The following is a 57,671-nucleotide window of genomic DNA, read 5'->3' on the forward strand; positions in this document are numbered from 1 at the left end:
CGGCGTCACGCCATAAAAGAAGCAATACAACTCGGCGTCACTGTCGACCGCGTGCTTGATCTCCTCCAGAAACGCCTTGCGCTTGCGGTAGTTGTCGATCAGCTTCTTGCTCAAGTAAACGTTCACCGAATAAGGCTTCTTCTTCGCCTCGTCCGGTTGCTTGAACCAGACCTTCTGCTCGAAATCGATGCGAAAGCTCTGGGTGTAATCCTTGATCTCCTTGATCTTGCCCCAGTAAATCAGCCCCTTGTTGTCCTGCAAATACTCGATCTTCTTGAAGAACGACCCATAAGGCGCCGAGTGCTCGCCAATCTTCAGCGGCATGCGCTTGAGCAGCTCCTTGTCCTCGAAGTTAGACACAAAACACTCCACCGGGTGGGCGAAGACACTGGTCTTGTCCGGCGCCGACTCCCGGCTCGGATGCTCGACGTTACTGGCCGCTGAAGCTGGTTTTAGGTCATCCCGCATGACATCCGCCGCCACCGCCGGGTTCGACGGCTTACGCACATACTCACGCCGAGTCAGCAACAACTCCGACGGAAAATGCTCCTCGCGACTGTCATCCGATTCCGCACCATCCGCGTCCACACCTGGCGCCGACGTCTTGAGACTGACATAAGGACAATCCGCAACATGCCGGGTGCTGGGCGTGTTCTTGAAGTGCGGGGTGCGAACGTAATTCACGTTCTTGGCGTTGAACGTCGTCAACACATTCACCGCATCGAACGCCAAACGGCAGGCATCGTTGGGGCATTGGAAGTGTTCTTTGGCGGAGTCGAAATCCATGGTCTCGTCGAAATTTAGATCGCGCACGTCATAGATCGACAGCTTGTCGTCGAGGCTTAGGCAGTAGGCGAGGTCGAATTTCATGGTGTGCTCGGCTCCTTGAGTGGGGAAGGGTATTAATAGCGGGAGGCGCGTGATGGCGCACCTGGTAATTCTGATCAGTCGCGCCTACGTTTTCATTTTCCAGACAGCGTCATAGCCTTGTGAGGGGGGAGGCATGATGCATGTGCCAACGCCGCTCTCAAATTTCTGATTCGAGCTCGCTGTGAGACCTTACCGTCAATCATGTAGGAGTTTTCTTTAAATTTGGTAGTCTTCAGCCTCTGATAAGAGGATGAGTGGGATGCCAGCTGTCATTGCCGAAAATGATGAATCGAAGTGGGCCGACGAAACCGGAGTCTGTTACCACTTCCCGAAGCAGTACCGAGCGATTCTTACCGAAGGAACGGCGGTGCTGTATTACAAAGGGAAGATGACAAACAAGGCTTTTTCGGATCAGCGTCTGAGTACCAACCCTCATTATTTTGGTGTTGCTCGAATAGGAAAGGTTTATGCGGATGAGAACAGCACGCAAGGTGATTTGTTCGCTGTTATTGATGGCTACAGACCTTTTGAATCTGCAGTTCCGATCAAGCTAAACGGGGAATACCTCGAGCACATTCCTGTAAAGCTGAAGAGCAATTACTGGCGTAACGGGGTCCGGTTAATTGACCAGGCGGTGTTTGACGGCATCTCCTCTCATGCGGTGCTGAAGCCAGAGCAGATCGACGACTTCAGCCCAATCGATATTACACACGAGTTTGAGACGAGAATTATTGGGACTGAAGGGAAAAAAATCACCTATTACGGTGTGAGGTATGAGCGCTGTCCAAAGCTTAGGCGTCAGGCAATCGCAATTCATGGGCTTCGATGCAAAGCCTGTGATTTCGACTTTGAGAAAGCATATGGCTCGCATGCAAAAGGATTTATCCACGTACATCACGTGAAGCCAATTTCAGAATTTGACGAGGATCAGGTTGTGGATCCTGCGACAGACTTGATCCCACTCTGTGCAAATTGCCACGCTGTTGTTCATAGGAAACCCGAACAGTTACTGAGCGTTGAGCAACTGAAGGTCCTTCTCAATGGGCGTTGGGTTTTCGACGATTTAGTTAACGTCAGCTAGGTGGTGTAAAAGGAGGTCTTCGGGAAAGTTAGGGAGATTCACTTGTGAGACGACCGAAGCCTTTAGTTCCAGACCACTCAACATTTGGATATCCATACAATTGCCGAGGGTTGAAACCCTCGGACGATATTGAGTGATTATGATGATGGTCTACGAATAGCTCCGGATCTCGCAAGCTATCCTATGAGCCCAGCACCTAAAGCACCTAACCCATCGAACGCTTCGACGACTGAACCCTCGCACTAACCACAGCCACCAAGGCTTAACCGTCGTCACCATTCGTTGCGGCTGATCGTGCAACAGGTACGGCATATCCCGAAGCCGAATCCAACCTTCATCCTGCCAGTGCAACAAACTCAACGACATTTCCGGCCAATCCAACAAACTCAGCATCGGGCGATCTGAATGTCCTGAATGTTCTGCGTCGCGCAGGGCTGGCACCACCTGATGAGTCAACCACTCACGCAACAATCGATTCCCCGGAACGTAGTGATACACCAGCAGTGCATACACGCCGGATTCGCTGAGCATCAGTTGCTTCTCAGGTTGCCGGAAATACTCAATCCACAAAACGTGACGCTGATCCTTGTCGAGTTTGTTGACCATGCGTTCGCTCAGATGGATACCCATCAAGCGCCCGATATCGCGAGCGCAAAACCAAGCCTGGTTTTCGAGTAGAAGGGCATGTAGGGCGAGTTTGTGACGAGAGAAGACTGTTATAGAAAAAGGATGGGACATATCCATGACCTCTACGTTTAGATTTTGGAGGGCCTGACCCCAACGTAGAGTGGATTTAAGAAATCCCAACGAGCAAAGCCGTCACTGTCGAGCGACAAATCACCCAAAGGTGAATTGTGCGTCTGTGTGATTGGCCAAGCTTCTACGTTGGGCGTTTCTTAGGCACCTGCAATGGAGCTTAGAGGTGCTTTGAGCGGGCATCAATGCGGATACGACTGTAAGTGCTGTAGGAGATTTAGCGTTGTCGCGTAGGGATGGAAAAGGACTACCCATCGCTCATAAAAAAGCCCCGATCAGATCGACGATCAGATCGGGGCTTTTGCTTTTTCGAATTGTCGATTCAGACGGCAATCGTCAAATCGTGGCGAGCTTGGAAATCAATCCCAGCTCAACGCACCACCAGTCTGATACTCAATAACTCGAGTCTCAAAGAAATTCTTCTCTTTCTTCAAGTCCATAATCTCGCTCATCCAAGGGAACGGGTTAGTCGTCCCTGGATACTCTTCCTTCAAACCAATCTGCGACAGACGACGGTTCGCGATGAACTTGAGGTAATCCTCCATCATCGCCGCATTCATACCCAACACGCCACGAGGCATGGTGTCACGCGCGTATTCAATCTCCAGCTGAGTCCCCTGCAGAATCATCTGGCTCGCTTCTTCCTTCATTTCAGCATCCCACAAATGCGGGTTTTCGATTTTGATCTGGTTGATCACGTCGATGCCGAAGTTCAGGTGCATGGATTCGTCGCGCAGGATGTATTGGAACTGCTCGGCGACGCCGGTCATTTTGTTGCGGCGGCCCATGGAGAGGATCTGGGTGAAGCCGCAGTAGAAGAAGATGCCTTCCAGAACGCAGTAGTAGGCGATCAGGTTGCGCAGCAGCTCTTTGTCGGTTTCGACGGTGCCGGTTTCGAACTTCGGATCGGAGATCGAACGGGTGTATTTCAGGCCCCAGGTGGCTTTTTTCGCGACCGATGGGATCTCGTGGTACATGTTGAAGATCTCGCCTTCATCCATGGCCAACGATTCGATGCAGTACTGGTAGGCGTGGGTGTGGATCGCCTCTTCGAAGGCCTGGCGCAGGATGTACTGGCGGCATTCCGGGTTGGTGATCAGGCGGTACACAGCCAGGACCAGGTTGTTGGCAACCAGGGAGTCGGCGGTGGAGAAGAAGCCGAGGTTGCGCATCACGATGCGGCGCTCGTCGTCGGTCAGGCCTTCCGGGTCTTTCCAGAGGGCGATGTCGGCGGTCATGTTGACTTCTTGCGGCATCCAGTGGTTTGCGCAACCGTCCAGATACTTCTGCCAGGCCCAGTCGTACTTGAACGGTACGAGTTGGTTGAGGTCGGCACGGCAGTTGATCATGCGCTTTTCGTCGACAGCAACGCGGGCGGAGGCGCCTTCGAGTTCGGCGAGGCCTTCGGCGACGTCGAGGGTGTCCAGGGCAGCTTTGGCACGGGCGATTGCGGCAGAGTCGGTCGCGGTAACAGCGCGAGCTTCTTGAGCGGCGACACCACCAGCGGTGTCGAGTCGGTCCATGTTGGCTTCAGTCGCGTGGCCGGCGTTAGCGCCTTTTACCACGGTCTCGCCGCTGTCTTCTTTGTCGAATTCGTCCCAGCTCAGCATGACGTGTCGTCTCCTGCGTGAGGGCCAGATTGCCCGTGTGAAAACTGATAGGTTGGTTTTTCACACAGCCGTTTCTGGCCGCGTTGGATCTAAAGGAAATCGTTTTTTGCAGCAGTACAACGCAGGCAATAAACAGAATTTTGTACGGGTGTTCTGAGGCCACTGACGGGCGCAGAAAGTGTGAACAGCTTCTGCGTGGGCTTCAGACTGGCGTGTTCCCCTGTAAGGGAATATTGCAGGCCCGATTTACGCCGCATTATAGGGAAATTTTTGGCCGCGTGGTGCGACGAAATGGCACTGAGAAGGGGAGGCAGGAGGCGTTTTTAGGCCGGAGTGAGGGTTTACAGGGCTTTGGCTGCTATCAGGGGTGCAGATTTTTTTTTCATAAATTTTAGCGCTCGATTATTTTTGTTCAAAAAACAATCAAAAACTGCCTTTTCCACTACATGTTGTGTTTTGAGTCGGTTTTCGGTAGCTCAAGACACAACTAAGCCCGACCAGTGTCGGGCTGTGAAGTCGTTCTCATTTATTAGCTGAGACGAGCCGCGCCAACGTGATCTGCACCATCCGCAGCGACCTTGGCAGCACCGGTGTGATCGAAGCCATCAGCAGCGACTTTGGCGGCACCAGTGTGATCAAAACCGTCAGAAGCGAGTTTGCCTGCACCAACGTGATCAGCACCATCGGCAGCGAAGGAGGCCGAGCCGGTATGGTCGTAACCATCAGAAGCGACAGCCGCTTCAGTGGTGAAAGCAGCCGAGCCAGTGCGGTCGTAACCGTCAGCGGCGAAGGTGTTAGCGGCCAGGACAGAGAGGGTCAGGGCGAGGATCAATTTGGTTTTCATGAGTGGCTCCAGGTTCGTTGGCGTTTTGTGCCTTGGGTGTGGAATTCAGACTACGCCAGTGAAATTGATTAAAAAGCGCAAATATACGCTTAAATAAATCGTATAAATCGATATATAAGGTTCGGCGCTTCATCTGCCTTAATTGCGGGCGGGTGGGTCGAACCTTGGGAGGGGGAGAGCGGGTGATCAGCCGTTAGAGCAGCCGTTACCCATGACGCTGTAGCGCAGAATGTGTCGCTGACCTTTGGAGTCGTCGTATTCCATTTTGGCTGGAACCACTTCGCAGACATTCGGGATTTCGCTCATCGATATGACTTTGGCGATGTCCAGGTGGGTGGAGTAGGTGTATTCCTCAATGGCGGGTTGTTGCTGTGCGGCATCAGTCGGGACCTCATCCGCCATGGCGGTTGCGCACAGACTGCTGAGGACCAGAACCCATAAAGCTTTCATTTCAAATTTACCTTTCTGAGGTCGAATGGGGTCACGCAATCTTTTTGGGATTGCGTGTGGAGCTTTGATTAAGAGTCTTGGATTAACTGCCTTCGTGGGGGCTGCAACTGGGTTAATCACGTTGCCTTGTTGGCGAGACCGATTTTAGGCCTGGGGGTGGCGTGCATATAGCCGTGCTTTTGATAAACACTTTTGGCAAATTCGGTAACAATCCCCCGAATACGCCGTACGCCCCCTGTAGATAACCGGGGTTGAGCGCCTTGTTGCGGTATAGCCACATTTTGTAGGGGCTTGTTACTACCATCGTCGAATGGTTCTATAGGCCCCGCCCGGCTACAACTGGGGGCATACAAAAACAACTATTCCACCGAGGTAAGAAAGATGAGTGCGGCTTCTTTGTATCCCGTTCGTCCCGAGGTAGCAGCCAACACGCTGACTGACGAGGCCACCTATAAGGCCATGTACCAGCAGTCGGTCGTCAACCCGGACGGCTTCTGGCGCGAACAAGCCAAGCGCCTCGACTGGATCAAGCCTTTCACCACGGTGAAGCAGACGTCCTTCGACGATCACCATGTCGACATCAAATGGTTCGCCGACGGCACGCTGAACGTTTCCTACAACTGCCTCGACCGTCATCTGGCCGAGCGCGGCGATCAAGTCGCGATTATTTGGGAAGGGGATGACCCTGCCGAAAGCCGCAACATCACCTACCGCGAGCTGCACGAACAAGTCTGCAAGTTCGCCAACGCCTTGCGCGGCCAGGATGTACACCGCGGCGACGTGGTGACGATCTATATGCCGATGATCCCCGAAGCCGTGGTCGCCATGCTGGCCTGCACCCGGATCGGCGCGATTCACTCGGTGGTGTTCGGTGGTTTCTCGCCGGAAGCCCTGGCCGGTCGCATCATCGACTGCCGTTCGAAAGTGGTGATCACCGCCGACGAAGGCATTCGTGCCGGCAAGAAGATCCCGCTCAAGTCCAACGTCGACGATGCGCTGACCAACCCGGAAACCAGCAGCATTCAGAAAGTCATCGTGTGCAAGCGCACCGGTGGCAACATCAAGTGGAACCAGCATCGCGACATCTGGTACGAAGACCTGATGAAAGTGGCGGGCAGTGTCTGCGCGCCGAAAGAGATGGGCGCTGAAGAAGCGCTGTTCATCCTTTATACCTCCGGTTCCACCGGCAAGCCGAAGGGCGTGCAGCACACCACCGGCGGTTACCTGCTGTATGCGGCGATGACCCACGAGCGCGTGTTCGACTACCGTCCGGGCGAAATCTACTGGTGCACCGCCGACGTCGGCTGGGTCACCGGCCACACTTATATCGTCTATGGTCCGTTGGCCAATGGCGCGACCACGCTGCTGTTCGAAGGCGTGCCGAACTATCCGGACATCACCCGGGTGGCGAAGATCGTCGACAAGCACAAGGTCAACATCCTCTACACCGCGCCTACCGCGATCCGCGCGATGATGGCGTCGGGCACTGCCGCTGTTGAAGGCGCCGATGGCAGCAGCCTGCGTCTGTTGGGTTCGGTCGGCGAGCCGATTAACCCGGAAGCCTGGGATTGGTACTACAAGAATGTCGGCCAATCCCGTTGCCCGATCGTCGATACCTGGTGGCAGACCGAAACCGGCGGCAACATGATGAGCCCGCTGCCGGGCGCTCACGGTCTGAAACCGGGCTCTGCGGCACGGCCGTTCTTCGGCGTGGTGCCAGCGCTGGTGGACAACCTGGGCAACATCATCGAAGGCGTTGCCGAGGGTAACCTGGTGATTCTCGACTCGTGGCCAGGCCAGGCGCGCACGCTGTATGGCGACCATGACCGCTTCGTCGACACCTACTTCAAGACGTTCCGTGGCATGTACTTCACCGGTGACGGTGCGCGTCGTGATGCCGATGGTTACTACTGGATTACCGGTCGTGTGGATGACGTACTCAACGTTTCCGGGCACCGCATGGGTACTGCCGAGATCGAAAGCGCGATGGTCGCTCACCCGAAAGTCGCTGAAGCGGCGGTGGTCGGTGTGCCGCATGACATCAAGGGGCAGGGTATTTATGTCTACGTCACGTTGATCGGTGGCGAAGAGCCAAGCGAGCAACTGCGTCTGGAACTGAAAAACTGGGTGCGCAAGGAGATCGGCCCGATTGCTTCGCCGGATGTGATCCAGTGGGCGCCAGGGCTGCCGAAAACCCGTTCGGGCAAGATCATGCGTCGGATTCTGCGCAAGATTGCGACGGCGGAATACGATGGGTTGGGGGATATTTCGACCCTGGCGGATCCGGGTGTGGTGCAGCATTTGATTGATACGCACAAGACCATGAACGTCGCGTAAGCGCGGTTCTGAGTTGGTGAAAGCCCCATCCGGTGTCGTGCCGGATGGGGCTTTTTCTGGTCTGCGGTTTTTGTTTTGGCTGTCCGGGCCTCATCGCGGGCAAGCCCGCTCCCACAGGTTTTCGGGATTGGTTGAGATTGCACGCACGCCACAAAACCTTGTGGGAGCGGGCTTGCCCGCGATGAGGCCAGGTCCGACGCCACATAAACAACGACCAATAATTATCGACTTGCGCCGTAGGCCCATTCCCACTGTTACCCATCACCCTTCAAGTAACTGAATGTGTAACCGCGCGCTCCGCTACGGGGCGATGGGAAACGCAAAGCCCCGTTTCAGGGCCTCTCAACCCGGCATGAAAAATAAGACACCACGCTGCGCTTGCCGGATTAGAAGGGTTTGCCAATAATAGGCCCGCAATTTGCAATATAGATCGGTTCACTGTCTTTTGCTCTTGCATGAAATTGCAAGACTGTCAACGCGCTCAAGCGGCTTTCTCGGTGCATCTGTAATTTGTTGTCGCATTGAAGAAATATCGGCTTCGGACCTGTCGTTAGAATGCCGATCACTCGCTCGTCGTTGCCTGTGTTGAAATCAGCGCACGGTTCCTAGGACGCAGCACCGCTTTACGGTTTAACCCATTCGCATATTGGGCTGTCGCTCACTCTGCCGTTTTTGCCCTTTACCGATGGAGTCCCAAGATGAAGAAACTTGTGCTGCTTGGCGCCCTGGCACTGTCCGTGCTGTCCCTGCCGACCTTCGCCGATGACAAGCCTGTAAAAATCGGTATCGAAGCAGCTTACCCTCCGTTCGCCTCCAAAGCGCCGGACGGCAGCATCGTGGGTTTCGACTACGACATCGGCAACGCCCTGTGCGAAGAGATGAAGGTCAAGTGCGTGTGGGTCGAGCAAGAGTTCGACGGCCTGATCCCGGCACTGAAAGTGCGCAAGATCGACGCGATCCTGTCGTCCATGTCGATCACCGAAGACCGCAAGAAGTCCGTGGACTTCACCAACAAGTACTACAACACCCCGGCTCGCCTGGTCATGAAGGCCGGCACTCAGGTCAGCGAAAATCTGGCTGAGTTGAAGGGCAAGAACATCGGTGTGCAACGTGGTTCGATCCACGAACGTTTCGCCCGCGAAGTCCTGGCCCCGCTGGGTGCCGAGATCAAGCCTTACGGTTCGCAGAACGAAATCTACCTCGACGTGGCTGCTGGCCGCCTCGACGGCACCGTGGCAGACGCTACCCTGCTGGATGACGGTTTCCTGAAAACCGACGCTGGTAAAGGTTTCGCTTTCGTTGGCCCGGCCTTCACCGACGTCAAATACTTCGGCGACGGCGTGGGTATCGCGGTTCGCAAGGGCGACGCGCTGAAAGACAAGATCAACACCGCGATCGCGGCCATTCGCGAGAACGGCAAGTACAAGCAAATCCAGGACAAGTACTTCGCCTTCGATATCTACGGCAAGTAATCGTCCCCGCAACAAGTCCGAAATGGCGCAAGCAACAGGATCTCTGAGGTTTGCGCCATTTTTTCATCCCAACTTTCGAGGACCTGAATCATGTTGAAAGGCTACGGGGCTGTCATCCTCGATGGCGCATGGCTGACGCTTCAGCTCGCCTTGTCGTCCATGGTCTTGGCCATTGTTTTGGGTCTGATCGGCGTTGCGCTGCGTCTGTCCCCAATACGCTGGCTGGCCTGGCTGGGCGATCTGTATTCCACGGTGATCCGCGGTATTCCCGATCTGGTGCTAATCCTGCTGATTTTCTACGGCGGCCAGGACCTGCTCAACCGCGTCGCGCCGATGCTCGGCTATGACGATTACATCGACCTGAACCCGTTGGCCGCCGGTATCGGCACCCTGGGTTTCATCTTCGGTGCGTACCTGTCGGAAACTTTCCGTGGTGCCTTCATGGCAATCCCGAAGGGGCAGGCGGAAGCCGGCATGGCGTACGGCATGAGCAGTTTTCAGGTGTTCTTCCGGGTGTTGGTGCCGCAGATGATTCGTCTGGCGATTCCGGGTTTTACCAACAACTGGCTGGTATTGACCAAGGCGACCGCGCTGATTTCGGTGGTCGGTCTGCAAGACATGATGTTCAAGGCCAAGCAGGCGGCAGACGCTACCCGCGAGCCATTCACCTTCTTCCTCGCAGTGGCGGCGATGTACCTGGTGATCACCAGCGTCTCGTTGCTGGCATTGCGTCACCTTGAGAAGCGCTACTCGGTAGGCGTAAGGGCGGCTGATCTATGATCTTCGACTACAACGTCATTTGGGAGGCCTTGCCGCTGTACCTCGGCGGCCTGGTGACCACCCTCAAACTGCTCGCGCTGTCGCTGTTTTTCGGTCTGCTGGCGGCACTGCCGCTGGGGCTGATGCGCGTCTCCAAGCAGCCGGTCGTCAACATGAGTGCCTGGCTGTTCACCTACGTGATTCGCGGCACGCCAATGCTGGTGCAGCTGTTTTTGATCTACTACGGTCTGGCGCAGTTCGAAGCGGTGCGTGAAAGCTTCCTCTGGCCATGGCTGTCCAGCGCCACGTTCTGTGCGTGCCTGGCCTTCGCCATCAACACCAGCGCCTACACCGCTGAAATCATCGCCGGCAGCCTGCGTGCCACGCCGAACGGCGAGATCGAAGCGGCCAAGGCCATGGGCATGTCGCGTTTCAAAATGTACAAGCGGATCCTGTTGCCATCGGCCCTGCGCCGGGCTCTGCCGCAGTACAGCAACGAAGTGATCATGATGCTGCAGACCACCAGTCTGGCGTCCATCGTGACCCTGATCGACATCACCGGTGCCGCGCGCACGGTCAACGCTCAGTTCTACTTGCCGTTCGAAGCCTACATCACCGCCGGCGTGTTCTACCTGTGCCTGACCTTCATTCTGGTGCGCCTGTTCAAGATGGCCGAGCACCGCTGGCTGGGCTATCTGGCCCCGCGGAAGCACTGATATGGAACGCATCGATCATGCATTGCCGTGGAGCCACCTGGGCAGTGAACGCCAGATTTCGGTGTTCCGCTTCGGTACTGGCGAGCGCAAGGCCTACATCCAGGCCAGCCTGCACGCCGATGAACTGCCGGGGATGCGTACCGCTTGGGAGCTGAAAAAGCGCCTGACCGAACTCGAAGCCCAAGGCTTGCTCAACGGCGTGATCGAACTGGTGCCGGTGGCCAACCCACTGGGTCTCGGTCAACTGCTTCAGGGTAACCATCAGGGGCGTTTCGAGGCGGGTAGCGGCAAGAACTTCAACCGGGATTTCGTCGAACTGAGCGAGCCCGTGGCCGCTGAGCTGCAAGGGCACCTGGGAGACGATCCTCACGCCAATATCCGTTTGATCCGTGAAACCATGAGCGATGTGCTGGCTGCATTGCCACCGGCTGCCAGTCAGTTGCAAGGCATGCAGCGCATCTTGCTCAGTCATGCCTGCACCGCCGATGTGGTGCTGGATTTGCATTGTGATTGCGAAGCGGCGCTGCACATGTACGCCTTGCCGCAACACTGGCCGCATTGGCGTTCGCTGGCTGCGCACTTGAACGTCAAGGTCGGTCTGCTGGCGGAAGATTCCGGCGGCAGCTCCTTTGATGAAGCGTGCTCGCTGCCATGGCTGCGTCTGTCGCGTCTGTTCCCGGATGCGCAGATTCCACTGGCGTGCCTGGCGACTACCATTGAATTGGGTGGTCAGTCGGATACCGGTCGCCCAGAGGCGGTGGCTCACGCCGAAGGCATTCTGGCGTTCCTCGCCGAACAAGGCTTGATCAGCGGTGAGTGGCCAAAACCTGCGCAAGACGCTTGCGAAGGCCTGCCGTTCGAAGGCACCGAATTGCTGTTCGCGCCGCATCCGGGCGTGGTGAGTTTCCTGCGTAAACCCGGTGAGTGGGTTGAAGCGGGCGACGAGATTTTTGAAGTGATCGATCCGTTATCGGATCGGGTCAGCACGGTGTGTGCTGGTACGTCCGGGGTGCTGTTTGCCATTGAACGGCTGCGTTATGCCCAACCCGGTTTCTGGCTGGCCAAGGTGGCGGGGCGCGAAGCGCTGCGTCACGGGCGCTTGCTCAACGACTGACTGACTGTTTTTGTGAGAACCGACCGCATGTACAAACTTGAAGTCCAAGACCTGCATAAACGCTATGGCAGTCACGAAGTGCTCAAGGGCGTGTCCCTGAAAGCGGCGGCTGGCGATGTGATCAGCATCATCGGCTCCAGTGGCTCCGGCAAAAGTACTTTCCTGCGCTGCATCAACCTGCTCGAGCAGCCGCACGCGGGCAAGATTCTGCTCAACAACGAAGAGCTGAAACTGGTTGCCAACAAGGACGGCGCGCTGAAAGCCGCCGACCCGAAACAGCTGCAACGCATGCGTTCGCGCCTGTCTATGGTGTTCCAGCATTTCAACCTGTGGTCGCACATGACCGCGATGGAAAACATCATGGAAGCGCCGGTCCACGTGCTCGGCATGTCCAAGACCGAAGCTCGCGAGAAGGCCGAGCATTACCTGAACAAGGTCGGTGTTGCTCATCGCAAGGACGCCTACCCGGGCCACATGTCCGGCGGCGAGCAGCAGCGTGTGGCGATTGCCCGTGCGCTGGCGATGGAGCCTGAGGTGATGCTGTTCGACGAACCGACCTCGGCCCTCGACCCTGAGTTGGTCGGTGACGTGCTGAAAGTCATGCAGGCCCTGGCGCAGGAAGGCCGGACCATGGTGGTGGTCACGCACGAAATGGGCTTTGCCCGTGAAGTGTCGAACCAGCTGGTGTTCCTGCACAAAGGCGTCGTCGAAGAAAGCGGCAACCCGCGCGAAGTGCTGGTCAATCCGCAGTCTGAACGTTTGCAGCAATTCCTGTCTGGCAGCTTGAAATAATCAGGACTGCCGTTGCGCACCGGGATAGTGCATGCTTCGCAATTTAGAGGCTGCCCCGATTCCCTGTGGGAGCTGGCTTGCCTGCGATGGCGGTGAGTCAGTTTGCTTCACTGGCACAGACACACCGCCATCGCAGGCAAGCCAGCTCCCACATTTGATCTTTGTTGGTTTCGAGATATGCGTTCATTTACGGGCTAGCATTGGCCCATGCCTTCATCACTGTTCTTCGTTTCGGATTGCCCGCCATGACTGCCCATCGAATTGGTTTCCTGATTTGGCCCAGCACTAAAGCTCTGACGCTTGCGCTGGCTGAGGAGGCCTTGCGTGTTGCCCAGCGTGTGCACCCGGACGTTGTTTACGAGCTGTCGTTCTTGCAGGCAGAGCCGCCGACCGAAGGCGCCTGGCAGCTGCCGGGTGAACCGTGGGCCGGCAAGCTCGAAAACTTCCAGAAACTGTTCCTGCTCGCTGACGAACCGCCGACCTCGCTCGCGCCGTCGCTCAGCAGTGCGCTGAAACAACTGGTGCGCGCCGGTTGTGTGATCGGCGGTTTGTCGGCCGGTGTTTACCCATTGGCGCAGTTGGGTTTGCTCGACGGTTATCGCGCTGCCGTGCATTGGCGCTGGCAGGACGATTTCGCCGAGCGCTTCCCGAAGGTGATTGCGACCAGTCATCTGTTCGACTGGGATCGCGATCGCCTCACTGCATGCGGTGGCCTGTCGGTGCTCGACTTGCTGTTGGCGGTGCTGGCCCGTGATCACGGTGCCGAACTGGCCGGTGCGGTGTCGGAAGAGCTGGTGGTCGAACGCATTCGTGAGGGCGGCGAGCGCCAGCGTATTCCGTTGCAGAACCGCTTGGGTTCCAGTCATCCGAAGCTCACCCAAGCGGTGTTGTTGATGGAAGCCAACATCGAAGAACCGCTGACCACCGACGAAATCGCCCAGCATGTGTGCGTATCGCGTCGGCAGCTGGAGCGGATCTTCAAGCAATACCTCAACCGTGTGCCGAGCCAGTACTACCTGGAGCTGCGCCTGAACAAGGCCCGGCAGATGTTGATGCAAACCAGCAAGTCGATCATCCAGATCGGCCTGTCGTGTGGCTTCTCTTCGGGGCCGCACTTCTCCAGCGCCTACCGCAACTTCTTCGGCGCCACGCCGCGGGAAGATCGCAACCAGCGGCGCAGCAGTAGCCCGTTCGAGTTGTCGTCGGTGCCGTCCGAACGCGGTTGACCCCGACGTTAAGTCTGGCGTCGATCACTCATCGACGTCAGAGCCTTCAGACGATGACACCTCCATTTCCGCGTGATCAATGACTGCATCGACATCGAAGTCGACGCCTGTCTGCTGGAAATAACTGATCAGCCTCTGCACGCTTTCTTCAGACAACGGGTTGCCTCTCAGATTGATGCCTTCGCCGACGTCCAGCGGCAGTTCCAGAATGTCGGCGGGTATATGGGTGATTGCATTTGCGCTCAGGTCCACGGTGTCCAGGGATTTGAGTTGCAACAGGCCCGGCGGCAGTTCGGTGATGCCAGTGTCGTTCAGCAACAGGGTCGTGAGATGGGACATCTGGCTTACGTCTGGTGTGGCACCCAGCGGGTTGTAGCTCAGGTCCAGGTAGTCCAGGCGCTCCATCTGTGCCAGTTCCAGCGCACTTTGCGCAGTCAGGGTGAGCTGGCAATCGATCATCGACAGTGAGGTCAGATCGCCCATCCTGAAAATTGGCTCGGGGAGACTTTCCTGTCGGTAGTTTCGGATGGTCAGCCCTTTGAGGCGGGGGAAACTCTCCAGAAAGCGTCCGGCCCCTGAGGTCAGTCCATCATCACTGTGCAGATACAGCAACGAAACGTGACTGAAGTCTGCACGCATCGCCGGCAGGTCGCCGGTAATGACGGTGGGCAGGGTCAGCTCGTAGGTGGGCTGAAGGTGTTGATTGAAGTCGTCCAGATCGGTTTGCCGGCGCCAGCAACGTTCCACAATCCGTTTGAATTCATCCCGGATCGAATGTTCTTCGAGCAATTGCTGCGCGGTGAACGGAGCGCCGCTCGTCGGGTGCACTGCCGGGACGTTTGCCGTCCAGGCTGAAAGCTCGTTGCCGAGGGTGTTGAATTCGGTTTCAAGGCGCGTGATCTCCACTCTGCCGTCGGCCAGTGTGCCGGGCAGCAGATAGATAAACTCACTCGCTTCTTCATGATCCATGCTCGGGTACAGCGTTTGTACTCGATTGACATCCGCCTGTTCGGCAAACACGCCGAAGTCCTGGCGCGTGTAGCCGAAATGGCTTTTTATGCGTTCGCGGGCTGCAGTTGAAAGCGGGTTACCGCCCAGGTCGAAGCCATCTCTGGTCGTGGAGGGGAGATCGAAGATCGCGGCGGGCAGCTCCTGGAGGCGGTTGTCATTGAGCAGAATGGTGCGAAGGTGTGGGCGGGTCAGTACACCGGCCGGGAAGCCGGAAATGCCGGTGTCCGATACGTCGATGTAGCTCAGCTGCGGCATGTTCTCGACAGTGGGGCTGAGCCCCAGCGGGTTTTTGTACAGGTCCAGAATCACCAGTTTGTTCAGCGCTGCCAGGGTGGCATGGCTCTGTGGGGTAAGGGTGATGGCACATTCGCTGAGAATCAGTTCGGTGAGGTTTGGCGATTGCACGATGGTTTCTGGAAGATGATTCAGGGTGAAACCGCGCAAGGCCAGGCGGCGTAAGCCTGAGAACCCTCGCAAGAATTCATGCATTCCGCGGGTGGCGATATGGCCATCCAGCGAAAGGCTTGTCACGTGACTGAAGCTTTCGCTGAGTACCGGAAGCTCGCCCAGTATCGGTTGGGAAAAACTGAACTCGACAAGCTGATCCTCGCCGTCGCGCAGTGAGGCTTGTTGTCGCCAGCAGTCGAGCAATTCATCCGCCAGGTGTCGGCGATTTCGCTGCTGAATGCTGAATTGCTCAGGGGTGATTCTGATCGGGGTATCCGGCAGGAACTGCGGGATTTCGTTACGCCAGAGGTGCAGGTCATTGCTCAATTGGGCGTGTCTGGCCATGAGTCGGCTCAGTTCTGCTCGTGGGCCGGTCGGGTGCCGTTGTAACCGCTCGACAAAGGTTTGCAGTTCCTCGAGTGACAGCTGGGGAAACAGCTGATGGGCGTGGGATTGTAATGTCGGCGTACCGAACGGCGCGCGATGGTAGCCCTCTGTGCCACCGAGCAAGCGCATGACGGTCGGGTCGTAGGTGGGTTTCAGGACCGGATGTTGCGCCAGGACCGCAAGCAGTTCATCGCGGTTCAGGACGTGCGCGCGAATCAGTTGCCTGAGTTTTTCACCCTCTCCGATGTGGATGCCCAACGCCGAGCGCTCGCTGTCGGGCAGCGCCTGCAGCAGATCAAGGTAGAGCGTGTTCGCGCCGCTGAGCTCAAGACCCGTGTCGTCATAGGCCTGATAGGTGCCGTCTGGATTCAGTGCAAGTACTTTGCGGGTCGGTGCATCGGCATTGCCGATACTGTCGAGCAGACGTCCGTCATGGGCGTACTCACGGATCTCCAGGCGCAACTGCCCCGACCAGCCAGGCAGTCGCTTCAGGGTGTGCAGGGCCAGTCGATCGGTGTCGGGGTTGTTGGCGCTGGAGCTGATCTCCAGACCTTCGTAAGCCCGGGTCACCCTGACGTGTTCCCGGGCTTCACGGGTGAGCTGTGTGAGGCGTTTGGACAAAGTACCGCGCTCAAGTTGTTGCAGCTCTTGATCGCTGGCAGTTTGCAGCAGTGCTTCTGCCACGCTGGTCGGTAAACCGTGTTCGGCGTCGATGAGTTTTTGCGCCAGCGGGGAGGCAGTGCGTTCGAGCCGACGGTATCGATTATCGAACAGGGTTTCCCGCTTGCTCTCGGCGAGTGCTTTTAGTGCCTTGCGCAATGTGCGGGCGCGGGTGTCGAGGCTGGGGGATGGTGTGCCGAAACTTTCACCCATCAGCGTTCTGGTTTCGCTTTCCCCGAGCCTCACAAACAGCGTTTTGATCAGGTCGCCGTTGTTCAATTGTGTTTGATTGATCTGCACCACGGGTTGATTGGCGGTGCTGCGTTCCCAAAGGGTTCGCGCTTTTGCGTCGACCAGTCGCAACCCTTTGTCAGTGGGCCAGTAGTTGTAGTCACAGAGCAGTTCCAGTTGCGTGATGGAGTCCGCCTTCAGGTAGTCGTTCGGCTGTTCGCTGCCGATCAGGTCGATGAAGGTCTGGATGTCCTGATCGATCTTGAAGCGTTTGAGCGTGTCGGCCAGCAATGGCGGTAGTTGCCCGGCATTCACATGCATCTTGCGCAGGGCGTTCTCATGGCAGTTGCTGATGCTGAGCATTCGTTCACGCATTTGCGGCGAAAAGCGCTGCATGTCGGGGCCGATACGGCGCAAGACAGTGGCCTGATCCCAGCTCAGCGGCTGGTCGACCTCGGTCTGCCACGCGCCGTTACCGTTGTGCTTCAGCGCGGGTTTGTAGGCTTCGGGGCGAGTCGGGTGTTCGATGCGATACTCGCCGGTTACTGGATCCCGGGACACGTCATAGCGTTTGTTTTCCAGTGCCAGCAGGGTTTTTCCGTGGTGATGGTGCAGTCCAGACTCATCGGGTTTGACGTCGTTGGGGAGTGCGACGGGTTGTTCGTAGGTGCTCAAATCGGGCTTCCAGTAGCGGGTGTCGCCATTGGGAGTTTTTACCGGATTGAAGCGGTCGATGAACTGCACGATTTCACGGGGCAGAACAGCCCGGAATTCGCTCGCTGCAATAACACCTCCCGCCGCAAATGTGCCCAGTTGCACCGCCGACTCAACCACGCCCATGAAATGCTCGAAGGCTTCAAGGGGCAGGCCTTCTGCCCAGTCGACAATGCTTTCGAAGGTTTCGTCCAGTAACTGGTAGGCCATGTAGGCCAGCATTAACTCGCCGAGAAACGGCACGAACGGCAGGGCGACGAACGCGACAATGTTGATCAATGCCGAGGCGATTTCACTGAAGGAGTCCCATAACGCCCAGCGGGCTTTTTGGTCGACCATTGCGGTGGAGACCGCGATGACTCGTGCATCGTTGAGGATCTTGTCGAGTTTTCGGCGGTAAAGATGCACCCACAGGTCGCCGTTGATCGGCGTCGCGGCAATCTGGAGATTGGGTCGGTGATCAGGGTTTTCTCTCCAGGTGGGGCGCGCATCGCCGGGCTGGATCGGTTGCCAGGTGATGGGGGCAAGTCGATCATTCAATTGTCCGAAGAAGTGCCCACGGTCCTGATGATCGATAAAGCGACTGAAGAACGTCTGGTAGTCATGAGTGCGCAGGCGCTGGATCAGTTCTTGGGCGAATGCGGCGGTGGAGGGGTACTCCTTGATCGGATGCTCGGGGTCGTCAGGAATGTAGGCCACTACTCGGGCCGCTTCGCGCACGAGCTCCAGGTTCGGGCCGAACAGCACAATACCGGTCAGGCGGGCGTTCATGATGCTCAGTTCGTGGCAGAACCACGATTGGCCGCGCAGTCGCGAAGGGTGTAAGCCATCGCTGATGCTCTGGATCAGGCGATGAGTATCGGCACCGACACAACTTTGCATCTTTGCCATGTGCAGGGCGGCGGTGAGTGCCGCCTTCTGGCTGTTGCGTACTCGGGATTGCAGGATGCTCGCGACGACTGGATTGCTGATGCCCAGATTCTCTTCGAGGTATTTTTTATAGTGCTCGCCGATATCCAGGTCCCGGCAGAGCCGGGTAAATGCGCTGATCGGCATTTGTCTCAAGACGTGCGGCAGTTCATTGAATTGTCCGGTGGGCGAGGGTGGGCTGACGTAGGTCGACGCCGCCTCGAACGCATCGTCGTGGGTTTCGGCGCTTTCGAAGTTGTGCAGTGCGGCGTCCAGCAGTGACACCGTCCAGATGCGCGACGCGCCCGACTTCAGCCGCAGCCACGGGATATGGGCGGGAATATAAAGACGCAAAAAGGTTTGGTGAACGTCCAGCTCAAGGCCGAAGCGCTCCTTGAGCGCTGCAACCAGTAACGGTTCGGCAAAGTCGCTGGCATTTTTCAGGTTGGCCAGGGACTGATCGACGCGGTTCTGCGCTTGCCAGTGCAAGGCATTGAGTGTGCGCAATTCGGCGTGCTGGCTGCGAGGCGTGTTGTTGAACCCGGCGGGCAGACGAGGTTTGGCCTTTCTCAAGGCTTCACGCTTTTGCAGGGTCGCCTGCGTCAGCCAAGGGGGAATGACGCTCATCAGATGCTGGTAATGGGTGTCCCTGTTGAAGGGGGGCATCGGATCGAGATGGATAGCGTCCGGATTTTCGTTGGTAAGGCTCATGAAGGTTGCCGTTGGCGTTAAGAAGGCTTCAGAAAACACCATGAGCGCCAGCGACGTGCGGTACATATATACCGCCACCGTAAAATCCGGATGAGTAAGATCCTCGCAACCTGCCGCAAACCCCGCGGGCAGTTTAAACTGCGCCTTTGCGACGGTATTTGTCGCATTGCCGTAAACCCGGGCAAAACCTGTGTTTGCGCTATAAGAAGTTGTCGCTTGGCGGCAAGGCCGGGCTGAAAACTGTCCTTACAATCCCCTCATCGCTCGCCAGTTTCAGGCGAGCGTTCCTCTTCAGGAGACTCCGATGTCCGTTGAGCACGCTGCGGTAGAACGCGCCGATTTCGACCAGGTAATGGTTCCCAACTACGCGCCAGCCGCTTTCATTCCTGTGCGTGGCGCCGGTTCCCGTGTCTGGGACCAGTCTGGCCGCGAGCTGATCGACTTCGCCGGCGGGATTGCCGTTAACGTATTGGGCCATGCGCACCCGGCGCTGGTCGCTGCATTGACCGAGCAAGCGAACAAGCTGTGGCACGTGTCCAACGTGTTCACCAATGAGCCGGCCTTGCGCCTGGCCCATAAGCTGGTCGACGCCACTTTTGCCGAGCGCGTGTTCTTCTGCAACTCCGGCGCCGAAGCCAACGAGGCCGCCTTCAAGCTGGCCCGTCGCGTGGCCCATGACCGTTTCGGTACCGAGAAGTACGAAATCGTTGCCGCGCTCAACAGCTTCCACGGCCGTACCCTGTTCACTGTGAACGTCGGTGGCCAGTCGAAGTACTCCGACGGCTTTGGTCCGAAGATCACCGGCATCACCCACGTGCCTTACAACGATCTGGCCGCGCTCAAAGCCGCTGTTTCCGACAAGACCTGCGCGGTAGTTCTGGAGCCGATCCAGGGCGAAGGCGGCGTACTGCCGGCCGAGCTGTCTTACCTGCAAGGTGCCCGTGAGCTGTGCGATGCGCATAACGCGCTGCTGGTTTTCGACGAAGTCCAGACCGGCATGGGCCGCAGTGGCAAGCTGTTCGCCTATCAGCATTACGGCGTGACCCCGGACATCCTGACTAGCGCCAAGAGCCTGGGCGGCGGTTTCCCGATTGCAGCGATGCTGACCACCGAAGACCTGGCCAAACACCTGGTCGTCGGCACCCACGGCACCACGTATGGCGGCAACCCGCTGGCGTGCGCTGTCGCTGAAGCGGTAATCGATGTGATCAACACGCCTGAAGTGCTAAACGGCGTCAATGCCAAGCACGACAAGTTCAAGACCCGTCTTGAGCAGATCGGCGAGAAGTACGGCCTGTTCACTGAAGTCCGCGGCCTGGGCCTGCTGCTCGGTTGCGTGCTGAGCGATGCCTGGAAAGGCAAGGCCAAGGACATCTTCAACGCCGCCGAGCGTGAAGGCCTGATGATTCTGCAAGCCGGCCCGGACGTGATTCGTTTCGCGCCAAGCCTGGTGGTTGAAGACGCCGATATCGATGCCGGTCTCGACCGCTTCGAACGCGCTGCGGCAAAACTGACTCAAGCCTGATAGACCTTTCGACGCCTGACTGTTCAGGCGTCGATCCAAATATTTGTTTCGGGCTGGATCAAAAGTGTGGGAGCTAGCCTGCTAGCGATGAGGGCCTGATAGCCAACATCATTGTTGCCTGACAGGACGATATCGCTAGCAGGCTAGCTCCCACAGTTGACTCTGAGTTGTTTCAGGGATGGCCCGGGTTTTTTTCTTCTGTAAGTTCTGAGATTAAGGAGTGACACCATGCTGGTGATGCGCCCCGCGCAAATGGCTGATCTGGGCGAGGTACAGCGTCTGGCTGCGGACAGCCCGATTGGTGTCACTTCCTTGCCGGATGACGTTGAACGGCTGAGCGACAAGATCGCCGCAAGCGAAGCCTCGTTCGCCGCCGAAGTCAGCTTCAACGGTGAAGAGAGCTATTTCTTCGTCCTCGAAGACACGACCACCGGCAAACTGGTCGGTTGTTCGGCGATTGTTGCCTCGGCCGGTTATTCCGAGCCGTTTTACAGTTTCCGTAATGAAACCTTCGTGCACGCCTCCCGCGAGCTGAAGATTCACAACAAGATCCACGTGCTCTCCCAGTGCCACGACCTGACCGGCAACAGTTTGCTGACCAGTTTCTACGTGAAGCCGGAGTTGGTGGGTTCGCCTTGGGCGGAGCTCAATTCCCGTGGTCGCCTGTTGTTCGTGGCCAGCCATCCGGAGCGCTTTGCCGATTCGGTGGTGACCGAGATCGTCGGTTACAGCGACGAAAATGGTGATTCGCCGTTCTGGGATGCCATCGGTCGCAACTTCTTCGACCTCAACTACGCCGCCGCCGAGCGTCTGTGTGGCCTGAAAAGCCGCACGTTCCTGGCCGAGCTGATGCCGCATTACCCGATCTACGTGCCGTTGCTGCCGGATTCCGCTCAAGAGGCGATGGGCCAGGTGCACCCACGGGCGCAGATCACCTTCGACATCCTGATGCGCGAAGGCTTCGAGACCGATCACTACATCGACATTTTCGACGGTGGCCCGACCCTGCACGCCCGCGTATCGGGGATCCGTTCGATCGCCCAGAGCCGTGTCGTCCCGGTGAAAATCGGTGAGCCAGTCAAAGGTGTCGGTCGTCAGTATCTGGTGGCCAATGCTCAGCTGCAGGATTACCGCGCTGTTTTGCTTGAGCTCGATTACGCGCCGGGCAAACCCGTGACCCTGGATCTGGAAGCCGCCGAAGCCCTGGGCGTCGGTGAAGGTGCCAGCGTGCGCCTGGTGGCGGTTTAACGCCTGCTGCTATGCCTATAAAGAGTGAATGCTTAGTAAAGCAGCGAGTTTCACGGGTGGCGTCAGCGGCCCGTTTGAGGAGATAGCATGATCGTTCGTCCCGTACGCAGCAGCGATTTACCCGCTCTGATCGACCTGGCCCGCAGCACCGGTACCGGCTTGACCACCTTGCCGGCCAACGAAGAGCGTCTGGCCCATCGGGTCGGCTGGGCCGAGAAGACCTTTCGCGGCGAAGCCGGGCGGGGCGATGCGGACTACCTGTTCGTGCTCGAAGATGACGATGGCCGCGTGGTGGGCATTTCCGCCATCGCCGGCGCCGTCGGCCTGCGCGAGCCCTGGTACAACTTCCGCGTAGGCCTGACCGTCAGCGCCTCGCAAGAGCTGAACATCTATCGCGAAATTCCGACGCTGTTCCTGGCTAACGACCTGACCGGCAACTCTGAGCTGTGCTCGCTGTTCCTGCATGCCGATTACCGCAGTGGCCTCAATGGTCGCATGCTGGCCAAGGCGCGGATGCTGTTCATCGCCGAGTTCCCGCAACTGTTCGGCAACAAGATCATCGCCGAAATGCGCGGTGTGTCCGATGACGCCGGGCGTTCGCCGTTCTGGGAAAGCCTGGGTCGACACTTCTTCAAGATGGAGTTCAGCCAGGCCGATTACCTCACCGGCGTGGGCAACAAGGCGTTCATCGCCGAACTGATGCCGAAATTCCCGCTGTACACCTGCTTCCTGTCGCCAGACGCGCGCAACGTGATCGGCCAGGTTCACCCGGACACCGAACCGGCCCTGTCGATGCTCAAGAGCGAAGGTTTCAGCTACCAAGGCTACGTCGACATCTTCGATGCCGGCCCTGCGGTGGAATGCGAAACCGCCAAGATTCGCGCCGTGCGCGACAGCCAGGCGCTGGTGCTGGCCATCGGCACCCCGGGTGACGACGCCACGCCGTTCCTGATTCATAACCGCAAGCGCGAAGACTGCCGGATCACTGCCGCGCCAGCACGCTTCGCCGCCGGCACTTTGGTGGTCGATCCGCTGACCGCCAAACGTCTTCAACTCAACGCTGGCGATCAAGTGCGCGCCGTTCCGTTGTCCGCTGCTCGGGAGTCGAAATAATGAATTCGCTATACATCGCCGGTGAATGGTTGGCTGGCCAGGGTGAAAGCTTTCAATCGGTAAACCCGGTGACCCAGCAAGTGCTGTGGGCCGGCGAAGGCGCCACGACCGGTCAGGTCGAGTCGGCTGTGCAAGCCGCGCGTCAGGCGTTCCCGGGCTGGGCTCGCCGTACCCTGGAAGAACGCATCAGTGTGCTGGAAGCCTTTGCCGCTGCGCTGAAGAATCACGCTGACGAACTGGCTCGCACCATCGGTGAGGAAACCGGTAAACCCCTGTGGGAAGCGGCGACTGAAGTCACCAGCATGGTCAACAAGATTGCCATCTCGGTGCAGAGCTATCGCGAACGTACCGGCGAGAAGAGCGGGCCGTTGGGCGACGCCACTGCGGTGTTGCGCCACAAACCGCACGGTGTGGTGGCGGTGTTCGGTCCTTACAACTTCCCCGGTCACTTGCCGAACGGTCACATCGTGCCGGCGCTGCTGGCCGGTAACAGTGTGCTGTTCAAGCCGAGTGAGCTGACCCCGAAAGTGGCTGAGCTGACGGTCAAGTGCTGGATCGAAGCCGGTCTGCCGGCTGGCGTGCTGAACCTGTTGCAAGGCGCTCGCGAAACCGGTATCGCCCTGGCGGCGAACCCGGGTATCGACGGTCTGTTCTTCACCGGTTCCAGCCGTACCGGCAATCACCTGCACAAGCAGTTTTCCGGTCGTCCAGACAAAATCCTCGCGCTGGAAATGGGCGGTAACAACCCGCTGGTGGTGGATCAGGTCGCGGACCTCGATGCCGCCGTTTACACCATCATTCAGTCGGCATTCATTTCTGCCGGTCAGCGATGCACCTGTGCACGCCGCTTGCTGGTGCCGCAAGGCGCCTGGGGCGATACGCTGCTGGCGCGTCTGGTGGCGGTCAGCTCGACCATTGACGTCGGTGCGTTCGATCAGCAACCGGCGCCGTTCATGGGCTCGGTGATTTCCCTTGGTGCTGCGAAAGCGCTGATGGAGGCGCAAGAGCATCTGCTGGCCAATGGCGCCGTGGCGCTGTTGGAAATGACTCAGCCCCAGGCTCAGGCCGCCTTGCTGACCCCCGGCATTCTGGACGTGACGGCGGTTGCCGATCGCCCGGACGAAGAGCTGTTCGGTCCGCTGCTGCAAGTGATCCGCTACGCTGATTTTGAAGCGGCGATCGCTGAAGCCAACGACACCGACTATGGCCTGGCGGCTGGTTTGCTGTCGGATTCCGAAGCGCGTTATCAGCAGTTCTGGCTGGAAAGCCGGGCCGGTATCGTCAACTGGAACAAGCAGTTGACCGGTGCGGCGAGCAGTGCGCCATTCGGCGGTGTCGGTGCATCGGGTAACCATCGCGCCAGCGCCTACTACGCCGCAGATTACTGCGCGTACCCGGTGGCCTCGCTGGAAACCCCGAGCCTGGTGTTGCCAGCCACCCTCACGCCTGGCGTGAAGATGGTGTAACGCCCAATCGCGGGCAAGCCCGCTCCCACAGTGATTGAGTGGAACACAAAATTTGTGAACACCTCCGAACCTGTGGGAGCCGGGCTTGCCCGCGATGGCCGCGACTCGGTCGCACTGAACAGTTAGTTACTGATGCCTATAAAAACAGATTCTCGTGGAGCCTCGCTGATGAAATCCTATGAAGTCAATTTTGACGGTCTAGTGGGGCCGACCCATAACTACGGCGGCCTGTCCTACGGCAACGTCGCGTCCCAGAGCAACAGCCAGCAGTCTTCGAACCCGAAGGAAGCCGCGCTGCAAGGCCTGGCGAAGATGAAAGCGCTGATGGAAATGGGCTTTCAGCAAGGTGTTTTGGCGCCACAAGAGCGTCCGGACGTAGCCGCACTGCGCCGCCTGGGTTTCAGCGGTACCGATGCTCAGGTGATCGAGCGCGCCGCCAAAGAGGCCATGCCACTGCTGGTTGCCAATTGCTCGGCGTCGAGCATGTGGGTGGCCAACGCCGCCACAGTCAGCCCGAGCGCCGACACCGCGGATGGCCGCGTGCATTTCACCGCCGCCAACCTGAACTGCAAATACCACCGCAGCATCGAACACCCGACCACCAGTCGCGTACTGGGAGCGATGTTCGCCGATCAGAAGCACTTCGCACATCACGCCGCTTTGCCGGCCGTGGCGCAATTCGGTGACGAAGGCGCGGCCAACCACACCCGTTTCTGCCGTGACTACGGTGAAGCCGGCGTCGAGTTCTTCGTGTTCGGTCGCAGCGCATTCGACACCCGTTACCCGTCGCCGCAGAAATACCCGGCGCGCCAGACCCTCGAAGCGTCCCAGGCGGTCGCGCGTTTGCACGGCCTGAGTGATGACGGCGTGGTCTATGCCCAGCAGAACCCTTCGGTGATCGATCAGGGCGTGTTTCACAACGACGTGATCGCGGTGGGGAACGGCGAGGTGCTGTTCTATCACGAGGACGCCTTCCTCGATACCGAGCAGATGCTCGCTGAACTGCACGGCAAACTCGCAAAAGTCGGTGGGAAATTTCAGTCGATCTGCGTACCGCGTTCAGCGGTCACCGTGGAAGACGCCGTTCGTTCCTACCTGTTCAATAGCCAGCTGCTGTCGCGTCCTGACGGCTCCATGCTGTTGATCGTGCCGGAAGAATGCCGTGGCAACGAGCGTGTCTGGCAGTATCTGCAAGGCCTGACCAGCTCTGGCGGCCTGATCCGCGAAGTAAAAGTTTTCGATCTCAAGCAGAGCATGCAGAACGGCGGTGGCCCGGCTTGCCTGCGGTTGCGCGTCGCACTCAACGAAACCGAGCTGGCGGCCGTCAACCAAGGGGTTATCATGACGGCACCGTTGTACGGCACATTGACCGAATGGGTCGACAAGCACTACCGCGACCGCATGACCGAAAACGATCTCGCGGACCCGCAATTGCTGCTTGAGTGCCGGACGGCACTGGATGAACTGACGCAAATCCTTAAACTGGGCGCGGTTTATCCATTCCAGATCAATTGAACGTCGAGAGCGTAAAACACATGAGCGATACCCTGCAGCTGATCCTTGAAGACACCGACGGCACGCAACTGGAAACTTCCTGCACCCGCGTCGCGGTCATGTGGCAAGGCAAAGAGCTGTGGATCCAGCAGGACGGCCGCGGCCAGTTGCTGATCGGCGTAGATGTCGAAGAAGGTGACGCTGAGTACGCAAACCTGCTGCTGCGCCCATTGGCGACTAATCTGGTAAGTCTGCAACTGGAGATGGAACCGGCTGACGTCGGTGATGATGAGGACCACGTGCACGGCCCGGATTGCAATCACGATCACTAAGGAAACCGCTCTATGCTCGCCCTCGGCAAACTGCTTGAACTGACCCTCGCCGGCCGCGAACCGGCGGAGAAGACTCAACTGACTGTCGAAGGCGTGCGGATGCGCTGGTTGAGCGAAGGTGCGCTGGAAGTCCGGCCACCTGAAGCCCGCGACAATGGCCTGGACCTGCTGCTTTCGGCCGGCATCCATGGCAACGAAACAGCGCCGATCGAGCTGCTCGATCGCCTGTTGCATGACATCGCCCGCGGTGACTTGAAGCCGCGCGCACGCATTCTGTTCCTGTTCGGCAACCCCGAGGCCATCCGTCGCGGTGAGCGCTTCATCGAGCAGGACGTCAATCGGCTGTTCAACGGCCGGCACGAACAAACCAGTGGTTCCGAGGCCTTGCGCGCTTGTGAGCTGGAGCGGCTGGCGGCGACTTTCTTCAGCTTGCCGGACCGCAATCGCCTGCACTACGACCTGCACACGGCGATCCGTGGCTCGAAAATCGAGCAGTTCGCCCTGTACCCCTGGAAAGAAGGTCGTCAGCATTCACGCCTGGAACTGGCTCGCCTGCGCGCCGCCGGCATGGAAGCGGTGCTGTTGCAGAACAAACCCTCCATCGTCTTCAGCTCCTATACCTACGACAAGCTCGATGCCGAGTCCTTCACCCTGGAACTGGGCAAGGCCCGGCCGTTCGGGCAGAACGATGGGGTCAACGTCAGCCTTCTTGAAACCCGCCTGAAGCAGATCATCGAAGGCACCGAGCCGCCGATGACCGACGAAGGCCTGGATGGTTTGCAGTTGTTCAGCGTCGCGCGGGAAGTCATCAAGCACAGCGATAGCTTCCGCCTGAACCTGCCGACGGATATCGAAAACTTTTCGGAGTTGAAAGTGGGTTATGTGCTGGCCGAGGATATCGCCAATACCCGCTGGATCATCGAAGAGCAGGGCGCCCGGATCATCTTCCCGAACCCCAAGGTCAAGAACGGCCTGCGCGCCGGCATCCTGATCGTGCCGACCACCGACGAAAACCTCGCCTGACCCTGATCTCAAGCCAGACATAAAACCCATGTGGGAGCGAGCCTGCTCGCGATAGCGGTGTATCAGTCAACGTAGTCGTCGATTGACAGTTCGCCATCGCGAGCAGGCTCGCTCCCACATTTGATTTGAGTGAAGCCCAGGACCTCACCCAGACTGCAGGCTTTGTTAGACGGCTACCGCGCGAGGCTCGCTACGGCGCAACGCACGCATCTTGTGCAGCGTATCCGCACAAGTCTTCGCCGCTTCCTGGCCTTTGTGCACGAAATGCTCGAAGAAGAACTTATGATGCAGTTCTTCACCGGCATGGAAGTGGTGCGGGGTCAAAGACACCGAGAACACGGGCACTTCGGTTTCCAGCTGAACCTGCATAAGGCCGCTGACTACCGACTGGGCGACGAACTCGTGACGGTAGATCCCGCCATCCACCACCAGGGCTGCGGCAACGATGCCGGCATAACGTCCGGTCTTGGCGAGTAACTTGGCGTGCAGCGGCATTTCAAACGCACCACCGACTTCGAAGAAATCGATGTCCGACTCCTGATAACCCTGAGCAATCATTTCGGCGACGAAGCCTTTACGGCTCTGATCGACGATTTCCTTGTGCCAGCAGGCCTGGATGAACGCGACGCGCTCGCCCTGATGGTTTTTGCTTTTGCTATCGATTGCGGTGGGTTGCATGTTCTTACTCCTGTTTGTGTGAAAAACAGGGCGTTATGAATCGAATGGGATTTAAGGGTATGCATGCTCGCACGAGTGCCTGCGGACAGCCCTTTGGCGCCAATCCCGTTCTCTCTTCATCCGGACTATGACCGTCGGCCCCGGGATCACACCGGGTCTGCTGACCTTGTCGCCATCACAGCCATTGCCGTGCTGCCGCCAAGCGCTCGCGGGCTATGCGCATTGCGCGCAATTACCGCCGGTGGGGAGTTACACCCCGCCCTGAGAACGTTTTGCCGCCAGATTGTTTGGCGGCGAGCGTTTTTAACACATATTTTCAGGGCGTGCATATCCAATACCGGTCAATCAAAATGCAGAACCTGTGGGAGCGGGCTTTCTCGAGGGGTAACGTGCCTTTTCCTCGTTCAAGGCTTGATTATTCGGCGACTTGACCGCAGTAATTCCAATCCAAAAGGGATTTTCCCCTGCTTACCGAGGCCAGATTCATGAGCGTTATCGATCTTCGCAGCGACACCGTCACCCAACCGACCGCAGGGATGCTCGACGCTATGGCCAATGCAGCCACCGGTGACGACGTTTATGGCGAAGATCCGACGGTCAACCGTCTGGAAGCCGAACTGGCAAAACGACTGGGTTTTGCCCAGGCGTTATTTGTCCCGACGGGCACCATGAGCAACTTGCTGGGCCTGATGGCCCACTGCGATCGCGGTGACGAATACATTGTCGGACAACAGGCTCACACCTATAAGTACGAAGGTGGTGGCGCGGCAGTGCTCGGTTCGATCCAGCCGCAGCCGCTGGAAGTGCAGTCAGATGGTTCGCTGGACCTGGCGCAGGTCGCCGCCGTGATCAAGCCGGATGACTTCCACTTCGCCCGCACCCGTTTGCTGGCGCTGGAAAACACCATGCAGGGCAAGGTTCTGCCGCTGGAGTATCTGGCTCGGGCTCGACGTGTTACTCGTGAAAACGGCCTGGCGCTGCATCTGGATGGCGCGCGGCTCTACAATGCGGCGGTCAAGCTGGGTGTCGATGCCCGAGAGATCACGCAGCATTTCGATTCGGTTTCGGTTTGCCTGTCCAAAGGCCTGGGCGCGCCGATCGGTTCGGTGCTGTGCGGCTCGGTCGAGTTGATCGCCAAGGCGCGACGTCTGCGCAAGATGGTTGGCGGCGGCATGCGCCAGGCCGGGATTCTCGCTGCGGCGGGGCTGTATGCGCTGGATAACCATGTTCAGCGCCTGGCCGATGACCATGCCAACGCACAAAAGCTGGCCGAAGGCCTGCGCGCGGCAGGCTATGAGGTCGAGCCGGTGCAGACCAACATGGTTTACGTGCAGATGGGCGACAAGGCCGAAGCGATCAAGGCCTTTGCCGCGACACGCGGGATCAAGCTCAGCGCTGCCGGTCGTCTGCGAATGGTCACGCACATGGACGTCAGTCGTGCGCAAATCGAGCAAGTCGTCGCCACATTTGCCGACTTTTCTCACAACTGACCGTGTTAGCCGTCCAATTGACTGTTTGTATCGTACAAACACACTGTACCTAGTCACTAACGCCGATATAATGCGGCCCTTTGCCGTCGCTTCGTCTGTTGACGTTTCGCACAGGCCTTTGGCCGCAGCCTCCGTGGAAGAACCTAATGAAAAGCGCAGAAATCCGTGAAGCCTTCCTTCGCTTCTTCGAAGAGCAAGGCCACACCCGTGTAGCCTCCAGCTCTTTGATTCCGGGCAACGACCCAACCCTGCTGTTCACTAACGCGGGGATGAACCAGTTCAAGGACTGCTTTCTGGGCCAGGAAAAGCGCGCGTACACCCGCGCTGTAAGCAGCCAGAAATGCGTGCGCGCCGGCGGCAAGCACAACGACCTGGAAAACGTCGGCTATACCGCCCGTCACCACACCTTCTTCGAAATGCTGGGTAACTTCAGCTTCGGTGATTATTTCAAGCGTGACGCCATCACCTACGCCTGGAACTTCCTGACCTCCGAGAAGTGGCTGAACCTGCCGAAAGAAAAGCTCTGGGTCACCGTCTACGCCAGCGATGACGAGGCGTACGACATCTGGACCAAAGACATCGGCGTGCCAGCCGAGCGCATGGTTCGCATCGGCGACAACAAAGGCGCGCCGTACGCGTCCGACAACTTCTGGACCATGGGCGACACCGGCCCGTGCGGTCCTTGCACCGAGATTTTCTATGATCACGGCGCCGACATCTGGGGTGGCCCACCGGGCTCGCCGGAAGAAGACGGCGACCGTTACATCGAAATCTGGAACAACGTGTTCATGCAGTTCAACCGCACCGCCGATGGCGTGTTGCATCCGTTGCCAGCGCCGTCGGTGGACACCGGCATGGGCCTGGAGCGGATCAGTGCCGTGCTGCAGCACGTTCACTCGAACTATGAAATCGACCTGTTCCAGAGCCTGCTGATTGCATCGGCCAAGGCTATCGGTTGCACCAACGATGCTCAGGCGTCTCTGAAAGTCGTGGCTGACCACATCCGTTCCTGCGGCTTCCTGATTGCCGACGGCGTGCTGCCGTCCAACGAAGGTCGCGGTTATGTGCTGCGCCGAATCATTCGTCGCGCTTGCCGTCACGGCAACAAACTGGGCGCCAAGGGCAGCTTCTTCTACCAGATCGTTGCGGCGTTGGTCGCCGAGATGGGCGAAGCGTTCCCTGAGTTGAAATCCCAACAGGCGCACATCGAGCGTGTCCTGAAAGCCGAAGAAGAGCAATTCGCCAAGACCCTGGAACAGGGCCTGAAGATCCTCGAGCAGGATCTGGCCGAACTCAAAGGCGACGTGGTGCCGGGCGACGTGGTGTTCAAGCTTTACGACACGTACGGCTTCCCGATGGACCTGACCGGCGACATCGCTCGCGAGCGCAGCCTGACCATCGACGAAGAAGGTTTCGAGCGCGAAATGGAAGCCCAGCGCGTCCGTGCTCGCTCCGCCAGCTCCTTCGGCATGGACTACAACAGCTTGGTCAAGGTTGATGTGGCCACCGAGTTCACCGGTTACACCGCTCACAGCGGTTCCGCGAAAATCGTTGCTCTGTATAAAGACGGGCAATCGGTTGACGCACTGAGCGAAGGCGAAGAGGGCGTGGTCGTTCTCAATCAGACTCCGTTCTATGCAGAATCCGGTGGCCAGATTGGTGATTGCGGCTTCCTCCAGGCTGGCGCTGCGCGTTTCGACGTGCGCGACACCACCAAGACCGGCGGTGCGTTCCTGCACCACGGTGTGCTGGATTCGGGCAGCCTGATCGTGGGTGCTCCGGTGGAGACTCATGTCGATGCCGACGTGCGTCACGCGACTTCGCTGAACCACTCCGCCACTCACTTGCTGCACGCTGCATTGCGTCAGGTACTGGGCGAGCACGTTCAGCAGAAAGGCTCGTTGGTCGACAGTCAGCGTCTACGCTTTGACTTCAGCCACTTCGAGGCGATCAAGCCTGAGCAGTTGAAGGCACTGGAAGACATCGTCAACGCCGAGATTCGCAAGAATTCCGAAGTTGAAACCGAAGAAACCGACATCGAAACCGCCAAGCAAAAAGGCGCCATGGCGCTGTTCGGCGAGAAGTACGGCGACAGCGTGCGCGTGCTGAGCATGGGCGATTTCTCTGTCGAGTTGTGCGGCGGTATTCACGCCACCCGTACCGGCGACATCGGCCTGCTGAAAATCATCAGCGAAGGCGGTGTAGCCTCCGGTGTGCGTCGTATCGAGGCATTGACCGGTGCAGCTGCGCTGGCCTACTTGAACACGGCAGAAGAACAACTCAAGGAAGCGGCCAACCTGGTCAAGGGCAGCCGCGATAACCTGATCGACAAGCTGTCGGCTGTGCTGGAGCGCAACCGTCTGCTGGAGAAACAACTCGAGCAGTTGCAGGCCAAGGCGGCCAGCGCGGCGGGCGACGATCTGTCGGCTTCTGCCCTGGACGTCAAAGGCGTGAAAGTGCTGGCCGTGCGTCTGGACGGTCAGGACGGCAAAGCGCTGCTGGCTCTGGTCGATCAATTGAAAAACAAACTCGGCCGCGCAGTGATCCTGCTCGGCAGTGTCCATGAGGAAAAGGTCGTTCTGGTTGCAGGCGTGACCAAAGACCTGACTGGCCAACTCAAAGCCGGTGATTTGATGAAACAGGCTGCTGCGGCAGTGGGCGGGAAGGGCGGTGGTCGTCCAGACATGGCGCAGGGCGGTGGTATTGACGCTGGCGCACTGGATGCCGCATTGGCCCTGACTGTTCCATTTGTAGAGCAGGGTTTATAAGGCAGTGTGTCTGGCCCGCGGTCTAGTGGCGGGCCAGAACGCTGTTTGAGTGATTATTGGGCGCCCTTCATGGGCAGAGGCGGCTTTGAAATGGCTTTGATCGTACAGAAATTTGGAGGCACCTCAGTCGGCACTGTCGAGAGAATCGAGCAGGTCGCCGACAAGGTTAAGAAATTCCGCGAAGCGGGCGATGACCTGGTGGTTGTGCTGTCTGCAATGAGCGGCGAAACCAACCGTCTGATCGATCTGGCCAAGCAAATCAGTGGCGACGGTCAGCCGGTTCCTCGCGAACTGGATGTGATCGTTTCCACCGGTGAGCAGGTGACGATTGCACTGTTGGCCATGGCGCTGATCAAGCGTGGCGTGCCAGCGGTGTCGTACACCGGCAACCAGGTACGGATTCTGACGGATAGCGCACACAATAAAGCGCGTATCTTGCAGATTGATGACCAGAAGATTCGCGGTGACCTGAAGGCCGGTCGTGTGGTGGTTGTCGCCGGTTTCCAGGGCGTCGACGAGCACGGCAATATCACCACCCTCGGTCGTGGCGGTTCCGACACCACCGGCGTGGCGCTGGCGGCAGCCCTGAAGGCTGACGAATGCCAGATCTACACCGACGTCGACGGCGTCTACACCACCGACCCGCGTGTGGTGTCCGTGGCTCAGCGCCTGGACAAGATCACCTTCGAAGAGATGCTGGAAATGGCCAGCCTCGGTTCCAAGGTGTTGCAGATCCGTGCGGTGGAATTCGCCGGCAAGTACAACGTTCCGCTGCGCGTACTGCACAGCTTCAAGGAGGGTCCGGGCACCCTCATTACTATTGATGAAGAGGAAACCATGGAACAGCCGATCATTTCCGGCATCGCTTTCAACCGCGATGAAGCCAAGCTGACCATCCGTGGCGTGCCAGACACCCCAGGCGTGGCGTTCAAGATTCTCGGCCCGATCAGTGCCGCGAACATCGAAGTCGACATGATCGTGCAGAACGTTGCGCACGATAACACCACCGACTTCACCTTCACCGTGCACCGCAACGACTACCAGGCGGCGCACACCGTGCTGGAAAACACCGCTCGCGAGATCGGTGCCCGTGAAATCGTTGGCGACACCAAGATTGCCAAGGTCTCGATCGTCGGCGTCGGCATGCGCTCCCACGCAGGCGTAGCCAGCCGTATGTTCGAATCCCTGGCGAAAGAGAGCATCAACATCCAGATGATCTCGACGTCGGAAATCAAGGTGTCGGTGGTGATCGAAGAGAAGTACCTGGAACTGGCTGTGCGCGCTCTGCACACGGCTTTCGAACTGGATGCGCCAGCCCGACAGGGCGAGTAATGCGTTTCCCGAAGGGCGCGGTCTGACCGCGCCCTTTGTTTTTTGAATGGCGCGTACCAAAACTGTTCTTTTGCTCGCGCTAGTCAATACTCAGGCATGTAGGGCTGCGATCGTTCTGGTTGTAGGTCGAATGCCTTTTTTTTGCAGACTGTTGTCCCTGAAATGAAATGCGTGAGGAGAAAGGTATGCTGATTCTGACTCGTCGGTGCGCAGAAAGCCTGATTATTGGTGATGGCGAAATCACTGTGACCGTGCTCGGCGTTAAAGGAAATCAAGTGCGTATCGGTGTCAACGCCCCGAAAGAGGTTGCGGTCCACCGTGAAGAAATTTACCTGCGTATAAAGAAAGAGAAGGACGAAGAACCAAGCCATTAATTTTTATCGTTTTTTATGTTTGCAAACGGGGAAAAGGTTGGTTAAGATACGCCCCGTGTTGCGGAGAGCTGGCCGAGTGGCCGAAGGCGCTCCCCTGCTAAGGGAGTACACCTCAAAAGGGTGTCGGGGGTTCGAATCCCCCGTTCTCCGCCATTATTTGCGTAGTACGTTGTAATCTGGCTTCTTCGGTAAGTTGTTGAAAATACTAGAAAAAGTGCTTTACAAAAAGATTCAACGGCCTATAATGCGCGGCAACAAATGCACTCGTAGCTCAGCTGGATAGAGTACTCGGCTACGAACCGAGCGGTCACAGGTTCGAATCCTGTCGAGTGCACCATTTAAGAGTCATCTGCAGTAATGTGAATGACTTGGCTTCAACCAGTTGTGATCTGGTATAAAAACACAAATGCACTCGTAGCTCAGCTGGATAGAGTACTCGGCTACGAACCGAGCGGTCACAGGTTCGAATCCTGTCGAGTGCACCAAACAACAAAAAGCCCGCGTTTAACGCGGGCTTTTTGCCGTCTGCGATTTGGCTTTTCCTTTGGTGCAACCTTTCTCGTCGAACTCGATGTTTGCACTGCGACCTCGCTTGTTGTCGTAGCGGTAGCTCATGGCTGAATTGCGGGTGCTGATCTTGTCGGGCTTGCCAAGCGCGCTTTCGACCTCCTGCTGAGTCATGCCGGCAACGACCCGCTGATTGATGATCGCTATGCGGCGTTCCTTCGCGCTGAGCAGATCTCCACATTTGCCCTCGGACTGACCCACGATCGTCGGCTCTCTCCTTTGGAATTTCGTACCTGATGTTTCGCGAAACCCGGCTTCCGGCATCAGGGGTATCGCGCTGCCTGGCAAAAAAGTGCGTACGTCCTGACGCGAGAGGCTTTCTCCAGCCGTACAACTCAAGGTCGTGAAGGTGATGTGTCCATTGGCGGCTTCGCACCGGTGAACGGTCGTAGCAAGCGCCTGGGGCGACAGGCAGAGCAGGGTGGCAAGCAAGTAACGAGCAATCGATAGCATTCGACGTCCTCCATGACGGTCTCCATCAAGGGTAGTCATTACATTTTCAGGCGGCAGTGTGTTTTCTTTTCAGGATAAGTCGTCGCAGTTTCATGGATCAGGACGGCGCTCAAGTTTGTCTCGCAAGCACTTGTTTCAGCCGCGATTTTTTAACGTTTAAAACCATCAGGCGGTGTTATCATTGCGCCCGTCAGCCCCGCCGGGGCTTGTGGAATACCTCCATGGACTTACCCAGTAGTTACTCAGTACCCCGTTTCTACAATCATGAATTGACTGATTGATCCTTCCGGCGTGCCCCGCTGCTGGGAGTGGAGTTCGCCTATGTCTGAAGTTGAAGTAAAGAAAACGCAGGAAAGCTTGCAAGACCGCCTCGCTCAAGTCGTTGAGCTGCTGCAACGCCAGCGGGTGGTCGAAGACCTGACTCATCGCCAGGAAGGTCCACATCACGACCGGGTCGAGAACCTGGTACACCGGCAAAACCTCGTCGAGTTGCAACGCAAGCTCGATGATCTGCACTCCGCCGACGTTGCCTACATCCTTGAAGCCTTGCCGCTGGACGATCGTCTGACCGTCTGGCAATTGGTCAAGGCCGATCGTGACGGCGACATCCTGCTCGAAGTATCCGATTCGGTTCGTGAAACCCTGATCGCCGACATGGACGATCACGAGCTCTTGGCTGCGGCCAAGGACATGGATGCCGACGAACTCGCTGACCTGGCCTCCGAGCTGCCGCGAGACGTCGTCCACGAGCTGATGGAAACCCTCGATAATCAACAGCGTGAGCGCGTCCGCTCCGCGTTGTCCTATGACGAGGAGCAGGTCGGTGCACTGATGGACTTCGAGATGGTGACCATCCGTGAGGATGTCAGTCTCGAAGTGGTTTTGCGTTACCTGCGCCGTCTCAAGGAGCTGCCGGGCCACACCGACAAACTGTTCGTAGTCGATTACGACGGCGTGCTCAAGGGCGTGTTGCCGATCAAGCGTCTGCTGGTCAACGACCCGGAAAAGCAAGTGTCGGAAGTCATGGCCAGCGACCCGGTGAGTTTTCATCCGGACGAAGACGCTTATGAGGCCGCTCAAGCATTCGAACGTTACGACTTGATCTCGGCCCCCGTGGTCGACAAGAACGGCAAGCTGATCGGTCGCCTGACCATCGATGAAATGGTCGACCTGATTCGTGAAGAGAGCGAAAACGAAGTTCTCAACATGGCGGGTCTGCGTGAAGAAGAAGATATTTTCGCGTCAGTCTGGAAATCCCTGCGCAACCGTTGGGCCTGGCTGGCGATAAACCTGATCACTGCGTTCATAGCATCGCGGGTGATCGGCCTGTTCGAAGGCTCGATCGAGAAGCTGGTAGCACTTGCGGCATTGATGCCGATCGTTGCCGGTATCGGTGGCAACTCGGGTAACCAGACGATCACCATGATCGTTCGGGCCATGGCGCTGGATCAGGTCAGTACCGGCAATACCTCGCGGCTGATGCGCAAGGAGTTGGCGGTCGGCTTGATCAATGGTCTGGTCTGGGGCGGCGTGATTGGTGTGGTGGCCTATCTGCTTTATGGCAGTTGGTCCCTGGGCGTGGTGATGACCGCCGCCATGACGCTTAACCTGTTGCTTGCGGCATTAATGGGGGTGTTGATTCCGATGACCCTGGCGCGGCTTGGGCGCGACCCGGCAATGGGGGCCAGTGTGATGATCACTGCCATGACCGACAGCGGTGGCTTTTTCATCTTCCTCGGACTGGCGACGATTTTCCTGCTTTGACGTCCTGCTTCCGGCCAATCGGCGACGAGAATCCTGTGGGAGCGTGGCTTGCCCGCGAAGAATACACCGCGGTTTTTCAGGTACTGCGCGTCAGCGTTCTTCGCGGGCAAGCCACGCTCCCACAGGTTCTTACCGGTATTACCCGCCAATCGGCGGGTTTTTTTTAGCCAAATTTCAGGCAAAAAAAAGCCAGCAATTACGCTGGCTTGAGCTTTCGGGATGAATCAGGAAGCGTCTGCGGCCATTTCGGCATCATGGGCGATCAGCGAAACCAGAGCGTTTTGCTGACGGTGGGAGAGTTGGCGGAAGCGTTGCAGCAGTTCGCGTTCATGCAATGACAACTCGGGGCTGTCCAGGCGCATGCTCAATTCTTCACCCAGCGCGCCTTCCTGAATAAGACTCTGCTCAAGGCGCGCGATGATTTCGGAGTTCATGCTGCGATGATGATTGCGAGCCACCTCGGCAATGCGTTCACGCATTCCGTCTGGCAGACGTACGACGAACTTGTCAGCCGTACGGCTGGAATAAATTGCCTGTTTCAATGGGCGCATATATTTAACCGGTTAGTTCAGGGGAGCGGTTTTCGGGATAGGCCGCAGGATGTCAGATAGGACAAGCACTCCGGCCAAATGTTCAACCTGAATTGATAGAGGCGCGCATCATGCCTCAAATTAGCCAGATCATTGGCGTCAATTCTGTGACAAATATTGATCTGGGTAAAGGCTTAATGCCAGCACCTATTATCAGAAATGCGGACTGGTTTGAAAATAATCCATGAGTCCGTATCGCTGAACCGCGTCCTCTTGCCCGACAGGTGATGCCCGAAGACGCCTGAAGGTGCATGCTATGCGGATTCGATCCTTGTTCCTTACCTTATACAGGATAGTGGCAAATGGCCGATTTACTAGTGTGGGCACGTGGCGCGGGATAATTTCAGGATGGATGGCAGGCTGATTTATTTGATGGGGCCCTCGGGATCCGGCAAGGACAGCCTCATCGAAGCTGCGCGTGGGCCGTTGCGCGCGGGCAATTGCGAAGTCGTGCGCCGCGTTATCACGCGCTCGGCGGAGTCCGTGGGGGAAGACGCCATCGAGGTTTCCCGCGAAGAGTTCGAACGACGCAGAGCCAAAGGGGATTTTGCATTGTCGTGGAAAGCCAATGGGCTGAATTACGGCATTCCTGTGCGTATAGACCAATGGCTTGCGGACGGTCGCGATGTGTTGATCAACGGTTCGCGCGGGCACCTGGCAGAAGCGCAACAGCGTTATCCCACGCTATTGCCGGTGCTGTTGACGGTCAAGGATGAAGCCCTGCGCGAGCGCCTGCTACGGCGAGGGCGTGAGAGCCCGGCAGACATTGAAGCAAGACTGCACCGTAATGCGCTGTTCACGGCTGATGATTCAATCGGTGATACGCAGATCCGCCGCCTAGATAACTCCGGCGACCTTGCTGGCACCGTGGCTAATCTTCTGCAGCTGCTGAACTTCAGCGCAACACCGGATCGAACTTGATCTTGCGTCCGGCGATCAGCGCCAGCACGAACAGCGCACCGAACACGCCGCAGGCAATCAGGGGCAGGGTGGCGACCGTGTCCTGGACCAATGACAGATGAAGGATGCCACTCAGTAAAGCGAGGATGAAAAATCCTGCGGCTGATTTGGACATGCTGTGCTCCTGATGGGGTGATTCAAAATACCAAGCGTTCGAAAGGCTGTGTACGCAGCTGAACAGTCTCCTGGCTCACCTCTTGGCTGACAAAACCGCGTTGATCGCTCATGACTGCCAACTGCGGCGTTTTTTGCAGTTGCAGGTAATGGGGGATGCGTTGAGCAATCGTCGCAACGTCGTTTTCGGGGAAGAAATGAAAACCCACCAGAACCGCCAAAGCGACTGCGTTCGCGACTAAAAGAGCGCTGTTCATGGGGCTGATCTCCAGTGTTCTGTGAGAACAGTCGAAGCAGCCTGCATGCCAAAAGTCTAACGGCTATTAAATCCTTTAAAAACAACGAATTAAGATATTTTTGCAAAATGCCCACATTGCATTTTGCAATGATGGCATTTTGCGGTGATGCAATTTGCACGGTAAACAAAGCCACGCTACCGCGAGGCGTCTGCCTACACTTAAAAAGCCTACGGACGACATGACAAAAGCGGGCCTGCCCGTTAACATGCACGCCGTCCATCGCTTCGCATTCCTTTGCGGGCGACTTGTGTCTCAGTAGCTCAATTGGATAGAGCATCCCCCTCCTAAGGGGAAGGTTGGCAGTTCGAACCTGCCCTGGGACACCATATATTTGAAAGCCCCATGCAGAGTGATCTGGTGGGGCTTTTTTGTGGTTGTTCATCGGCGGATTACTGACTAAAAATATTCAGCCCCACCTTCGGCCTTGCCAATCGATGTGCTCACTCGAGTGATATGTCGACGTCCGTTGACCGAATAACTGCGTGCCTGCTCTTCAGATCCCGGTTTGCGCAATGTCAGTAGTGCAAACAGCCCGTCCTTGTCGCTGTAGCTCCCATACCAATTGATCAGTCTTGCGATGAAGCACTCATTGCCGATGACCACCGGCATATCGGCGACGGGTTCGACCGCGTAATAACTCGCCCCAAAGCTGTAATAGTCATCACTGTCTTGTACTGAAGAGGGGATGGGGCAGATCGGGGTTTTCTGCTGGCCAGTCTCCAGGGCTTCACCTGTATTCATTTTGATCAAGGCTTTCGCGAGTACCTTTTGCAGCGCGGGCTCCAGTTCGAAAGGGGTAGTGCCGTCCTCCAGATATTGAGTGTGAGGCACTGTCAGTTGATAGCCGTAGCGAACGGTCAGTGTGGGCACTTTGTGATTGATCTTCAGGGGATTGAGAAGAAAGACCTGGTCAACGCCGTAGCTACCGTTTCGATAGGCGAAGTACATTTTTCCGCGAACCTTGATCCAGCTCACGGATTGGTTGGCGCCGCGGTCATTGGTATGGAAAAGTGAGCCGGATTCATGGGCTGGCCCCGATGTTGTGCTGATGAACCGACCTTCACTGCGACGGTAGGTTTCTGTGTAACTGAACATCCCGGTGCCGCCGGAATAGGTTTCAACGATGAGGTCACGCTGTCCGTCGCCATCCATATCCATCAGCGTGTATGTGGTCTGCCCGGATTCAGCGGCGCCGCCGATGTTGGATGCTTGCAGTGCCTTCCACTCGTCCCCCGTGACATCTTGGGGAATGGTCTTGGGAAAGAGGGATTGCTCATCTTCACCCGAGTCGCCAGAGAATGACGTTGCGCCGCTGTCGAACGCCATAGAGTCGAGTGCCCGCTCCAACGCAAACTCCGGGTTGTCCTTGCTCAGGTCCTGGATGCGTTGTTGCAAATCCTCCATCACTTGTTTATCGACGTCGTCGGGTTGGTAGGCAACGGCGTCGACCCATTGCGCGTGCAATGCCTGCAAGCGTTCGCGATAGTGTTGTTCCAGGCAGGCGACGTCTTCGACGCACTCATTGCGCACTTTCAACCACTGACGCTGGGATCTCTTCAGTTCAACTTGCGCCTGCGAAGCGGCGTTCATTAGCGTTCGATAGGCCGAACCCATTTGCGTATCCAGCTCATACAGCTCTTTGTTCGCGCAAATTGTATTTTCGACAGCGTTTGCCGCTTTTGTGCAGTCCATTCCGGTCGCCAGTGCATGCTGGAAAAACAGCAGCGCGCAGGCAGACACGATGTAGCGTCCTTTGATGTACACGATGAAATCCTTTTCCAGGGAGGTGCACATTAAACTATGAGACGCAGCCCAAAGGTTCATCTAACGTGTTGCACCCACCGGTTGAATCCACAAGCAGCTGGCCAGTCTGCAAAAGCAGGCTCTGCGGTCGGACTCGACCAGCAGGGGTGGCGGTTCCATGCCGCGTGAGCGAAGGAGTTGAGTAGCCCGATAATGGTTCCGGGGACACCACTATCATTAACTGCTCAACTCCAGCCCAATACCTCAAACCGTCAGCGTATGGTCAGACTCCCCAAACAAGGTACGCACAAGATCGGTACCATTCGTGCCAGTGTTGGCAAGGACCGCCACATCGGCGAAGTTCGTACCATTAGCTGCGCCATCGGTATCCACCTTCACGGTGATGTCGCTGCCTGATTGCGCCAGTTGGACGAAGTCGGACACTTGACTGCTGCCGCTGACGAAGTTGGCTTTGAGCAGGGCAGAGAGGTCGAGCGCGTCACCTTCGGCGAAGTTGTAGTCGAGGATGGTGTCCCCGCCTTCAGCCACGTTGAGGTAGGCGAACACGTCGGCTCCCGCGCCACCGCTGAGCGTGTCCTCCCCGCCACGACCCACGATGATGTCGTTGCCATCGCCGCCACTGAGCGTGTCCGCAAGCATGCTGCCCACCAGTGTGCCGCTGGACTCGCCGCTGTAATTGACCTGGGTGCCGGCCTCGCCGCCGTCGGTGGCATGGAAGTCGTCCACCGAGTAGTGCCCCAGCAGATTCACCTCGGCCCGATGCACGCCGTCGTCCACCGTCAGCTGGCCACCACTGCCGTAGGCGTTGGCGCTGTAGCTGAGCTGAGTATTGGCGCCGAAGGCTATATTGCCGAACGTCAGCATGTCATCGCTCTCCAGGCCGAGGATGCCGACCAGCGAGCCCGCCGCTTCGGCCTGGGCGATCACCAGCGTGCCCGCACCTTCGCCGTGGAAGGCGACGGATGTGTGGGCGGCGCCGGCGAAGCTCAAGGTCGCATTGCCATCGATGGTGGCACTGCCGTCGCCGGTAACATCGGCCAGCAGGCTCATATCACCGCCATTGGCCCACAGATGGCCGGTGTTTTCGACCGTACTGGCAACCGTCATTCCGCCTGCGCCCGTGGATTCCAGCACTCCGCTGTTGGTGATGGTGTGAGTGCCGGTGTCGAGCACCAGGCTGTTCAGTCCGCTGGCCAGGATCAGCCCCGCATTGACCAATACCATCTGCCCGGCGCCCAACTGGCCGGCACCGGAAATGCGGTTGTCGACGTTGGTCAGGACGGTGTCGGCGCTGCCGCCGAAAACCACGTTTTGCGCATTGTCGGATAGCAGCACCTGGCCGCCGCCGGTCAAGGTCGCGCCACGGAACAGAATCTCGAGATTGGTCGCGCTGCCGGTGGAGCCGAGTTCGATGGTGCCGCTGTTATGGATGCTGCCACCGAACGGCATGATCGCGCCGTCGGCAATGGTGAGGGTACCGGTATTGGTCATGACCGGGTCCACATCGAACTGGAAGTTCGCTTCGCTCAAGTTCGCCGCATCGACACCTTTCAGGGTGACCGACTGGCCGGAGCCTATGGTGACCAGCGCATTGCCGTTGGCGTCGTTAGCGATACTCAAGTCAGTAAAGCCGGTGACGCCCGTGAAGCCGATCAAGTCGATCTTGTCTGCCGCTGCATCGAAGCTGTGGATGACGTTGTTGCCGATCGGTTGGGCGAATACGAAAGTGTCGGCGCCGGACGAGCCAGTCAGGTTGTCGTCGGTAGACAAGGCGAAGATCGGTGAGCCTGAGGCGTAGGCTTCGATGTTGTCGGAAATGAAGGTATTGCCAATGCTGCCATCAGCATTGATCCAGGTCATGTTGATGGCGAGCACCAACGCACCGACGAAACTAGCCGGGGTCGTCACAGTCAGTGAGCCGGGATCGTAGGTCTGCACGGTCCAGGTACCGTCGCCATTGTTGGTTCCGGCGTTTAGAGACCAGCCTGAGGGCACGCCATTGATCGTAATGGCAACCTGAACGGCGAAGTCCAGGGATGGGGCGCTTAAGGCCAGGTTAATAGGTTCGCCAGCCACGCCTGCCGGGCTCAAACTGGCGATTTGCGCCGTACTGAAAGTTGTAGCAGTCGTTGCAAGTCCCTCTGCGTCAACCACGTTATTGCCGGCATTCAAGTTAAGCCCCAGAGTTTTCCCTCCATCACCGTTTGCGTTATTGCGTGAGTCATAACTCACCGTAACCGTATAGCTCGATCCGGCCCCAGAGACGCTTTGAATAAAAGGAACCCCTCCTGAAGTCGACATAGCTGTACCGAAAAGCGTGAAGTCAGTGGCATCAACCCCAGACACTGTTTCCGAAAAAGTCACGGTGAAAATGGCTGTACCTTCAGTCCCTGATTCACTGCTTAAACCCGTAATGGACGTCACTGTCGGTGCTGTTGAGTCGTTACTCACGGTTACCGCGATTGCCTGGTCGTCAAACAGCGTGCCGTCCGACGCCCGTACGATCACGTCATAGACGTTGTTCGTTCCCGAGTCAGTCGGCGCCTCAAAGTTGGGCGCAGAAACAAAGCTCAGCGCGCCGGTGCCTGAAACGATCGAGAACTTCGCGGCATCCGCTCCGCCGACGATGCTGTAGCTCAGGGTTTGTGCCGGAAGATCGGCATCGCTGGCCACCACCGTCGTGACCGTCGTGGTGTTCTCCGCCACGCTGACCGAAGCGGTCGCACCACCTCCGTTAGAGGTGATCGTCGGGGTGTTGTCATTGATGCCCGTTACGCTCACGGCGATCGTCTGGTCATCAAACAGCGTGCCGTCCGACGCCCGTACGATCACGTCATAGACGTTGTTGGTTCCCGAGTCAGTCGGCGCCTCAAAGTTGGGCGCAGAAACAAAGCTCAGCGCGCCGGTGCCTGAAACGATCGAGAACTTCGCGGCATCCGCTCCGCCGACGATGCTGTAGCTCAGGGTTTGTGCCGGAAGATCGGCATCGCTGGCCACCACCGTCGTGACCGTCGTGGTGTTCTCCGCCACGCTGACCGAAGCGGTCGCACCACCTCCGTTAGAGGTGATCGTCGGGGTATTGTCATTGACGCCCGTTACGCTCACGGCGATCGTCTGGTCATCAAACAGCGTACCGTCCGACGCCCGCACAATCACGTCATAGACGTTGTTCGTTCCCGAGTCAGTCGGCGCCTCAAAGTTGGGCGCAGAAACAAAGCTCAGCGCGCCGGTGCCTGAAACGATCGAGAACTTCGCGGCATCCGCTCCGCCGACGATGCTGTAGCTCAGGGTTTGTGCCGGAAGATCGGCATCGGTCGCTGCCACCGTCGTGACCACCGTGCTGTTCTCCGCCACGTTGACCGAAGCCGTTGCACCACCACCGTTGGAGGTGATCACCGGGGAGTTATCGTTGACTCCCGTCACGGTCACCGCGATCGCCTGGTCGTCAAACAACGTGCCGTCCGACGCCCGCACAATCACGTCATAGACATTGTTGGTTCCCGAATCAGTCGGCGCTTCAAAGTTGGGTGCAGAGACAAAGCTCAGCGCGCCGGTGCCTGAAACGATCGAGAACTTCGCGGCATCCGCTCCGCCGACGATGCTGTAGCTCAGGGTTTGTGCTGGAAGATCGGCATCGCTGGCCACCACCGTCGTGACCGTCGTGGTGTTCTCCGCCACGCTGACCGAAGCGGTCGCACCACCTCCGTTAGAGGTGATCGTCGGGGTATTGTCATTGACGCCCGTTACGCTCACGGCGATCGTCTGGTCATCAAACAGCGTGCCGTCCGACGCCCGTACGATCACGTCATAGACGTTGTTCGTTCCCGAGTCAGTCGGCGCCTCAAAGTTGGGCGCAGAAACAAAGCTCAGCGCGCCGGTGCCTGAAACGATCGAGAACTTCGCGGCATCCGCTCCGCCGACGATGCTGTAGCTCAGGGTTTGTGCTGGAAGATCGGCATCGCTGGCCACCACCGTCGTGACCGTCGTGGTGTTCTCCGCCACGCTGACCGAAGCGGTCGCACCACCTCCGTTGGAGGTGATCGTCGGGGAGTCGTTGCTGCCGTTGATGGTCACCGTCACCGCGGTCGCGGTGCCGTCGGCACTGAGTACCGTGAAGGTATCGGTCAGGTTGTCGCCGACATTCAGTGTGTCGAAGGCTGAGTTGGCGGTATAGCTCCAGTTACCCGCGGTATTGATAGCGAAGGTTCCGTTGGCGCCGGCGGTACCAGATTGGGCCTGGAAGGTTTCCGGGCTGTCGATGTCGCTGATGGTGAGGGTGCCAGCTGTGGTCAGCGGGGCATTGGTTTCGGTCAGCGTGACGCTGGCCGAGGACAGCACGGCGGCGTCGTTACTGCCGTTGATAGTGACCGTCACCGCGGTCGCGGTGCCGTCGGCACTGAGTACCGTGAAGGTATCGGTCAGGCTGTCGCCGACATTCAGTGTGTCGAAGGCTGAGTTGGCGGTATAGCTCCAGTTACCCGCGGTATTGATAGCGAAGGTTCCGTTGGCGCCGGCGGTACCGGATTGGGCCTGGAAGGTTTCCGGGCTGTCGATGTCGCTAACGCTGAGACTGCCGCCGGTGGTGAGTGGGGCATTGGTTTCGGTCAGCGTGACGCTGGCCGAGGACAGCACGGCGGCGTCATTGCTGCCGGTGATGTGGACGGTGACCGAAGTGAGGGTGCCATCGGCGCTGCTCACCGCGAAGGTGTCGGTGTAGGTGCTGCCGGCGACAAACTCGTTGTGAGCGTTATCGGCGACGTAGCTCCAGGCACCGTCGGTGCCGATGGAGAACTGGCCGTAGCTGCCGGCGGTGTTGGACTGGGCAACGAAGGTCGCGGCGCTGTCGACGTCGCTGATGGTCAGCGTGCCGCTGGTGGTCAGCGAGGCATCGGTCTCTATGAGGTTGGCGCTGTCGGCGGACAACACCGCAGCGTCGTTGGTCCCAGTGATGTGGACGGTGACCGAAGTGAGGGTGCCATCGGCACTGCTCACCGCGAAGGTGTCGGTGTAGGTGCTGCCGGCGGCGAACTCGTTGTGGGCGGAGTCGGCGACATAGCTCCAGGCACCGTCGGTACCGATGGAGAACTGGCCGTAGCTGCCGGTGGTGCCAGACTGCGCGACGAAGGTTGCGGCGCTGTCGACATCGCTGATGGTCAGGGTGCCATTGGTGATCAGCGCGGCATCGGTTTCGGTCAGCGTGACGCTGGCCGAGGACAGCACGGCGGCATCGTTGCTGCCGAGGATCTGCACGGTGACCGAGGTGAGGGTGCCGTCGGCACTGCTCACCGCGAAGGTGTCGGTGTAGGTGGTGCCGGCAACGAACTCGTTGTGGGCGGAGTCGGCGACATAGCTCCAGGCACCGTCGGTGCCGATGGAGAACTGGCCGTAGCTGCCATCGGTGTTGGTCTGTGCGACGAAGGTCGCGGCGCTGTCGACATCGCTGATGGTCAGGCTGCCGCTGGTGGAGATGTCGACGGCGGCATCGGTCTCGGTCAGCGTGACGCTGGCTGAGGACAACACGGCGGCATCGTTGCTGCCGAGGATCTGCACGGTGACCGAAGTGAGGGTGCCATCGGCGCTGCTCACCGCGAAGGTGTCGGTGTAGGTGGTGCCAGCGACGAACTCGTTGTGAGCACTATCGGCGACATAGCTCCAGGCACCGTCAGTGCCGATGGAGAACTGGCCATAACTGCCGACGGTGTTGGACTGGGTGACGAAGGTCGCGGCGCTGTCGACATCGCTGATGGTCAGCGTGCCGTTGGTGGTCAGTGCGGCATCGGTCTCGGTCAGGTTGGCGATATCAGCGGACAGTACCGCAGCATCGTTGCTGCCGAGGATGTGGACGGTGACTGAAGTGAGGGTGCCGTCGGCGCTGCTCACCGCGAAGGTGTCGGTGTAGGTGCTGCCGGCGACGAACTCGTTGTGGGCGGAGTCGGCGACATAGCTCCAGGCACCGTCGGTGCCGATGGAGAACTGGCCGTAGCTGCCGGTGGTGTTGGTCTGCGCGACGAAGGTCGCGGCGCTGTCGATGTCGCTGATGGTCAGGCTGCCGCTGGTGGAGATGTCGACGGCGGCATCGGTTTCGGTCAGCGTGACACTGGCCGAGGACAGCACCGCGGCATCGTTGCTGCCGAGGATCTGCACGGTGACCGAAGTGAGGGTGCCATCGGCGCTGCTCACCGCGAAGGTGTCGGTGTAGGTGCTGCCGGCAACGAACTCGTTGTGGGCGGAGTCGGCGACATAGCTCCAGGCACCGTCGGTGCCGATGGAGAACTGGCCGTAGCTGCCATCGGTGTTGGTCTGTGCGACGAAGGTCGCGGCGCTGTCGACATCGCTGATGGTCAGGCTGCCGCTGGTGGAGATGTCGACGGCGGCATCGGTCTCGGTCAGCGTGACGCTGGTCGAGGACAGCACGGCGGCATCGTTACTGCCGAGGATCTGCACGGTGACCGAAGTGAGGGTGCCATCGGCGCTGCTCACCGCGAAGGTGTCGGTGTAAGTGGTGCCGGCAACGAACTCGTTGTGGGCGGAGTCGGCGACGTAGCTCCAGGCACCGTCGGTGCCGATGGAGAACTGGCCGTAGCTGCCGGCGGTGTTGGACTGGGCAACGAAGGTCGCGGCGCTGTCGACGTCGCTGATGGTCAGCGTGCCGCTGGTGGTCAGCGAGGCATCGGTCTCTATGAGGTTGGCGCTGTCGGCGGACAACACCGCAGCGTCGTTGGTCCCAGTGATGTGGACGGTGACCGAAGTGAGGGTGCCATCGGCACTGCTCACCGCGAAGGTGTCGGTGTAGGTGCTGCCGGCGGCGAACTCGTTGTGGGCGGAGTCGGCGACATAGCTCCAGGCACCGTCGGTACCGATGGAGAACTGGCCGTAGCTGCCGGTGGTGTTGGACTGCGCAACGAAGGTCGCGGCGCTGTCGACATCGCTGATGGTAAGGCTGCCGTTGGTGGTCAGTGGGGCATCGGTCTCGGTCAGCGTGACGCTGGCCGAGGACAGCACCGCGGCGTCGTTGCTGCCGAGGATCTGCACGGTGACCGAGGTGAGGGTGCCGTCGGCACTGCTCACCGCGAAGGTGTCGGTGTAAGTGGTGCCGGCAACGAACTCGTTGTGGGCGGAGTCGGCGACGTAGCTCCAGGCACCGTCGGTGCCGATGGAGAACTGGCCATAGCTGCCGGTGGTGTTGGACTGTGCCTGGAAGCTTTCCGGGCTGTCGACGTCGCTGATGGTCAGGTTGCCGTTGGTGGTCAGTGGGGCATCGGTTTCGGTGAGAGTGACGCTGGCCGAGGACAGTAGGGCGGCATCATTGCTGCCGGTGATGGTGACCGTCACTGCGGTCGCGGTGCCATCGGCGCTGCTCACGGTGAAGGTGTCGGTGTAGGTGGTGCCAGCAACGAACTCGTTGTGGGCGGAGTCGGCGACATAGCTCCAGGCACCGTCGGTACCGATGGAGAACTGGCCGTAGCTGCCGGTGGTGTTGGACTGTGCCTGGAAGCTTTCCGGGCTGTCGACGTCGCTGATGGTCAGGTTGCCGTTGGTGGTCAGTGCGGCATCGGTTTCGGTCAGCGTGATGCTGGCTGAGGACAGAACGGCGGCGTCGTTAGTGCCGGTAATATGGACGGTGACCGAAGTGAGGGTGCCGTCGGCACTGCTTACCGCGAAGGTGTCGGTGTAGGTGGTGCCAGCGACGAACTCGTTGTGAGCACTATCGGCGACATAGCTCCAGGCACCGTCAGTGCCGATGGAGAACTGGCCATAACTGCCGACGGTGTTGGACTGGGTGACGAAGGTCGCGGCGCTGTCGACATCGCTGATGGTCAGCGTGCCGTTGGTGGTCAGTGCGGCATCGGTCTCGGTCAGGTTGGCGATATCAGCGGACAGTACCGCAGCATCGTTGCTGCCGAGGATGTGGACGGTGACTGAAGTGAGGGTGCCGTCGGCGCTGCTCACCGCGAAGGTGTCGGTGTAGGTGCTGCCGGCGACAAACTCGTTGTGAGCGTTATCGGCGACGTAGCTCCAGGCACCGTCGGTGCCGATGGAGAACTGGCCGTAGCTGCCGGCGGTGTTGGACTGGGCAACGAAGGTCGCGGCGCTGTCGACGTCGCTGATGGTCAGCGTGCCGCTGGTGGTCAGCGAGGCATCGGTCTCTATGAGGTTGGCGCTGTCGGCGGACAACACCGCAGCGTCGTTGGTCCCAGTGATGTGGACGGTGACCGAAGTGAGGGTGCCATCGGCACTGCTCACCGCGAAGGTGTCGGTGTAGGTGCTGCCGGCGGCGAACTCGTTGTGGGCGGAGTCGGCGACATAGCTCCAGGCACCGTCGGTACCGATGGAGAACTGGCCGTAGCTGCCGGTGGTGTTGGACTGGGCGACGAAGGTCGCGGCGCTGTCGACGTCGCTGATGGTCAGCGTGCCGTTGGTGGTCAGTGGGGCATCGGTTTCGGTCAGCGTGACGCTGGCCGAGGACAGCACGGCGGCATCGTTGCTGCCGAGGATATGCACGGTAACCGAAGTGAGGGTGCCATCGGCACTGCTCACCGCGAAGGTATCGGTGTAGGTGTTGCCGGCGACGAACTCGTTGTGGGAGGAGTCGGCGACATAGCTCCAGGCACCATCAGTGCCGATGGAGAACTGGCCATAACTGCCGACGGTGTTGGACTGGGTGACGTAGGTCGCGGCGCTGTCGACATCGCTGATGGTCAGCGTGCCGTTGGTGGTCAGTGCGGCATCGGTCTCGGTCAGGTTGGCGATATCAGCGGATAGCACCGCGGCATCGTTGCTGCCGAGGATCTGCACGGTGACCGAGGTGAGGGTGCCATCGGCACTGCTCACCGCGAAGGTGTCGGTGTAGGTGGTGCCGGCGACGAACTCGTTGTGGGCGCTATCGGCAATATAGCTCCAGGCACCGTCGATGCCGATGGAGAACTGGCCATAGCTGCCGGTGGTGTTGGATTGGGTGACGAAGGTCGCGGCGCTGTCGATGTCGCTGATGGTCAAGGTGCCGCTGGTGGTCAGTGGGGCATCGGTCTCGGTCAGGTTGGCGATATCAGCGGATAGCACGGCGGCATCGTTGCTGCCGAGGATCTGCACGGTGACCGAGGTGAGGGTGCCATCGGCGCTGCTCACTGAGAAAGTGTCGGTGTAGGTGGTGCCGGCGACGAACTCGTTGTGGGCGCTATCGGCGACATAGCTCCAGGCACCATTGGTGCCGATGGAGAACTGGCCATAGCTGCCGGTGGTGCCAGACTGCGCGACGAAGGTTGCGGCGCTGTCGACATCGCTGATGGTCAGGGTGCCATTGGTGATCAGCGCGGCATCGGTTTCGGTCAGCGTGACGCTGGCCGAGGACAGCACGGCGGCATCGTTGCTGCCGAGGATCTGCACGGTGACCGAGGTGAGGGTGCCGTCGGCACTGCTCACCGCGAAGGTGTCGGTGTAGGTGGTGCCGGCAACGAACTCGTTGTGGGCGGAGTCGGCGACATAGCTCCAGGCACCGTCGGTGCCGATGGAGAACTGGCCGTAGCTGCCGGTGGTGTTGGACTGCGCCTGGAAGCTTTCCGGGCTGTCGACGTCGCTGATGGTCAGCGTGCCGTTGGTGCTCAGTGGGGCATCGGTCTCGGTCAGCGTGACGCTGGCTGAGGACAACACGGCGGCATCGTTGCTGCCGAGGATCTGCACGGTGACCGAGGTGAGGGTACCGTCGGCACTGCTCACCGCGAAGGTATCGGTGTAGGTGCTGCCGGCAACGAACTCGTTGTGGGCGGAGTCGGCGACATAGCTCCAGGCACCGTCGGTGCCGATGGAGAACTGGCCGTAGCTGCCATCGGTGTTGGTCTGTGCGACGAAGGTCGCGGCGCTGTCGACATCGCTGATGGTCAGGCTGCCGCTGGTGGAGATGTCGACGGCGGCATCGGTCTCGGTCAGCGTGACGCTGGTCGAGGACAGCACGGCGGCATCGTTACTGCCGAGGATCTGCACGGTGACCGAAGTGAGGGTGCCGTCGGCACTGCTCACCGCGAAGGTGTCGGTGTAGGTGCTGCCGGCAACGAACTCGTTGTGGGCGCTATCGGCGACATAGCTCCAGGCACCATCGGTGCCGATGGAGAACTGACCGTAGCTGCCGGTGGTGCCAGACTGCGCGACGAAAGTCGCGGCACTGTCGACATCGCTGATGGTCAGGGTGCCATTGGTGATCAGCGCGGCATCGGTTTCGGTCAGGTTGGCGATGTCGGCGGACAGCACCGCGGCATCATTGCTGCCGGTGATGGTGACCGTCACTGCGGTCGCGGTGCCATCGGCACTGCTCACCGCGAAGGTATCGGTGTAGGTGCTGCCGGCGGCGAACTCGTTGTGGGCGGAGTCGGCGACATAGCTCCAGGCACCGTCGGTGCCGATGGAGAACTGGCCGTAGCTGCCGGTGGTGTTGGACTGCGCCTGGAAGCTTTCCGGGCTGTCGACGTCGCTGATGGTCAGCGTGCCGTTGGTGCTCAGTGGGGCATCGGTTTCGGTCAGGTTGGCGATGTCGGCGGACAGCACCGCGGCATCATTGGTCCCAAGGATCTGCACGGTGACCGAGGTGAGGGTGCCATCGGCACTGCTCACCGCGAAGGTGTCGGTGTAGGTGCTGCCGGCAACGAACTCGTTGTGGGCGCTATCGGCGACATAGCTCCAGGCACCATTGGTGCCGATGGAGAACTGGCCGTAGCTGCCGACGGTGTTGGACTGCGCAACGAAGGTCGCGGCGCTGTCGACATCGCTGATGGTGAGGCTGCCGCTGGTGGAGATGTCGACGGCGGCATCGGTTTCGGTCAGGTTGGCGATGTCGGCGGACAGCACCGCGGCATCATTGGTCCCAAGGATCTGCACGGTGACCGAGGTGAGGGTACCGTCGGCACTGCTCACCGCGAAGGTATCGGTGTAGGTGCTGCCGGCAACGAACTCGTTGTGGGCGGAGTCGGCGACATAGCTCCAGGCACCGTCGGTGCCGATGGAGAACTGGCCGTAGCTGCCATCGGTGTTGGTCTGTGCGACGAAGGTCGCGGCGCTGTCGACATCGCTGATGGTCAGGCTGCCGCTGGTGGAGATGTCGACGGCGGCATCGGTCTCGGTCAGCGTGACGCTGGTCGAGGACAGCACGGCGGCATCGTTACTGCCGAGGATCTGCACGGTGACCGAAGTGAGGGTGCCGTCGGCACTGCTCACCGCGAAGGTGTCGGTGTAGGTGCTGCCGGCAACGAACTCGTTGTGGGCGCTATCGGCGACATAGCTCCAGGCACCATCGGTGCCGATGGAGAACTGACCGTAGCTGCCGGTGGTGCCAGACTGCGCGACGAAAGTCGCGGCACTGTCGACATCGCTGATGGTCAGGGTGCCATTGGTGATCAGCGCGGCATCGGTTTCGGTCAGGTTGGCGATGTCGGCGGACAGCACCGCGGCATCATTGCTGCCGGTGATGGTGACCGTCACTGCGGTCGCGGTGCCATCGGCACTGCTCACCGCGAAGGTATCGGTGTAGGTGCTGCCGGCGGCGAACTCGTTGTGGGCGGAGTCGGCGACATAGCTCCAGGCACCGTCAGTGCCGATGGAGAACTGGCCATAGCTGCCGGTGGTGTTGGACTGCGCGACGAAAGTCGCGGCACTGTCGACATCGCTGATGGTCAGGTTGCCGCTGGTGGAGATGTCGACGGCGGCATCGGTCTCGGTCAGGTTGGCGATGTCGGCGGACAGCACCGCGGCATCATTGGTCCCAAGGATCTGCACGGTGACCGAGGTGAGGGTGCCATCGGCACTGCTCACCGCGAAGGTGTCGGTGTAGGTGCTGCCGGCAACGAACTCGTTGTGGGCGCTATCGGCGACATAGCTCCAGGCACCATTGGTGCCGATGGAGAACTGGCCGTAGCTGCCATCGGTGTTGGTCTGTGCGACGAAGGTCGCGGCGCTGTCGACATCGCTGATGGTCAGGCTGCCGCTGGTGGAGATGTCGACGGCGGCATCGGTCTCGGTCAGCGTGACGCTGGTCGAGGACAGCACGGCGGCATCGTTACTGCCGAGGATCTGCACGGTGACCGAAGTGAGGGTGCCGTCGGCACTGCTCACCGCGAAGGTGTCGGTGTAGGTGCTGCCGGCAACGAACTCGTTGTGGGCGCTATCGGCGACATAGCTCCAGGCACCATCGGTGCCGATGGAGAACTGACCGTAGCTGCCGGTGGTGCCAGACTGCGCGACGAAAGTCGCGGCACTGTCGACATCGCTGATGGTCAGGGTGCCATTGGTGATCAGCGCGGCATCGGTTTCGGTCAGGTTGGCGATGTCGGCGGACAGCACCGCGGCATCATTGCTGCCGGTGATGGTGACCGTCACTGCGGTCGCGGTGCCATCGGCACTGCTCACCGCGAAGGTATCGGTGTAGGTGCTGCCGGCGGCGAACTCGTTGTGGGCGGAGTCGGCGACATAGCTCCAGGCACCGTCAGTGCCGATGGAGAACTGGCCATAGCTGCCGGTGGTGTTGGACTGCGCGACGAAAGTCGCGGCACTGTCGACATCGCTGATGGTCAGGTTGCCGCTGGTGGAGATGTCGACGGCGGCATCGGTCTCGGTCAGGTTGGCGATGTCGGCGGACAGCACCGCGGCATCATTGGTCCCAAGGATCTGCACGGTGACCGAGGTGAGGGTGCCATCGGCACTGCTCACCGCGAAGGTGTCGGTGTAGGTGCTGCCGGCAACGAACTCGTTGTGGGCGCTATCGGCGACATAGCTCCAGGCACCATTGGTGCCGATGGAGAACTGGCCGTAGCTGCCGACGGTGTTGGACTGCGCAACGAAGGTCGCGGCGCTGTCGACATCGCTGATGGTGAGGCTGCCGCTGGTGGAGATGTCGACGGCGGCATCGGTTTCGGTCAGGTTGGCGATGTCGGCGGACAGCACCGCGGCATCATTGGTCCCAAGGATCTGCACGGTGACCGAGGTGAGGGTACCGTCGGCACTGCTCACCGCGAAGGTATCGGTGTAGGTGCTGCCGGCAACGAACTCGTTGTGGGCGGAGTCGGCGACATAGCTCCAGGCACCGTCGGTGCCGATGGAGAACTGGCCGTAGCTGCCATCGGTGTTGGTCTGTGCGACGAAGGTCGCGGCGCTGTCGACATCGCTGATGGTCAGGCTGCCGCTGGTGGAGATGTCGACGGCGGCATCGGTCTCGGTCAGCGTGACGCTGGTCGAGGACAGCACGGCGGCATCGTTACTGCCGAGGATCTGCACGGTGACCGAAGTGAGGGTGCCGTCGGCACTGCTCACCGCGAAGGTGTCGGTGTAGGTGCTGCCGGCAACGAACTCGTTGTGGGCGCTATCGGCGACATAGCTCCAGGCACCATCGGTGCCGATGGAGAACTGACCGTAGCTGCCGGTGGTGCCAGACTGCGCGACGAAAGTCGCGGCACTGTCGACATCGCTGATGGTCAGGGTGCCATTGGTGATCAGCGCGGCATCGGTTTCGGTCAGGTTGGCGATGTCGGCGGACAGCACCGCGGCATCATTGCTGCCGGTGATGGTGACCGTCACTGCGGTCGCGGTGCCATCGGCACTGCTCACCGCGAAGGTATCGGTGTAGGTGCTGCCGGCGGCGAACTCGTTGTGGGCGGAGTCGGCGACATAGCTCCAGGCACCGTCAGTGCCGATGGAGAACTGGCCATAGCTGCCGGTGGTGTTGGACTGCGCGACGAAAGTCGCGGCACTGTCGACATCGCTGATGGTCAGGTTGCCGCTGGTGGAGATGTCGACGGCGGCATCGGTCTCGGTCAGGTTGGCGATGTCGGCGGACAGCACCGCGGCATCATTGGTCCCAAGGATCTGCACGGTGACCGAGGTGAGGGTGCCATCGGCACTGCTCACCGCGAAGGTGTCGGTGTAGGTGCTGCCGGCAACGAACTCGTTGTGGGCGCTATCGGCGACATAGCTCCAGGCACCATTGGTGCCGATGGAGAACTGGCCGTAGCTGCCGACGGTGTTGGACTGCGCAACGAAGGTCGCGGCGCTGTCGACATCGCTGATGGTGAGGCTGCCGCTGGTGGAGATGTCGACGGCGGCATCGGTTTCGGTCAGGTTGGCGATGTCGGCGGACAGCACGGCGGCATCGTTGCTGCCGAGGATCTGCACGGTGACCGAGGTGAGGGTGCCGTCGGCGCTGCTCACCGCGAAGGTGTCGGTGTAGGTGCTGCCGGCGACGAACTCGTTGTGGGCGCTATCGGCGACATAGCTCCAGGCACCATCGGTGCCGATGGAGAACTGACCGTAGCTGCCGGCGGTGTTGGACTGCGCAACGAAGGTCGCGGCGCTGTCGACATCGCTGATGGTGAGGCTGCCGCTGGTGGAGATGTCGACGGCGGCATCGGTTTCGGTCAGGTTGGCGATGTCGGCGGACAGCACGGCAGCGTCGTTACTGCCGAGGATCTGCACGGTGACCGAGGTGAGGGTGCCGTCGGCACTGCTCACCGCGAAGGTGTCGGTGTAGGTGCTGCCGGCGGCGAACTCGTTGTGGGCGGAGTCGGCGACATAGCTCCAGGCACCGTCGGTACCGATGGAGAACTGGCCGTAGCTGCCGGTGGTGTTGGACTGCGCAACGAAGGTCGCGGCGCTGTCGACATCGCTGATGGTAAGGCTGCCGTTGGTGCTCAGTGGGGCATCGGTCTCGGTCAGCGTGACGCTGGCCGAGGACAGCACGGCGGCATCGTTGCTGCCGAGGATCTGCACGGTAACCGAAGTGAGGGTGCCATCGGCACTGCTCACCGCGAAGGTATCGGTGTAGGTGTTGCCGGCGACGAACTCGTTGTGGGAGGAGTCGGCGACATAGCTCCAGGCACCATCGGTGCCGAGGGAGAACTGGCCGTAGCTGCCGGTGGTGTTGGACTGGGCGACGAAGGTCGCGGCGCTGTCGACGTCGCTGATGGTCAGCGTGCCGTTGGTGGTCAGTGGGGCATCGGTTTCGGTCAGCGTGACGCTGGCCGAGGACAGCACGGCGGCATCGTTGCTGCCGAGGATCTGCACGGTGACCGAGGTGAGGGTGCCATCGGCACTGCTCACCGCGAAGGTATCGGTGTAGGTGCTGCCGGCGACGAACTCGTTGTGGGAGGAGTCGGCGACATAGCTCCAGGCACCATCAGTGCCGATGGAGAACTGGCCATAACTGCCGACGGTGTTGGACTGGGTGACGTAGGTCGCGGCGCTGTCGATGTCGCTGATGGTCAGGGTGCCGTTGGTGATCAGCGCGGCATCGGTTTCGGTCAGGTTGGCAATATCGGCGGACAGCACGGCGGCGTCGTTACTGCCGGTGATGTGCACGGTGACCGAGGTGAGGGTGCCGTCGGCGCTGCTCACTGAGAAAGTGTCGGTGTAGGTGCTGCCAGCGGCGAACTCGTTGTGGGCAGAGTCGGCGACATAGCTCCAGGCACCGTCAGTGCCGATGGAGAACTGGCCGTAGCTGCCGGCGGTGTTGGACTGCGCGACGAAGGTCGCGGCACTGTCGACATCGCTGATGGTCAGGTTGCCGCTGGTGGAGATGTCGACGGCGGCATCGGTCTCGGTCAGGTTGGCGATGTCGGCGGACAGCACGGCAGCGTCGTTACTGCCGAGGATCTGCACGGTGACCGAGGTGAGGGTGCCGTCGGCACTGCTCACCGCGAAGGTGTCGGTGTAAGTGCTGCCAGCAACGAACTCGTTGTGGGCGCTATCGGCGACATAACTCCAGGCCCCGTTGGTGCCGATGGAGAACTGGCCGTAGCTGCCGACGGTGTTGGACTGGGCGACGAAGGTCGCGGCGCTGTCGACATCGCTGATGGTCAGGCTGCCGCTGGTGGAGATGTCGACGGCGGCATCGGTTTCGGTCAGCGTGACGCTGGCCGAGGACAGTAGGGCGGCATCGTTGCTGCCGAGGATCTGCACGGTGACCGAGGTGAGGGTGCCATCGGCGCTGCTTACCGCGAAGGTGTCGGTGTAGGTGCTGCCGGCGACGAACTCGTTGTGGGCGCTATCGGCGACATAGCTCCAGGCACCATCGGTGCCGATGGAGAACTGACCGTAGCTGCCGGCGGTGCCAGACTGCGCGACGAAAGTCGCGGCACTGTCGACATCGCTGATGGTGAGGCTGCCGCTGGTGGAGATGTCGACGGCGGCATCGGTCTCGGTCAGCGTGACGCTGGCCGAGGACAACACGGCGGCATCGTTGCTGCCGAGGATCTGCACGGTGACCGAGGTGAGGGTGCCATCGGCGCTGCTCACTGAGAAAGTGTCGGTGTAGGTGGTGCCAGCGGCGAACTCGTTGTGAGCAGAGTCGGCGACATAGCTCCAGGCACCGTCGGTGCCGATGGAGAACTGGCCATAACTGCCGACGGTGTTGGACTGGGTGACGAAGGTCGCGGCGCTGTCGACATCGCTGATGGTCAAGGTGCCGTTGGTGGTCAGCGGGGCATCGGTTTCGGTCAGGTTGGCAATGTCGGCGGACAGTACGGCGGCATCATTGCTGCCGGTGATGGTGACCGTCACTGCGGTCGCGGTGCCATCGGCACTGCTCACCGCGAAGGTGTCGGTGTAAGTGGTGCCAGCAACGAACTCGTTGTGGGCGCTATCGGCGACATAGCTCCAGGCACCGTCAGTGCCGATGGAGAACTGGCCGTAGCTGCCATCGGTGTTGGTCTGGGCGACGAAGGTCGCGGCGCTGTCGACATCGCTGATGGTGAGGCTGCCGCTGGTGGAGATGTCGACGGCGGCATCGGTTTCGGTCAGGTTGGCGATGTCGGCGGACAGCACGGCAGCGTCGTTACTGCCGAGGATCTGCACGGTGACCGAGGTGAGGGTGCCGTCGGCACTGCTCACCGCGAAGGTGTCGGTGTAAGTGCTGCCAGCAACGAACTCGTTGTGGGCGCTATCGGCGACATAACTCCAGGCCCCGTTGGTGCCGAGGGAGAACTGGCCGTAGCTGCCGACGGTGTTGGACTGCGCGACGAAGATCGCGGCGCTGTCGACATCGCTGATGGTCAGGGTGCCATTGGTGATCAGCGCGGCATCGGTTTCGGTCAGGTTGGCGATGTCGGCGGACAGCACCGCGGCATCATTGCTGCCGGTGATGGTGACCGTCACTGCGGTCGCGGTGCCATCGGCACTGCTCACCGCGAAGGTATCGGTGTAGGTGCTGCCAGCGGCGAACTCGTTGTGGGCGGAGTCGGCGACATAGCT

At 59.3% G+C, this 57,671-nt stretch carries 33 protein-coding genes, 4 tRNA genes, 1 pseudogene and 1 riboswitch (2 of these 39 running past the window's edge); of the genes and pseudogenes, 25 read left to right on the plus strand and 13 right to left on the minus strand.

Annotation, left to right across the window (positions count from 1 at the left end; translation table 11 throughout):
* Positions 1 to 870: the 5' portion of a hypothetical protein gene (locus tag AB7M22_RS03505; RefSeq protein ID WP_454185261.1), read on the minus strand. The gene continues 120 nt to the left of window position 1, outside the view; the window shows 870 of its 990 coding nt (coding positions 1–870); the start codon lies at positions 868 to 870; the stop codon falls past the left edge of the window.
* A gap of 259 nt (positions 871 to 1,129) precedes the next feature.
* Here AB7M22_RS03505 and AB7M22_RS03510 point away from each other — a divergent pair, with 259 nt between their 5' ends.
* Positions 1,130 to 1,951 carry an HNH endonuclease gene (locus tag AB7M22_RS03510; protein ID WP_454185262.1) on the plus strand — a complete coding sequence of 274 codons (822 nt, stop codon included), beginning with the start codon at positions 1,130 to 1,132 and terminating at the stop codon, positions 1,949 to 1,951.
* A gap of 205 nt (positions 1,952 to 2,156) precedes the next feature.
* Here AB7M22_RS03510 and AB7M22_RS03515 read toward each other — a convergent pair.
* From AB7M22_RS03515 to AB7M22_RS03530, 4 genes and pseudogenes are all read right to left on the minus strand, one after another.
* Positions 2,157 to 2,689: pseudogene (locus tag AB7M22_RS03515) on the minus strand (BRO-N domain-containing protein).
* Positions 2,690 to 3,066: 377 nt separating this feature from the next.
* Positions 3,067 to 4,317 carry a ribonucleotide-diphosphate reductase subunit beta gene (locus AB7M22_RS03520; protein ID WP_007905373.1) on the minus strand — a complete coding sequence of 417 codons (1,251 nt, stop codon included), beginning with the start codon at positions 4,315 to 4,317 and terminating at the stop codon, positions 3,067 to 3,069.
* 529 nt (positions 4,318 to 4,846) lie between these two features.
* On the minus strand, positions 4,847 to 5,161 hold the full coding sequence (locus AB7M22_RS03525) for a hypothetical protein (RefSeq protein WP_008009937.1): 315 nt from the start codon (positions 5,159 to 5,161) through the stop codon (positions 4,847 to 4,849).
* A 186-nt stretch (positions 5,162 to 5,347) separates the two neighbouring features.
* Positions 5,348 to 5,611: a DUF2790 domain-containing protein gene (locus tag AB7M22_RS03530; protein ID WP_454185263.1), complete on the minus strand. Its 264-nt coding sequence runs from the start codon at positions 5,609 to 5,611 to the stop codon at positions 5,348 to 5,350.
* 381 nt (positions 5,612 to 5,992) lie between these two features.
* Here AB7M22_RS03530 and acs point away from each other — a divergent pair, with 381 nt between their 5' ends.
* The 7 genes from acs to AB7M22_RS03565 all read left to right on the plus strand — a co-directional run bounded on the left by acs (position 5,993) and on the right by AB7M22_RS03565 (position 14,027).
* A complete protein-coding gene (acs, locus tag AB7M22_RS03535) occupies positions 5,993 to 7,948 on the plus strand; it encodes an acetate--CoA ligase (protein WP_454185264.1) in 1,956 nt (651 codons plus the stop codon).
* 698 nt (positions 7,949 to 8,646) lie between these two features.
* Entirely contained in the window at positions 8,647 to 9,420 is a 774-nt protein-coding gene (locus AB7M22_RS03540) for an ABC transporter substrate-binding protein (RefSeq protein ID WP_008009943.1), read from the plus strand.
* Positions 9,421 to 9,510: 90 nt separating this feature from the next.
* On the plus strand, positions 9,511 to 10,200 hold the full coding sequence (locus AB7M22_RS03545; protein ID WP_007904805.1) for an ABC transporter permease: 690 nt from the start codon (positions 9,511 to 9,513) through the stop codon (positions 10,198 to 10,200).
* Positions 10,197 to 10,895 (plus strand): ABC transporter permease, encoded by a 699-nt coding sequence (locus AB7M22_RS03550; RefSeq protein WP_008009945.1) that lies wholly within the window; start codon positions 10,197 to 10,199, stop codon positions 10,893 to 10,895. The genes AB7M22_RS03545 and AB7M22_RS03550 overlap by 4 nt, the downstream gene beginning before the upstream one ends.
* A 1-nt stretch (position 10,896) precedes the next feature.
* Positions 10,897 to 12,009, plus strand: coding sequence for a M14 family metallopeptidase (locus AB7M22_RS03555; protein WP_454185265.1), 1,113 nt, complete (start codon positions 10,897 to 10,899; stop codon positions 12,007 to 12,009).
* Between the two features lie 27 nt (positions 12,010 to 12,036).
* Complete coding sequence (locus AB7M22_RS03560) at positions 12,037 to 12,801, plus strand: ABC transporter ATP-binding protein (RefSeq protein ID WP_007904680.1); 765 nt, start codon at positions 12,037 to 12,039, stop codon at positions 12,799 to 12,801.
* 245 nt (positions 12,802 to 13,046) lie between these two features.
* Positions 13,047 to 14,027, plus strand: coding sequence for a GlxA family transcriptional regulator (locus AB7M22_RS03565; RefSeq protein ID WP_007904681.1), 981 nt, complete (start codon positions 13,047 to 13,049; stop codon positions 14,025 to 14,027).
* A gap of 24 nt (positions 14,028 to 14,051) precedes the next feature.
* Here AB7M22_RS03565 and AB7M22_RS03570 read toward each other — a convergent pair whose 3' ends face one another.
* Entirely contained in the window at positions 14,052 to 19,097 is a 5,046-nt protein-coding gene (locus tag AB7M22_RS03570) for a dermonecrotic toxin domain-containing protein (protein WP_454185266.1), read from the minus strand.
* Between the two features lie 304 nt (positions 19,098 to 19,401).
* Between AB7M22_RS03570 and AB7M22_RS03575 the strand changes: the two genes are divergently transcribed.
* The 7 genes from AB7M22_RS03575 to astE all read left to right on the plus strand — a co-directional run bounded on the left by AB7M22_RS03575 (position 19,402) and on the right by astE (position 27,298).
* The gene (locus AB7M22_RS03575) at positions 19,402 to 20,622 is read left to right on the plus strand and encodes an aspartate aminotransferase family protein (protein ID WP_007904683.1); all 1,221 of its coding nucleotides are present in this window, start codon (positions 19,402 to 19,404) and stop codon (positions 20,620 to 20,622) included.
* 228 nt (positions 20,623 to 20,850) lie between these two features.
* Positions 20,851 to 21,870 (plus strand): arginine/ornithine succinyltransferase subunit alpha, encoded by a 1,020-nt coding sequence (gene aruF / locus AB7M22_RS03580; protein WP_454185267.1) that lies wholly within the window; start codon positions 20,851 to 20,853, stop codon positions 21,868 to 21,870.
* An 87-nt stretch (positions 21,871 to 21,957) separates the two neighbouring features.
* A complete protein-coding gene (astA, locus tag AB7M22_RS03585; RefSeq protein WP_007904689.1) occupies positions 21,958 to 22,983 on the plus strand; it encodes an arginine N-succinyltransferase in 1,026 nt (341 codons plus the stop codon).
* Entirely contained in the window at positions 22,980 to 24,449 is a 1,470-nt protein-coding gene (gene astD, locus AB7M22_RS03590) for a succinylglutamate-semialdehyde dehydrogenase (protein ID WP_454188757.1), read from the plus strand. Before astA ends, astD begins: the two co-directional genes overlap by 4 nt.
* Before the next feature lie 168 nt (positions 24,450 to 24,617).
* Positions 24,618 to 25,964: an N-succinylarginine dihydrolase gene (gene astB / locus AB7M22_RS03595; RefSeq protein ID WP_454185268.1), complete on the plus strand. Its 1,347-nt coding sequence runs from the start codon at positions 24,618 to 24,620 to the stop codon at positions 25,962 to 25,964.
* A 20-nt stretch (positions 25,965 to 25,984) separates the two neighbouring features.
* The gene (locus AB7M22_RS03600) at positions 25,985 to 26,275 is read left to right on the plus strand and encodes a hypothetical protein (protein WP_007904718.1); all 291 of its coding nucleotides are present in this window, start codon (positions 25,985 to 25,987) and stop codon (positions 26,273 to 26,275) included.
* Between the two features lie 12 nt (positions 26,276 to 26,287).
* A complete protein-coding gene (gene astE, locus AB7M22_RS03605; protein ID WP_454185269.1) occupies positions 26,288 to 27,298 on the plus strand; it encodes a succinylglutamate desuccinylase in 1,011 nt (336 codons plus the stop codon).
* Positions 27,299 to 27,463: 165 nt separating this feature from the next.
* On the opposite strand, the gene AB7M22_RS03610 is transcribed toward astE, so the two are convergent.
* The gene (locus AB7M22_RS03610; protein ID WP_454185270.1) at positions 27,464 to 27,976 is read right to left on the minus strand and encodes a 6,7-dimethyl-8-ribityllumazine synthase; all 513 of its coding nucleotides are present in this window, start codon (positions 27,974 to 27,976) and stop codon (positions 27,464 to 27,466) included.
* A 103-nt stretch (positions 27,977 to 28,079) separates the two neighbouring features.
* Positions 28,080 to 28,249, minus strand: a riboswitch (FMN riboswitch).
* A gap of 212 nt (positions 28,250 to 28,461) precedes the next feature.
* Here AB7M22_RS03610 and ltaE point away from each other — a divergent pair.
* The 7 genes from ltaE (at position 28,462) to AB7M22_RS03645 (ending at position 34,425) form a co-directional block, all read left to right on the plus strand.
* Positions 28,462 to 29,466 (plus strand): low-specificity L-threonine aldolase, encoded by a 1,005-nt coding sequence (gene ltaE / locus AB7M22_RS03615; RefSeq protein ID WP_454185271.1) that lies wholly within the window; start codon positions 28,462 to 28,464, stop codon positions 29,464 to 29,466.
* Positions 29,467 to 29,612: 146 nt separating this feature from the next.
* Entirely contained in the window at positions 29,613 to 32,234 is a 2,622-nt protein-coding gene (gene alaS, locus AB7M22_RS03620; protein WP_454185272.1) for an alanine--tRNA ligase, read from the plus strand.
* 90 nt (positions 32,235 to 32,324) lie between these two features.
* Positions 32,325 to 33,566 carry an aspartate kinase gene (locus AB7M22_RS03625; protein WP_007904746.1) on the plus strand — a complete coding sequence of 414 codons (1,242 nt, stop codon included), beginning with the start codon at positions 32,325 to 32,327 and terminating at the stop codon, positions 33,564 to 33,566.
* A gap of 185 nt (positions 33,567 to 33,751) precedes the next feature.
* Positions 33,752 to 33,940, plus strand: a complete 189-nt coding sequence (csrA, locus tag AB7M22_RS03630) for a carbon storage regulator CsrA (RefSeq protein ID WP_002554426.1) — start codon at positions 33,752 to 33,754, stop codon at positions 33,938 to 33,940.
* Positions 33,941 to 34,002: 62 nt separating this feature from the next.
* Positions 34,003 to 34,093: transfer RNA gene (locus tag AB7M22_RS03635), tRNA-Ser, on the plus strand.
* Positions 34,094 to 34,200: 107 nt separating this feature from the next.
* Positions 34,201 to 34,277, plus strand: a tRNA-Arg gene (locus AB7M22_RS03640).
* A gap of 71 nt (positions 34,278 to 34,348) precedes the next feature.
* Positions 34,349 to 34,425: transfer RNA gene (locus tag AB7M22_RS03645), tRNA-Arg, on the plus strand.
* A gap of 19 nt (positions 34,426 to 34,444) precedes the next feature.
* Here AB7M22_RS03645 and AB7M22_RS03650 read toward each other — a convergent pair.
* Entirely contained in the window at positions 34,445 to 34,960 is a 516-nt protein-coding gene (locus AB7M22_RS03650; protein WP_454185273.1) for a cell envelope protein SmpA, read from the minus strand.
* 321 nt (positions 34,961 to 35,281) lie between these two features.
* On the opposite strand from AB7M22_RS03650, the gene mgtE reads away from it, so the two are divergent.
* The gene (gene mgtE, locus AB7M22_RS03655; RefSeq protein ID WP_454185274.1) at positions 35,282 to 36,724 is read left to right on the plus strand and encodes a magnesium transporter; all 1,443 of its coding nucleotides are present in this window, start codon (positions 35,282 to 35,284) and stop codon (positions 36,722 to 36,724) included.
* Positions 36,725 to 36,948: 224 nt separating this feature from the next.
* Here mgtE and AB7M22_RS03660 read toward each other — a convergent pair whose 3' ends face one another.
* Complete coding sequence (locus tag AB7M22_RS03660) at positions 36,949 to 37,275, minus strand: Arc family DNA-binding protein (RefSeq protein WP_003178899.1); 327 nt, start codon at positions 37,273 to 37,275, stop codon at positions 36,949 to 36,951.
* Positions 37,276 to 37,662: 387 nt separating this feature from the next.
* Between AB7M22_RS03660 and phnN the strand changes: the two genes are divergently transcribed.
* Entirely contained in the window at positions 37,663 to 38,235 is a 573-nt protein-coding gene (phnN, locus tag AB7M22_RS03665) for a phosphonate metabolism protein/1,5-bisphosphokinase (PRPP-forming) PhnN (protein ID WP_454185276.1), read from the plus strand.
* Here phnN and AB7M22_RS03670 read toward each other — a convergent pair.
* On the minus strand, positions 38,210 to 38,389 hold the full coding sequence (locus AB7M22_RS03670) for a PA3371 family protein (protein ID WP_454185277.1): 180 nt from the start codon (positions 38,387 to 38,389) through the stop codon (positions 38,210 to 38,212). The genes phnN and AB7M22_RS03670 overlap by 26 nt on opposite strands.
* Before the next feature lie 22 nt (positions 38,390 to 38,411).
* On the minus strand, positions 38,412 to 38,645 hold the full coding sequence (locus AB7M22_RS03675) for a hypothetical protein (protein ID WP_454185278.1): 234 nt from the start codon (positions 38,643 to 38,645) through the stop codon (positions 38,412 to 38,414).
* 291 nt (positions 38,646 to 38,936) lie between these two features.
* Between AB7M22_RS03675 and AB7M22_RS03680 the strand changes: the two genes are divergently transcribed.
* A tRNA-Arg gene (locus tag AB7M22_RS03680) sits at positions 38,937 to 39,013 on the plus strand.
* A gap of 70 nt (positions 39,014 to 39,083) precedes the next feature.
* Here AB7M22_RS03680 and AB7M22_RS03685 read toward each other — a convergent pair.
* Together AB7M22_RS03685 and AB7M22_RS03690 are read right to left on the minus strand one after the other, a co-directional pair.
* Positions 39,084 to 40,451 (minus strand): lysozyme inhibitor LprI family protein, encoded by a 1,368-nt coding sequence (locus AB7M22_RS03685; protein ID WP_454185279.1) that lies wholly within the window; start codon positions 40,449 to 40,451, stop codon positions 39,084 to 39,086.
* Positions 40,452 to 40,694: 243 nt separating this feature from the next.
* A protein-coding gene (locus AB7M22_RS03690; protein ID WP_454185280.1) for a VCBS domain-containing protein crosses the window boundary here: on the minus strand, positions 40,695 to 57,671 show its 3' portion. It continues 3,081 nt past the right edge of the window; 16,977 of the gene's 20,058 nt are visible here — the last part of the coding sequence; its start codon lies off the right edge, out of view; the stop codon is at positions 40,695 to 40,697.

This window comes from Pseudomonas sp. ADAK2 TE3594, from assembly GCF_053628675.1.

What these genes read in the sequence shown, in the direction of transcription:
- AB7M22_RS03510 (WP_454185262.1), top strand. Translation starts at nt 1,130, where the DNA reads ATGCCAGCTGTCATTGCCGAAAATGATGAATCGAAGTGGGCCGACGAA.
- AB7M22_RS03520 (WP_007905373.1), bottom strand. Translation starts at nt 4,317, where the DNA reads ATGCTGAGCTGGGACGAATTCGACAAAGAAGACAGCGGCGAGACCGTG.
- AB7M22_RS03525 (WP_008009937.1), bottom strand. Translation starts at nt 5,161, where the DNA reads ATGAAAACCAAATTGATCCTCGCCCTGACCCTCTCTGTCCTGGCCGCT.
- AB7M22_RS03530 (WP_454185263.1), bottom strand. Translation starts at nt 5,611, where the DNA reads ATGAAAGCTTTATGGGTTCTGGTCCTCAGCAGTCTGTGCGCAACCGCC.
- acs (WP_454185264.1), top strand. Translation starts at nt 5,993, where the DNA reads ATGAGTGCGGCTTCTTTGTATCCCGTTCGTCCCGAGGTAGCAGCCAAC.
- AB7M22_RS03540 (WP_008009943.1), top strand. Translation starts at nt 8,647, where the DNA reads ATGAAGAAACTTGTGCTGCTTGGCGCCCTGGCACTGTCCGTGCTGTCC.
- AB7M22_RS03545 (WP_007904805.1), top strand. Translation starts at nt 9,511, where the DNA reads ATGTTGAAAGGCTACGGGGCTGTCATCCTCGATGGCGCATGGCTGACG.
- AB7M22_RS03550 (WP_008009945.1), top strand. Translation starts at nt 10,197, where the DNA reads ATGATCTTCGACTACAACGTCATTTGGGAGGCCTTGCCGCTGTACCTC.
- AB7M22_RS03555 (WP_454185265.1), top strand. Translation starts at nt 10,897, where the DNA reads ATGGAACGCATCGATCATGCATTGCCGTGGAGCCACCTGGGCAGTGAA.
- AB7M22_RS03560 (WP_007904680.1), top strand. Translation starts at nt 12,037, where the DNA reads ATGTACAAACTTGAAGTCCAAGACCTGCATAAACGCTATGGCAGTCAC.
- AB7M22_RS03565 (WP_007904681.1), top strand. Translation starts at nt 13,047, where the DNA reads ATGACTGCCCATCGAATTGGTTTCCTGATTTGGCCCAGCACTAAAGCT.
- AB7M22_RS03570 (WP_454185266.1), bottom strand. Translation starts at nt 19,097, where the DNA reads ATGAGCCTTACCAACGAAAATCCGGACGCTATCCATCTCGATCCGATG.
- AB7M22_RS03575 (WP_007904683.1), top strand. Translation starts at nt 19,402, where the DNA reads ATGTCCGTTGAGCACGCTGCGGTAGAACGCGCCGATTTCGACCAGGTA.
- aruF (WP_454185267.1), top strand. Translation starts at nt 20,851, where the DNA reads ATGCTGGTGATGCGCCCCGCGCAAATGGCTGATCTGGGCGAGGTACAG.
- astA (WP_007904689.1), top strand. Translation starts at nt 21,958, where the DNA reads ATGATCGTTCGTCCCGTACGCAGCAGCGATTTACCCGCTCTGATCGAC.
- astB (WP_454185268.1), top strand. Translation starts at nt 24,618, where the DNA reads ATGAAATCCTATGAAGTCAATTTTGACGGTCTAGTGGGGCCGACCCAT.
- AB7M22_RS03600 (WP_007904718.1), top strand. Translation starts at nt 25,985, where the DNA reads ATGAGCGATACCCTGCAGCTGATCCTTGAAGACACCGACGGCACGCAA.
- astE (WP_454185269.1), top strand. Translation starts at nt 26,288, where the DNA reads ATGCTCGCCCTCGGCAAACTGCTTGAACTGACCCTCGCCGGCCGCGAA.
- AB7M22_RS03610 (WP_454185270.1), bottom strand. Translation starts at nt 27,976, where the DNA reads ATGCAACCCACCGCAATCGATAGCAAAAGCAAAAACCATCAGGGCGAG.
- ltaE (WP_454185271.1), top strand. Translation starts at nt 28,462, where the DNA reads ATGAGCGTTATCGATCTTCGCAGCGACACCGTCACCCAACCGACCGCA.
- alaS (WP_454185272.1), top strand. Translation starts at nt 29,613, where the DNA reads ATGAAAAGCGCAGAAATCCGTGAAGCCTTCCTTCGCTTCTTCGAAGAG.
- AB7M22_RS03625 (WP_007904746.1), top strand. Translation starts at nt 32,325, where the DNA reads ATGGCTTTGATCGTACAGAAATTTGGAGGCACCTCAGTCGGCACTGTC.
- csrA (WP_002554426.1), top strand. Translation starts at nt 33,752, where the DNA reads ATGCTGATTCTGACTCGTCGGTGCGCAGAAAGCCTGATTATTGGTGAT.
- AB7M22_RS03650 (WP_454185273.1), bottom strand. Translation starts at nt 34,960, where the DNA reads ATGCTATCGATTGCTCGTTACTTGCTTGCCACCCTGCTCTGCCTGTCG.
- mgtE (WP_454185274.1), top strand. Translation starts at nt 35,282, where the DNA reads ATGTCTGAAGTTGAAGTAAAGAAAACGCAGGAAAGCTTGCAAGACCGC.
- AB7M22_RS03660 (WP_003178899.1), bottom strand. Translation starts at nt 37,275, where the DNA reads ATGCGCCCATTGAAACAGGCAATTTATTCCAGCCGTACGGCTGACAAG.
- phnN (WP_454185276.1), top strand. Translation starts at nt 37,663, where the DNA reads ATGGATGGCAGGCTGATTTATTTGATGGGGCCCTCGGGATCCGGCAAG.
- AB7M22_RS03670 (WP_454185277.1), bottom strand. Translation starts at nt 38,389, where the DNA reads ATGTCCAAATCAGCCGCAGGATTTTTCATCCTCGCTTTACTGAGTGGC.
- AB7M22_RS03675 (WP_454185278.1), bottom strand. Translation starts at nt 38,645, where the DNA reads ATGAACAGCGCTCTTTTAGTCGCGAACGCAGTCGCTTTGGCGGTTCTG.